At 45.2% G+C, this 57,671-nt stretch carries 46 protein-coding genes, 3 tRNA genes and 1 other RNA gene (1 of these 50 running past the window's edge); 24 read left to right on the top strand and 26 right to left on the bottom strand.

Features of this window, described 5'->3' with window-relative positions; genetic code table 11:
* From AAA952_RS00250 to AAA952_RS00210, 9 genes are all read right to left on the bottom strand, one after another.
* Positions 1–524: the beginning of a glycerate kinase gene (locus tag AAA952_RS00250; protein ID WP_338253390.1), read on the bottom strand. 691 nt of this gene lie to the left of the window's left edge; the window shows 524 of its 1,215 coding nt (coding positions 1–524); the start codon lies at positions 522–524; its stop codon lies beyond the left edge, outside the window.
* Between the two features lie 232 nt (positions 525–756).
* The gene (locus AAA952_RS00245; RefSeq protein ID WP_338253388.1) at positions 757–2,115 is read right to left on the bottom strand and encodes a GntP family permease; all 1,359 of its coding nucleotides are present in this window, start codon (positions 2,113–2,115) and stop codon (positions 757–759) included.
* A gap of 326 nt (positions 2,116–2,441) precedes the next feature.
* On the bottom strand, positions 2,442–3,449 hold the full coding sequence (locus AAA952_RS00240) for a catalase family peroxidase (protein WP_338253386.1): 1,008 nt from the start codon (positions 3,447–3,449) through the stop codon (positions 2,442–2,444).
* Positions 3,450–3,658: 209 nt separating this feature from the next.
* Positions 3,659–4,897 carry a sugar diacid recognition domain-containing protein gene (locus tag AAA952_RS00235; protein ID WP_338253384.1) on the bottom strand — a complete coding sequence of 413 codons (1,239 nt, stop codon included), beginning with the start codon at positions 4,895–4,897 and terminating at the stop codon, positions 3,659–3,661.
* Positions 4,898–4,905: 8 nt separating this feature from the next.
* Entirely contained in the window at positions 4,906–5,586 is a 681-nt protein-coding gene (locus AAA952_RS00230; RefSeq protein WP_338253893.1) for a uracil-DNA glycosylase family protein, read from the bottom strand.
* Positions 5,587–5,696: 110 nt separating this feature from the next.
* Positions 5,697–6,302 (bottom strand): hypothetical protein, encoded by a 606-nt coding sequence (locus AAA952_RS00225; RefSeq protein WP_338253382.1) that lies wholly within the window; start codon positions 6,300–6,302, stop codon positions 5,697–5,699.
* 216 nt (positions 6,303–6,518) lie between these two features.
* Positions 6,519–8,606, bottom strand: coding sequence for an MtrB/PioB family decaheme-associated outer membrane protein (locus tag AAA952_RS00220; protein ID WP_338253380.1), 2,088 nt, complete (start codon positions 8,604–8,606; stop codon positions 6,519–6,521).
* A gap of 12 nt (positions 8,607–8,618) precedes the next feature.
* Positions 8,619–9,620: a decaheme c-type cytochrome MtrA gene (mtrA, locus tag AAA952_RS00215; protein ID WP_338253378.1), complete on the bottom strand. Its 1,002-nt coding sequence runs from the start codon at positions 9,618–9,620 to the stop codon at positions 8,619–8,621.
* 68 nt (positions 9,621–9,688) lie between these two features.
* Entirely contained in the window at positions 9,689–11,641 is a 1,953-nt protein-coding gene (locus AAA952_RS00210) for an OmcA/MtrC family decaheme c-type cytochrome (protein WP_338253376.1), read from the bottom strand.
* A gap of 138 nt (positions 11,642–11,779) precedes the next feature.
* Here AAA952_RS00210 and AAA952_RS00205 point away from each other — a divergent pair, with 138 nt between their 5' ends.
* Positions 11,780–11,941: a hypothetical protein gene (locus tag AAA952_RS00205; RefSeq protein WP_198572185.1), complete on the top strand. Its 162-nt coding sequence runs from the start codon at positions 11,780–11,782 to the stop codon at positions 11,939–11,941.
* Positions 11,942–11,983: 42 nt separating this feature from the next.
* Here the strand turns inward: AAA952_RS00205 and AAA952_RS00200 are convergent, their stop codons facing one another.
* From AAA952_RS00200 to AAA952_RS00185, 4 genes are all read right to left on the bottom strand, one after another.
* Positions 11,984–14,176 carry an OmcA/MtrC family decaheme c-type cytochrome gene (locus tag AAA952_RS00200; protein WP_338253373.1) on the bottom strand — a complete coding sequence of 731 codons (2,193 nt, stop codon included), beginning with the start codon at positions 14,174–14,176 and terminating at the stop codon, positions 11,984–11,986.
* Positions 14,177–14,424: 248 nt separating this feature from the next.
* Entirely contained in the window at positions 14,425–16,341 is a 1,917-nt protein-coding gene (locus AAA952_RS00195; protein ID WP_338253371.1) for an OmcA/MtrC family decaheme c-type cytochrome, read from the bottom strand.
* Between the two features lie 35 nt (positions 16,342–16,376).
* Positions 16,377–18,527 carry an MtrB/PioB family decaheme-associated outer membrane protein gene (locus tag AAA952_RS00190; RefSeq protein WP_338253369.1) on the bottom strand — a complete coding sequence of 717 codons (2,151 nt, stop codon included), beginning with the start codon at positions 18,525–18,527 and terminating at the stop codon, positions 16,377–16,379.
* Positions 18,528–18,540: 13 nt separating this feature from the next.
* Positions 18,541–19,500 carry a DmsE family decaheme c-type cytochrome gene (locus AAA952_RS00185; RefSeq protein ID WP_338253367.1) on the bottom strand — a complete coding sequence of 320 codons (960 nt, stop codon included), beginning with the start codon at positions 19,498–19,500 and terminating at the stop codon, positions 18,541–18,543.
* Between the two features lie 440 nt (positions 19,501–19,940).
* Here AAA952_RS00185 and AAA952_RS00180 point away from each other — a divergent pair, with 440 nt between their 5' ends.
* The 3 genes from AAA952_RS00180 to glnS all read left to right on the top strand — a co-directional run bounded on the left by AAA952_RS00180 (position 19,941) and on the right by glnS (position 24,354).
* A complete protein-coding gene (locus tag AAA952_RS00180; protein ID WP_028760477.1) occupies positions 19,941–20,180 on the top strand; it encodes a FeoA family protein in 240 nt (79 codons plus the stop codon).
* Positions 20,173–22,467 (top strand): Fe(2+) transporter permease subunit FeoB, encoded by a 2,295-nt coding sequence (feoB, locus tag AAA952_RS00175; protein WP_105252942.1) that lies wholly within the window; start codon positions 20,173–20,175, stop codon positions 22,465–22,467. Before AAA952_RS00180 ends, feoB begins: the two co-directional genes overlap by 8 nt.
* Before the next feature lie 216 nt (positions 22,468–22,683).
* Positions 22,684–24,354 (top strand): glutamine--tRNA ligase, encoded by a 1,671-nt coding sequence (glnS, locus tag AAA952_RS00170; RefSeq protein ID WP_105252941.1) that lies wholly within the window; start codon positions 22,684–22,686, stop codon positions 24,352–24,354.
* Between the two features lie 180 nt (positions 24,355–24,534).
* Here the strand turns inward: glnS and AAA952_RS00165 are convergent, their stop codons facing one another.
* Complete coding sequence (locus AAA952_RS00165) at positions 24,535–25,131, bottom strand: Yip1 family protein (RefSeq protein WP_105252940.1); 597 nt, start codon at positions 25,129–25,131, stop codon at positions 24,535–24,537.
* A gap of 283 nt (positions 25,132–25,414) precedes the next feature.
* Here AAA952_RS00165 and miaE point away from each other — a divergent pair, with 283 nt between their 5' ends.
* The gene (miaE, locus tag AAA952_RS00160) at positions 25,415–26,185 is read left to right on the top strand and encodes a tRNA isopentenyl-2-thiomethyl-A-37 hydroxylase MiaE (protein WP_105252939.1); all 771 of its coding nucleotides are present in this window, start codon (positions 25,415–25,417) and stop codon (positions 26,183–26,185) included.
* A 167-nt stretch (positions 26,186–26,352) separates the two neighbouring features.
* On the opposite strand, the gene AAA952_RS00155 is transcribed toward miaE, so the two are convergent.
* Together AAA952_RS00155 and AAA952_RS00150 are read right to left on the bottom strand one after the other, a co-directional pair.
* Positions 26,353–27,078 carry a UDP-2,3-diacylglucosamine diphosphatase gene (locus AAA952_RS00155; protein ID WP_105252938.1) on the bottom strand — a complete coding sequence of 242 codons (726 nt, stop codon included), beginning with the start codon at positions 27,076–27,078 and terminating at the stop codon, positions 26,353–26,355.
* Positions 27,079–27,086: 8 nt separating this feature from the next.
* Positions 27,087–27,581: a peptidylprolyl isomerase gene (locus AAA952_RS00150; RefSeq protein WP_105252937.1), complete on the bottom strand. Its 495-nt coding sequence runs from the start codon at positions 27,579–27,581 to the stop codon at positions 27,087–27,089.
* Positions 27,582–27,721: 140 nt separating this feature from the next.
* On the opposite strand from AAA952_RS00150, the gene cysS reads away from it, so the two are divergent.
* A complete protein-coding gene (cysS, locus tag AAA952_RS00145) occupies positions 27,722–29,101 on the top strand; it encodes a cysteine--tRNA ligase (RefSeq protein WP_286992701.1) in 1,380 nt (459 codons plus the stop codon).
* A 106-nt stretch (positions 29,102–29,207) separates the two neighbouring features.
* Here the strand turns inward: cysS and folD are convergent, their stop codons facing one another.
* The gene (gene folD, locus AAA952_RS00140; protein ID WP_014610292.1) at positions 29,208–30,062 is read right to left on the bottom strand and encodes a bifunctional methylenetetrahydrofolate dehydrogenase/methenyltetrahydrofolate cyclohydrolase FolD; all 855 of its coding nucleotides are present in this window, start codon (positions 30,060–30,062) and stop codon (positions 29,208–29,210) included.
* Positions 30,063–30,426: 364 nt separating this feature from the next.
* On the opposite strand from folD, the gene AAA952_RS00135 reads away from it, so the two are divergent.
* The 9 genes from AAA952_RS00135 to AAA952_RS00095 all read left to right on the top strand — a co-directional run bounded on the left by AAA952_RS00135 (position 30,427) and on the right by AAA952_RS00095 (position 39,524).
* Positions 30,427–30,503: transfer RNA gene (locus tag AAA952_RS00135), tRNA-Pro, on the top strand.
* 117 nt (positions 30,504–30,620) lie between these two features.
* Positions 30,621–30,697: transfer RNA gene (locus AAA952_RS00130), tRNA-Arg, on the top strand.
* A gap of 9 nt (positions 30,698–30,706) precedes the next feature.
* Positions 30,707–30,782, top strand: a tRNA-His gene (locus AAA952_RS00125).
* 261 nt (positions 30,783–31,043) lie between these two features.
* Entirely contained in the window at positions 31,044–32,348 is a 1,305-nt protein-coding gene (tig, locus tag AAA952_RS00120; RefSeq protein WP_028760469.1) for a trigger factor, read from the top strand.
* An 89-nt stretch (positions 32,349–32,437) separates the two neighbouring features.
* Positions 32,438–33,046: an ATP-dependent Clp endopeptidase proteolytic subunit ClpP gene (clpP, locus tag AAA952_RS00115; protein ID WP_063883148.1), complete on the top strand. Its 609-nt coding sequence runs from the start codon at positions 32,438–32,440 to the stop codon at positions 33,044–33,046.
* Between the two features lie 84 nt (positions 33,047–33,130).
* Complete coding sequence (gene clpX / locus AAA952_RS00110; RefSeq protein ID WP_028760467.1) at positions 33,131–34,411, top strand: ATP-dependent protease ATP-binding subunit ClpX; 1,281 nt, start codon at positions 33,131–33,133, stop codon at positions 34,409–34,411.
* A gap of 132 nt (positions 34,412–34,543) precedes the next feature.
* Complete coding sequence (lon, locus tag AAA952_RS00105; protein WP_105252934.1) at positions 34,544–36,901, top strand: endopeptidase La; 2,358 nt, start codon at positions 34,544–34,546, stop codon at positions 36,899–36,901.
* 259 nt (positions 36,902–37,160) lie between these two features.
* Positions 37,161–37,433, top strand: a complete 273-nt coding sequence (hupB, locus tag AAA952_RS00100; RefSeq protein ID WP_006081127.1) for a nucleoid-associated protein HU-beta — start codon at positions 37,161–37,163, stop codon at positions 37,431–37,433.
* 225 nt (positions 37,434–37,658) lie between these two features.
* On the top strand, positions 37,659–39,524 hold the full coding sequence (locus AAA952_RS00095) for a SurA N-terminal domain-containing protein (RefSeq protein WP_338253347.1): 1,866 nt from the start codon (positions 37,659–37,661) through the stop codon (positions 39,522–39,524).
* Between the two features lie 194 nt (positions 39,525–39,718).
* Here AAA952_RS00095 and AAA952_RS00090 read toward each other — a convergent pair whose 3' ends face one another.
* The 8 genes from AAA952_RS00090 to pspF form a co-directional block, all read right to left on the bottom strand.
* The gene (locus AAA952_RS00090; protein WP_006085368.1) at positions 39,719–39,931 is read right to left on the bottom strand and encodes a TOBE domain-containing protein; all 213 of its coding nucleotides are present in this window, start codon (positions 39,929–39,931) and stop codon (positions 39,719–39,721) included.
* 138 nt (positions 39,932–40,069) lie between these two features.
* Positions 40,070–41,272: an enoyl-ACP reductase FabV gene (fabV, locus tag AAA952_RS00085; RefSeq protein WP_105252933.1), complete on the bottom strand. Its 1,203-nt coding sequence runs from the start codon at positions 41,270–41,272 to the stop codon at positions 40,070–40,072.
* 105 nt (positions 41,273–41,377) lie between these two features.
* On the bottom strand, positions 41,378–42,163 hold the full coding sequence (locus AAA952_RS00080; protein ID WP_105252932.1) for a peptide ABC transporter ATP-binding protein: 786 nt from the start codon (positions 42,161–42,163) through the stop codon (positions 41,378–41,380).
* Positions 42,144–43,151 (bottom strand): peptide ABC transporter ATP-binding protein, encoded by a 1,008-nt coding sequence (locus AAA952_RS00075; RefSeq protein WP_113938851.1) that lies wholly within the window; start codon positions 43,149–43,151, stop codon positions 42,144–42,146. The genes AAA952_RS00080 and AAA952_RS00075 overlap by 20 nt, the downstream gene beginning before the upstream one ends.
* A gap of 3 nt (positions 43,152–43,154) precedes the next feature.
* Positions 43,155–44,045 (bottom strand): ABC transporter permease subunit, encoded by an 891-nt coding sequence (locus AAA952_RS00070; protein ID WP_006081133.1) that lies wholly within the window; start codon positions 44,043–44,045, stop codon positions 43,155–43,157.
* On the bottom strand, positions 44,032–45,063 hold the full coding sequence (locus AAA952_RS00065; RefSeq protein ID WP_212599885.1) for an ABC transporter permease: 1,032 nt from the start codon (positions 45,061–45,063) through the stop codon (positions 44,032–44,034). Before AAA952_RS00065 ends, AAA952_RS00070 begins: the two co-directional genes overlap by 14 nt.
* Entirely contained in the window at positions 45,063–46,688 is a 1,626-nt protein-coding gene (locus tag AAA952_RS00060; protein ID WP_173496504.1) for an ABC transporter substrate-binding protein, read from the bottom strand. Before AAA952_RS00060 ends, AAA952_RS00065 begins: the two co-directional genes overlap by 1 nt.
* Positions 46,689–46,757: 69 nt before the next feature.
* Positions 46,758–47,849, bottom strand: a complete 1,092-nt coding sequence (gene pspF, locus AAA952_RS00055; protein WP_306682422.1) for a phage shock protein operon transcriptional activator — start codon at positions 47,847–47,849, stop codon at positions 46,758–46,760.
* Positions 47,850–48,026: 177 nt separating this feature from the next.
* Between pspF and pspA the strand changes: the two genes are divergently transcribed.
* From pspA to AAA952_RS00010, 9 genes are all read left to right on the top strand, one after another.
* Positions 48,027–48,710, top strand: coding sequence for a phage shock protein PspA (gene pspA / locus AAA952_RS00050; RefSeq protein WP_338253330.1), 684 nt, complete (start codon positions 48,027–48,029; stop codon positions 48,708–48,710).
* Positions 48,711–48,727: 17 nt separating this feature from the next.
* On the top strand, positions 48,728–48,967 hold the full coding sequence (pspB, locus tag AAA952_RS00045) for an envelope stress response membrane protein PspB (protein ID WP_006081138.1): 240 nt from the start codon (positions 48,728–48,730) through the stop codon (positions 48,965–48,967).
* Entirely contained in the window at positions 48,954–49,340 is a 387-nt protein-coding gene (gene pspC / locus AAA952_RS00040; RefSeq protein ID WP_028760457.1) for an envelope stress response membrane protein PspC, read from the top strand. The genes pspB and pspC overlap by 14 nt, the downstream gene beginning before the upstream one ends.
* Before the next feature lie 113 nt (positions 49,341–49,453).
* Positions 49,454–50,914, top strand: a complete 1,461-nt coding sequence (locus AAA952_RS00035) for a YcjX family protein (protein WP_338253320.1) — start codon at positions 49,454–49,456, stop codon at positions 50,912–50,914.
* Complete coding sequence (locus AAA952_RS00030; protein WP_338253318.1) at positions 50,911–52,131, top strand: TIGR01620 family protein; 1,221 nt, start codon at positions 50,911–50,913, stop codon at positions 52,129–52,131. The genes AAA952_RS00035 and AAA952_RS00030 overlap by 4 nt, the downstream gene beginning before the upstream one ends.
* 341 nt (positions 52,132–52,472) lie before the next feature.
* Positions 52,473–53,666 carry a methionine gamma-lyase gene (gene megL, locus AAA952_RS00025; RefSeq protein ID WP_338253316.1) on the top strand — a complete coding sequence of 398 codons (1,194 nt, stop codon included), beginning with the start codon at positions 52,473–52,475 and terminating at the stop codon, positions 53,664–53,666.
* 226 nt (positions 53,667–53,892) lie between these two features.
* Positions 53,893–54,255, top strand: a complete 363-nt coding sequence (locus AAA952_RS00020; RefSeq protein ID WP_105252925.1) for a ComEA family DNA-binding protein — start codon at positions 53,893–53,895, stop codon at positions 54,253–54,255.
* Between the two features lie 259 nt (positions 54,256–54,514).
* Positions 54,515–54,612, top strand: an RNA gene (gene ffs / locus AAA952_RS00015) — signal recognition particle sRNA small type.
* A gap of 70 nt (positions 54,613–54,682) precedes the next feature.
* Positions 54,683–55,927: a site-specific integrase gene (locus AAA952_RS00010; RefSeq protein WP_338253311.1), complete on the top strand. Its 1,245-nt coding sequence runs from the start codon at positions 54,683–54,685 to the stop codon at positions 55,925–55,927.
* A gap of 142 nt (positions 55,928–56,069) precedes the next feature.
* Here the strand turns inward: AAA952_RS00010 and AAA952_RS00005 are convergent, their stop codons facing one another.
* On the bottom strand, positions 56,070–57,527 hold the full coding sequence (locus AAA952_RS00005; RefSeq protein WP_338253309.1) for a hypothetical protein: 1,458 nt from the start codon (positions 57,525–57,527) through the stop codon (positions 56,070–56,072).
* Between the last annotated feature and the right edge of the window lie 144 nt (positions 57,528–57,671).

Below are 57,671 nucleotides of genomic sequence, written 5' to 3'. Positions count from 1 at the left end.
AGCGCTTGGGCCATACCCGCGCCGCCATCGTTGGTGGCACTGCCGCCTAGCCCCAAAATGATGTGCTTTATCCCCCGATTAAGCGCATCACAAATCAGCTCGCCCGAGCCATAACTTGTGGTAAGCAGCGGATTACGTTGCTCCCTCGGCACATGGTGCAAACCTGAGGCTGAGGCCATTTCAATCACGGCAATTGCGCCTTGATGTGGCGATTTGTTCGTTGGATCTGCACGTGAAATTGAAGCAGAACTTGTATTGATCGCAGCGCCGAGAATGCCTTCACCAAGAATGCCATAGTGTGCTTGCACTCTATGCCCCAGTGGCCCCATGACCTCTAAGCTGACAATACTGCCGCCCGTGGCGTCCACCATAGATTGCACTGTGCCTTCGCCACCATCGGCAACGGGTATTTTGATTATGTCGCAGTCGGGTATCACTTGTTTTAAGCCTTGCTCGATGGCGTTGGCCACTTCGAGCGCGCTTAAGCTTTCTTTAAATGAGTCGGGGGCGATAACTATTTTCATTAAAAATCCTACAGCTAAATGGGATAAAACAGGGCTCAATATTGAACACTAAACCCAATGCCACTTACGTTGGGCGCAACAACATCCCTGTGCTAAAACTGAGGTGATATAAAGGCATTTATATCCATCACTGGCACATTAATCTGTTGCAATTATTAGGGCGTATAACAGAACTATATCTTGGGCACGGTATGTGCCCAAGGGACAATATTGAATCAAGAACTCATTAATATTAGAGCAACACTAGACTTAGCACATACACAGTTACCATGGACGTTACACCTTGGATTAGGGTCGCCATAGTTTGGGCTTTATAGGCTTGTTTGACGCTCATGCGGCTAAATTGGGTGACGACCCAAAAGAAGCTGTCATTGGCGTGGGAAACGGTCATCGCACCTGCGCCAATTGCCATTACTGTTAACACTCGGCCCATATCGCTACCAAGACCAATATCGCCAAGCATAGGCGCAACCAGTGCAGAGGTTGCGACTAACGCTACCGTCGATGAACCCTGCGCCGATTTAAGCGCGGCAGCGACGATAAATGGCATGAAGATACCGATACCCAGTGCCGACAGTGATGTACCCAAAAAGTCACCTATAGGCGTGGCTTTTAATACCGCACCAAAAGCACCACCTGCACCTGTGATTAAAATAATCGGCGCGGCAGTGACGAGCCCTTGGCTGATGCGTTCGCTAAATTCGCTGATCTTATTCTCACCCTTTAACAGCAGCAGGGATAAAAACAGGCCAATCATCAGGGCATTAACGGGCTGACCAAGGAACACGAGCGCATCAAACACAGCTTCTTTACCCAAAGGCGCTGAAGGGAAGTTAGCGATAGAACCTAAACAAATTAATACGATAGGCACAAAAATCGGTGCGAAAGCTTTTACTGGGCTTGGTAGTGTGCCATAGCTTTTTTTCAGCGTTTCATAGTCACTGGCCTGCGCTTTAAGTTCTTCTGCGCCTTCACCATCGGGCTCAACATCGGCAAAGCGGTTTGCCCATAACATACCTGCGAGTGCCGCAACGGCGGCCACAAAGAGACCCACACCGATCACTAAACCTAAGTTGGACTCTAAGCCTAAGTTGCCTGCGGCGGCGATAGGGCCTGGCGTTGGCGGTACAAAGGTGTGAGTGGCGTACAGACCTGTGGCTAAGGCAACGCTCATGGAGACACTAGAGACCTTCATGCGGTTCGCCATCGATTGTTTCAGTGAGTTTAAGATCACAAAACCCGAGTCACAAAAGACCGGAATAGACACGAGATAACCGATAATTGACATAGTGAGTGTCGGGAAGCGTTTACCTAATACCTTGATCACCACATCGGCCATGGTGATGGCGGCGCCACTTTTTTCCAGAATAATCCCTATGATAGTGCCTAAGACGATCACTAAGCCGATATAGCCTAAAATATTGCCAAACCCTGTGGTAATGGTTTTAGCGATTTCCCCGCTCGGCAAGCCATAGGCGAAGGCCGCGATAAAGGCGGCCAGAATTAAGGTTAAAAAGGGGTGGAGTTTAAATTTTGAGGTCGCGATAACAATAAATGCAATCACGCCGATGAGAATAAGCACTAAGTTCATAGTTTGTCCCGTTCAGTTCTTGGCTGAAGTTTTTGAGTAAGTTTTTTGACTTATATTGTAGGGCGCAGTGCTTATTTGGGCCTGAGTCCAAATGAGGGCTGCTTTAAGGTCATCCTATTATTGTGCAGGTATGTTTGAATAGCTTTGGCTAAATCCACGGAATTACCGCGTTATGTTTCGCCATTTTTGTGCTCATGCACAAAAATGCTTAGGTGAATTCGAATGCAGGAGGAGGCGTTTTGTCGGTAAGGGAGGCGCTTGTCGATAAGGATTGGCAAATAGGGCTATTTGCCAACCTTAAATAGGAGGGACTTAACTCGACATCTTTATTGACGACGAATAAAGGATTCTACATAGGCTGCGGTGCGGGCATTGAGTATGGGATCGGCAGATGCAGTAATGCCCTTAGGCAATAACAGTGGGTTAAATATGCCTTTATCGCACTGTTGAACGTGGGGATCGCTGTCTCGTTCACCGTTAATCATCACTTGGCCTACCAGTAAACGCTGGCGAGTTTCAGGCCAAATCACGGTTGGGTCATTAATCTCATCATCCATTTCGGCGAGTTGAATATAAAGGTTCCATTGTGCTGGCTGGTTTTTAATGCGCTCGAGTAATTCCGCCTTTAAAAAATCATCACTGAGATTGGTAAGTTCACTGGCTGACAGCGCGGCAGTACCTGCTACAGGTTCAAAAATCCATTTACCCGCGACGGTTTCACCTTGTAGAACACTGTTTTTTTGCGTGCTGAACAGGAAACTATTTACACTGAAGTAGCGGCTGTTGACAAAACTTGGGCTGGGAGGCAACTGTTTAACGTAGTCGAAAAAAGCTTTGGCGCTGGGTTGATTATCAATAAGCCACTGTTTACCTTCAGGGCCTTGTTTCACTTTGGTCTGAAAGTTAAAAAATTCTTCGAGATTTTTGGCAAAGAAAACAGGAACGTTAGTGGTGACAAAGTTAAGGTTTTCTTTATCGCCGTCAATTTTGAGTGACATAAAGCGCCCAGCGGTTTTATCTGAGATCTGCGGATTTGTACCGCCGAGGGAAAAGCGGGCTGTGACCTTGATACTATCTTGATTAAAAAATGGAATTGCCAACGTTTGTTGTAATTGTGGATTCGATTTAAAACTGCCCGAGGTACAAAATCCCTTAGTGTGATTACGCAGTTTGACTTTTTTACCCGCCTCGCGACTTGCCGCATCGGGTGTGCCGTTGACGGCATCGACTAGTTCGGGAATGGTTTTCTCGGCCGCGATTAACGAAGGTGAAGTCAGCGCTAAGCCGCTAATGAGACAAGCTTTGGCGAGTAAAGTCAGTTTGATTGAGGTCATTATCATTCCTTTCAATGGACTAAGTCGAGAGCGCTAGCATATCGACGCGATACTATATGAAAGGATAGGAAAGAGGATACGGTATAAATCTTTCAATTAATTTTTTAGTACAGGCCAAGTTTTACTCAATTGATCTGGCCATCAGGTCGGCGCCGTCATCTGCGGGCTTTTTTCTGGCTAATCTGTTGAGTTGTTAAGTCATTTGAGCGTTAAGTTAAGCGAGTCGAAGTATCAATTAATTGCCCAAGATACAGGCTTAATAATCCATGTAGGGATTGAATGTCGGCTTGGGTGATTTGCTGAATTTTATCAAGGCGATATCTCAGTGTATTGCGATGAATAAACAGGGCATTCGCGCATTGCTGTGCATCGCCAAAGTGGGTGATATAAGCCGCTAAGGTTTTGCGTAATTGGCCGTTTTTGTCCGCCTTGGCGAGTTGCTGGTAGGGCGTTGCCAGCGCCTGACCGCGCCAGTCATGTTTTAGCCCTGCAAGTAACACTTGTAGGGAATAATCTTCAAACAGGTATTTATTCCCTTCTGCATTGAGCTGCTTACCGAGTGCTAAGGTTTCTTGAGCCGTGTGATAGGAGCGCGCTATCCCACCTTTTTCTGGGAAGAAATGGCCTAGGGCAATTTTAAAGTTTAAATCCATTTGGGCGGGTAAGCGCTGCAACAGCTTATCGATACGCTGATTTTCAAGCTCAGGATCCCATTGTTTTCCATCTAAAAAAGCAGGCTTTAGGATCACCAACTGCGACATTGAGGTCATGGCAATCAAGTTACCACGGTCAGGATATTGCAATAGATGCAGCACTTGCTTGAGGGTTTCACTGACTCTGGGGCTACGTTCATCGGCGGGCTGAGTGGATGCCTCAGCTAAGTACAAGGCCGATGGGGGGGTGTCGGTCTTTAAGTGGTGTTTCTGGATGTTTTTCTCGCTGATCTCAATAATGGCCGCGACTCTTGGTAGGCTGATATCAATGTCGAGTTGTCTTGCCCAGCGGTGCAACTGTGCATCATCGGTTTCAGCTTTGATCAGTTGCAGAATAAACTCTTCACGTTGGCGATTCTCCCATTGCAATTTATCCTGCAGGTTGGCTTGTTCAACAATCATTTCGGCGGTCATTTTAAGTAACTCACCATAATGGGTGAGCTCACGCGGATCACCGGTAATGCCGACGACGCCGATAATTTGTCCTTGATAATGTAAGGGTAAATTGATGCCTGGCTTAACGCCATGCAGCCCTGAGGCGACTTCTTGACTGATTTCAACATTGCGATTTTGGGCAATCGCCAGCAGCGCGCCTTCGTGGGTTGACCCTATACGCTTAGGGTCGCCTGAGCCTAAAATCACCCCTTGGCCGTTCATCACATTGATATTGTGGCCAATGATTTTCATTGTGCGACTAACAATTTGCTTAGCGATGACAGAATCAAGTAGATACATACAGGCGCCTAGTGGGGTTGAAGGTTTAATAGGGATGCAATACGCATTCTTAATCTGGGTAGCATATCGCGTTCAAACTCAGGATGCTGCTTAAGCCAAAGATTATTACGCGGGCTTGGGTGCGGCAAGACAAGATACTTAGGCCAATATTGCTGCCATTTCGCGCATGCTTGGGTCACTGTTATTGGTTTCAGTTTGGGGATGACAGTTACGTTAGTGCCGGTTGTTTGATGCTTAGTGATCGGCGAAGTGGGGTTTACGGCCTCGGACGATTCGCGCGGTAGATGATAGTCGATGGCATATTGGCCGAGGATCACAATTAGCTCTATTTGTGGCATTAGGGCGAGCAAGGCCTGATGCCAAGTGGCAGCGCATTCGGGGCGCGGTGGTTTATCACCCTGCTTTTTACCGTTTTTTTCGATACTGCCCGGAAAACAAAATCCCATAGGGATAATGGCAAAAAGATTGGGGTCGTAGAATTGCTCCCGCGTGACATTCAACCAAGTGCGCAGCCGTTCACCACTGGCATCGTCAAAAGGTATGCCTTTATGGTGGGTTTTTACGCCCGGAGCTTGGCCTGCAATCAAAATCCGCGCTTGGGTACTGGCCTGCAATATCGGCTTGGGCGCTAAGGGTAAATGGGCCTTACATAAAGTACAGGCGTTGATTTTTGCCAGCAGTTTGGCCATTGATGCCGAGCATGATGGCGATACAGTTACGCAAAGTGGCGATGGCGCTTTAGTGAGATTCGTCTTAGTCAATTTAATCGCTAATTTTATCGTTGCTCATTCATTTTCAATCAGGATTGGAGCATCATCACTGTTTGATATACCCAGTAGCCAAAAAGAGAATAGCCAAGGATTAAACTGATATAACTTAATATCTTAGGAATTTGATTTGGGCTTGAAGCCAAACAAATGTGGGCCAGCACAATCGTAAAGAGGGCTAAGGGGGCAATCACATAGCTCAAAGCTAAGATAAATAATGCCCCTAGGCTGATGATCCAATCTGCATTGCGATTGGTGGGTTTATCGATTTGGCAAAGCTGTAGTGGCAATAAAATCAGTCCAATACCGACACAGATAATACCTAAGTTAAGGGCGAAATCACTCCAACCTCTATGATCATAAATGGCTAACGCAATGGCAATTAATGGCACTATTAGTGCGCTTAATACATGGCGTTTAGCAAAAGTGGCGCTGCGATACTGACCCGCAAAAAAGAATAAGCCCTGTAGAAACAGATTGATTAAGGTAAAACCACCTAGGCCTAAAATGATAAATAGGCTCGCTGCGCCACCTGAAGAGTCGAACGCCATGGCGGGTAAGGGTAATAGGCTTAGCCCCAATAGTGCAGAAAGTGATAACAGCCACTGAGATTGGGAGAGTGAAGAATAAAGGCGCATGGGCTCAGAGGATTAACTAAAAGATTGAATTAAGATCCGCTAAAGTGAGCCAAAACTCAAGGATTAAGGTTTTTATGGGCGGACTTTCGCGCCAGAGTCTGATCTTATTCAAGATTTTTACTGTTATCTGCCATGATGTTATCGCTTTAAAAGATCCTGCTGCACTTAAACAAAAGCCCGCAACATGCGGGCTTTTCGTGTTATGAACAGTATCGATTAGAGTTTGTAACTCATGCTCAGCATGATCATTTGCGCTGTGTAGTCATGGCTATTGCTGCCAAAGCCTACGACGTTCCAGATCCCATCGACGGCGATATCATTGGCGGCATCATTGTCTTTATAATTCTCAATTTTATAATCCAAGCGCAGCGCCATTTTCTCGGTGGCTTGATATTGAGCATATAAGTTAATGTTGTGCACTTTGGCAAAATAATCGCCATAGTCGCCTGTGATACCTTGTCTGACTTGAGTGTTACTGTCGGAGTTTGAATAAGTGTAATCCAATCCCATGCGTAACTTGTTCTCAAGCAAGTTGTTGTAGCTCAGGCCTGCCCCGATCACATCTACATTGTCTTCAATGAATCCTGTCCATGTTGGGGTGCTGTAATTACTGCTTCCCGCTTGTTCAGACTCAATGATTTGATAGTTGTAGAAGGCTGTCGCCAGTAAATCATCGGTGATCATATAGCTGATGTTGGCATCATAACTGGTGTCTTTTGACTCAGTTAAGCCAATAACTGTGTCAGAGTAGTCATCTAATGCGTAACGGGCACCGAAATCTATGGTCAAGCTGTCGATTGGCGAGTGGGTGACTCGAGCTTCAATCTGGGTTCTGTCGCGGTTAGCCAGATTGTACTTACGTAACAGGCTGTTGGTTTCAGAAGATGTCCATTCAGAAGCTTGATATTGCGAGCCATCACGCTGACCGTAACTGCCCTTAACCCACATATCCCAAGTTTCAAAGCTGTTAACGCGCAAACGTGCCCAAACAGTATTTTCATCCGTGGTTTCACGGTCTTGATAATTACGGTCGTCACGTTTGAAGTCATAGCCGCCATCAAGCTTCAGTCCATGGGTAATACGATAATCCGCCGCCACTTTGAAGCGTTGGCTAGTGTTATCGTAAGGGGTGTTATAGGCCACCTTACCATTGACATTGTTGATGCTGACTTGGGTCCACTCTTCAATTTGAGTATTGTTATCACGGTCGCTATAGTCGTAGCTACCACTTAAGCGCAGTGAGTTAGTCACTTTACTGACGACTTTTAAGTTCAACCCTGTGAGGTCAACTTTGGCATCAACGGCCTCTGTTGGCACTTGATAGCCATAGCCTGAAGTGACTAATGCTTGGTCTTGACTCATTTGTCCCGCAAGCACACGACCTGTTAACACATTGGTATTGTCGTTGTATTGACCCATGAGCGACACTGTGTGTGACTGGTTGTCAGGGTCAAGGGCGAGTGTGCCAGAGGTTTGAGCACCAAAAGTTGGATTGAAGGCACTGTCGAAGTTTAACTGGTTGTACTCGTTCTTAAAAATTGAGCCATTGTAGTTAAGTGCCGTGAACCAACGATCGCCTTTGAGTTTAATGCCGGCTTCAATGGAGTCAGTGGTGTAATCAACTGGCTCAGCTAACATCATGGATTGGTTAAAGAATCCACCTGATGTTTTTTTCAAGCCGGTTTTTTCTTCACGCATGTAGCTCACATGCGTACTCCACAGCGATTCACCTTGATAGTCAAAACCTAACCCTGTGCGCTCACGTTTGAGCGACAGTTCTAAGGCATTTAGGTTATCCATCAGTAACGGCATCTGGCTGCTTGAACCCGCAGTTACCCAGTTGTTTGGCAAGGTTAAATTATCGCTGCCGACACCAGAGTAGGGCGTTAAGGCGCTATTACTGTTGTAAGTGGCGATTTGGCGATAGTTTACATTGACATTATACTGGCCTTGTTTGCCCGCATTGACATCTAAACGGCCACCATCCATGCCCAGTTGATAAGCTTCAACGCTGGCTTGATAGCCTTTCTCACCACGAAAGGTGACATCGGCATCAAATTTACCCGCAACTTCGTTTGAAGTCCCAAAGGCATTCGCCGAGCGAATATCCTCTTCGCTGTTGTAACCCACGCCCACACCCACAGTGCCAGACGTACCCGTTTCAACAACGCAGCCTTTACAGCTCCAAGCGGACATTTTGACTTTTTCTGTATTGGCATTGGCTAAGCCATACCCGTCGGCCGCTATTGCAAAACCTGTGTTTGCTAGTAACGCCAGAGTGATCAAATTGAGTTTAAATTTCATTTTCTCGTCTCCTTAGCGCTGTAATAGCTTGCCAGATGGATGGTTTGAACCATGGACCTGACTGTGGCAATTTAAACAGCTTCTTCCACCCGTAAAGGTATTGTCGCCGACGTTTGAACCTAAACCAGTGTTACCTAAGTAAGCATTGCTGGCGTGGCCATCGCTGGCGTGACATTGCTGACACAGCTGCGGTGCGCGGGTTTTCAACATGGCATCATTCACACTGCCGTGAGGATTGTGGCAAGTCACACAGTTCTCAGTGACGGGTGCATGTTCCCACAGTTTTGGGCCGCGTTTCTCGGCGTGGCAGGAGTAACAGGTTTCGTTAATGCTAGGCTTGTTTAGATCGGAATCTGTCATGCTCCCATGGGGATTATGACAATCGCTACAGGTCATTTGAGCCCATTTTAGTGGGTGACTTGAGCGTTTATTCATATCTGCTTTTTGCTTAGTATGACAGCTAGTACAGACTTCCATTTCGGTGTTTTTTGATAACACAGGATCTTTTGCGACATGCACTTGGTGGCATGAGGCACAAGCGACATCGGCATTGTCATGGTGACTACCGTTCCAAGATACGCGTTTATCATCTTGGTGGCAGCTCATACAGACACTGTTTTGTTTTTCTGCACTTAAGGTCGATTGCTTACCAAAAGTGATCATCGGCTCGTTGCCGCCTTTATTGTGTTGACCCATAGGACCATGACAGGCTTCACATTGCAGGCCAGCCATTGGGCTCTTTGATGAATCAATGGCGCCATGGACACCCTTGAAAAGGTCCATCACTTTTTCAGATTTTTTGTGGCACATCAAACAAGAATCGGCACCTTTAGGGGAGTAGCTGCCTTCGGCAAACTTCTTATCTAAGGTGGCTTCGACTTGTTCTGGAGTCATTTTGTCATCCCACTTTGAGGCGTGTGCACTCGGTGTGATGCATAAAGACACCACTGCAGACATTGCCATGGAGATGACAAGTGCCGGCAGTAGGTTTTTCATTTTTAGGCTGTTCTTCATAATAGGCTTCCCAATTTGTCCCAACAAAATTCAAGAAAGGGGGAGCGAACTCCCCCTGCTTGGGCAAATTACATCTTCACCTGAGTGTGATCTGTTGGTGTGGGTTTGTGACAGTAGAAACAGGTTTCTGACTGCGCCGCTTGATTGGCTTGAACATAATCACCGTTCACAATCGCGCCCATATTTTCTAAGCCGTGGCCAATAGATTCTGGTGCGTGGCATGAAGTACAAGTGGCAGTGATTGGCGTGGTGTATTTACCCGCAGTTGTTGCCAGAGCGCCTTTGACCTTGAATGCATCTAGGTTGAAGTCGTTATGACATTGGGTACATTCTTTGATGACACCTTGTTTACCATGAACAACGTGTAACTTCATCTCCAACGCACCTTTGTTAGCACCACTTGCATAGGTACCATCTGGGGTATGACAAGCGACACACGCATCCACACCGACGATTGGCTTACCGCTGGCATCTTTTGCATGTGATAGCTGTTCTGTCATCACAAAACCCGCATGGTGGCCTTTGTGAATTTCGAAGCTATCACCGTGACAACCTTGACAGGTACCAAACTCAACTGAGTTAACATGGCGCATGCTCGGTGCTTTGCCAGACTTAGTGCCAAAAGCTAGCTCGGCTTTCATGCTCGTTGTTGCGCTGTCTGCGGTACATGCGGTTAAGCTTGTACCAGTGCTACACACTTCTAAACCGATAATGGTAAAGGCGGTATCAGTATCGCCTGCACCGAAAGGTAGAACGGGTGTTGTAAAGACCAATTTACCGTCAACTAAGGTCACGCCAGCTTGCAGTGCGCCATCTTTGACTAAGTCTTTCGCTATTTTCGCTTTACCGCTACCTGGACTTGGGTTGTAGCCCATGATCGGGAAGTTAGGGCCAACGTTGGTAACGGACTCTAAACGTTTAATCTTATCTTGAACGGTTGCCGCATCAATTGCGTTACCATCTTTGTCTAAGATAGACACGGTTAATACTGCAGTATCATCAGCTTGACCAGCAAGTGCTGCTGACATACCTAACTGAGCGATAACGGCTTTTTTGTCTGCAGTCTTACCTGTGTGCAGTTCTGCAGTCCAATCGCTGTTATGACAGGCGATACAGTTAGAGTTATCTAACTGTTGTGAGTGACCTTTACCGGCAGCAAAGTCCACTGTGCTATGGCAGCTTCCACATGAGGCAGCAGTTGGGATACGTGACCAATTACTCCAATCAGGCGTAGCTTCATTTGCTGCGTGACAGCTTTGACAGCTTTCTAATGAGCCTAAGGTAAGGTCTTTGTGTTTAGCGTGAACGAGAACATTGAACTCTTTACCTACGCCAACTTTTCCGGCTGTGTGGCAAGTTGCACAGTAATTAACGTCAGAATACGCGCCGCCATGTTTAACATTGGCTAAATCTTGGTGACAAGTATTACAGCTTTCTGTGGCGACAATTTTGCGACTGTATGTTGGCAGTGCGCCAGTATCGGCAGTGAAGTCGACAAAGGCGTTACTGTTTGGTACTTGAGTACCATCGGGAAGCGGAGTGTTATAAGCGCGGATTAATACCCGTTGAGCTAACTGTTCGTTATAGGTGACTTTAGTGTTAGCAGTCAGGTTCATGCTAAAAGTATAACTGTAGTGACCGTTTTTCTTGTCAACGAAAGTCCCAGGGCATGTTGCAGCGACATCACAGGTTTCATCACCAAAGTATTGCCATTGTGACGCATTACCTGCACCAGTTGCGCCTTGTGGGATTAATTGTGCTGCGGCAAAACGCATTTTTTGTAGGCCAACAACGGGTAAATCATTTTCGTTAGTGACGGTAAACTCAACACTCGGAATACCGTTAGTGACGACAGATTTGTCAAAGGCGAAATTAAGGGTTTGAATCGCTGGAGCAGGTTCGCCACCAGGTTCACCGGGATTACCATCATTACCATCGCTGCCACCACAGCCCGCTAAGGCCATAGTGACTGCACTTGCTGCTAACAGCAGTGCGATTTTAGTTGTTTGTGCGTTCATCATTTTTTTCCCTGCATAGGTTTGGCATTGCTTAAACGCTATGTTCTAGAGCCAACAGATTCTATGTCTGTGTTTTTGGTCATTAGAAGCGACTTAAGTGGATGCTGGAAATAGAATTCCCCAAGGAAAGGCTAACCTAACATGACCTTAAAATCTCCAAGGCCTTTGCTAATGTGTGACTTGGATCTTTCTATTTCTAAAGAGGTATTTAAAGCAAGAGGTAAAAATGATTTTAGAACAAAAAAACAGCGGGGTTTTGAAAGGGAAGAATATAAAGAGAGAGGTAACAACCTCTCTCTTTAATAACAATAAAAACATTGCTCTGAATGAGAGCGTTATCTCTGTTTAGTTACCGTGGACTTCACTCAATTGAGCTGGTGTATGGCAAGTCGCACAGCTTTCAGATGCACGGGTTTGCACATCGGCTGCACTAGTACCGTTTAAGATACCACCGTTAGCTTCAATATGAGATTTAGCGGCATCAGAGAGATATTTCTGGTGACAGCTTAAACATGCGCCAGCATCAGAAGAGACCCAAATATCGGTACCGTTATTGTTGATGTCACCAAAACGCCATGTGCGTTCAGGTGCACGGCCTAAGGTAATACCTGTAATGACGTTTGATTTATCTACAGTATGACATGTAGCACAATCAGTTTTAAGCACAGTGCCCGATTGTACGCCTGCATATTTTAGATAATGGCCTTCACGTTCGTGAGCTTTCCAAGCAAAGCTAGTTGGGATTTTGCCACCAGGATAGCTTGAATCGGCTTTAAGGGTTTTGTCTGATGTATGACAAGTTTGGCAGTTTACACCATTGTCATAGTGGTGAATTTCTTGATTGTGACAACCTTGACATTTTGTTGGGTCAATAATATCACGACGAGTAGCTGCTTTAGCTGTGCTATCCACAGCATTATCTTTCCAAACGAAGTGATAAGGAGCTTCTTTGACTGGGACTTTGTGTGTGTTAGCTGTCGCACAATCTGTCATCACAACATCCGCAACGCCATAGCCACCATTGTTGAAACATACTTCCAATGTTGACCATAGTTCGAATGTTTTACCATTTGCATCTGCGGGTAAATTGAACTTAGTGCCAGTCAATGAGTAGGTTTTATTGGCTTCGTTATAGGTACCTTCACTTAGAGCAATGCGACGGTTACTGTAAGAAGCCGTAGCAGAACTCGGGAAGTCTTTATCAGAATCCCATGCAACTACAACACGCGAGCCCTGGTTCACGAAGGCTTTGTCAATCGCATTGCCATCTTTATCAATAACTTGAACATCGAAAGTGATTTTGCCTGTGGCATTGACACCTACATTGCTGAACTTAATACCCATAGTTTTAGTGTCAGAGTAAGCTTTCAGCACATCGCCATGACGTTTAGCCGCACTGCCTGTTCCACCATAGGGTTGAGTTGCATTATGACAGGCAACACAGTCATTGCTGCTGTGGTGAGCAGATGGTTTTTCAGTGTGACAACCAATACAGGCTTGATTACTTAAATCAGCCTTAAATAGATCGGCATTAGCTGGCGCGCTCGTTCCTTCTACGTGACAGGCCGCACAATCCGCGGCAGGTTTTAATGGGAAACCAACCTTGCCATAGTCAATGACTTTACCGCCATACCCCACAATTTTATATGGTGCAGGAACTTCCGCTCCAGTTTCATCATAGGTATGACGTTCGCCACCTTTATGGATAGCATGAATCATGTAAGTAAATTCAATGCTATTGCCTGATTCAGGGTCACCAGAGGTTGCCGTATGGCAAGATGCACAGTTCTCAATATCAACTCTGCGGCCGCCGTGTAACTCTAAACTTTCTGGTTGGTGACAGGTGTAACAGGCTGTTATTGAAACAACGTTACGTGTTTGGATTCCTTCTGTTTTACCTGTTGAAGGCTGCCAGTCAAAATGTGCGTTTGCTGAAAGTTGTGGTAACTCAAGCTCTAAGGTTGCACGTTGAGTCGCTTCAGCGCTGTAAGTGATGGCTAAGGGCTCAGTGACATTGGCGATATTGGCTTGATAGGTATAACTGTAGTTGCCATCACCATGATCGACTAAACATGTATCACACTTGGCTGCAGCTTCAACGTTGGCTTGATATTGAGCGGATGGATTGAGGTTATCCACGCCAGAAGGCACTGTGCCAGGTTCTTTTTTCGTATTGATATAGGCTTGCCATTGGTAACCGCGGTCAGCGGGTTTTGCTGGATCTTCTGTTGCTACTGTTACGTGGCTAAGTTGCGCAATACCAAAGCGAATGTCGTGATCTTTATTCAAGCCAAGTACAGCCACACCATTCGCATTTTCTAATGTGAAATTAACAGTCACTTTACCTGCATCGACTGTGGCGTTAGTGAAACTTGCTTTCAGTGTAGGAGTTGAATCGATATTAACACCGACAACGCCAGGTTTTCCGTCTTCACCATCTTTACCGTCACTACCACCGCAACCGGCGAGTAGTAGAGAGAGTAAACCGGCACCCAACATCGCTTTTGTTGCGGTATTGAAATTGAACCGTTTCATCATGATATTTCCCTGCAATAGTTGTAATCATCATCAAACGCTTGGCAAATAAGAATAAATCTCATTACCCGCATAAGATGTGTGGAATTAGTTTTCCATCTGTAAGGCTAACTAAGTCACTGGTATTTATCAGTCACTTTAGGCGGGTAATGTGACTGAGATCTGACTATTTCTTTAGGAGTAGATGGCTGCATCGTATGAGTTCCTTTTATATCTGCAGTTGCTGGCCTTTTTAGGCCAGCATCATAGGGTTAGTTTATTGGATGCACTTTCAACACGTCCGCGACTCCGCCCTGTCCATGACAGAAAGCACAGGTTTCAGTTCCTGCGGTTGCATCGGATTTTGTACCTGCAAAAACAGCACCTTGCTGAGCCATGTGGTTATGAGTGCTGGTATCTGAATGGCAGTTGCTACACACAGCGGCAATTGGGCTGGTAAAAGTGCCGTTATTGAGGGCAAGGGGTTGCACCGCTGAATTTAAGGGGAGGGCGACGGTAGAAATTCCCGCAGTATCGTTAACATGGCATTGGGCACAGTTACCGATTTTCCCTGGGTAGTTTAGGCTTTCAAACCCCGTGAATTGACTGGTGTGAATACCGTGGATCAGCTGCTTAAAGTCAAATGACGTGATTGAAGGATTGGCTGCCGTCGCATCGGCCTGCATATTGGCGTTATGGCATAGCTGGCATTGACCATCGAGATCGTTACGTGAGCCGTGAATATTCAGTTTTTGATCGCCATGGCAATTACCGCAGCTTGCATTACTCACAACGGTACGGCGACCTTCATTGCTCAATGCTGCCATATCAAAATAACTGTGGCTGGATTTAATCACTAACACTTCCGCCAGTTCAGTCGTGCAATCAACCAGTACTTTATCTTTGGCACAGACTCTGCCTTGAATCGCAAGTCCGCCATGATCCGTTTCAGTGCCTGCTGGCACGGTAAGGCCCGCTATCGTATAGGTATAAATGCCATTAGAGCCTGATATGGGGGTGGATTCCGGCAGTTTAATCGAGCGAGCTGAACGGGTCGCATAATCAAAACTGGTTCCCCAGTTGGCATATACCCTTAAATCATTGATAAATTTTAGCTTATCGGCACTTTCGCTATACACAGTTCCTGTGGCTGGATTCATTAGCTTAACCGCAACAGTGACCGTACCATTGGCATCCATACTGGCGCTGGTGATGCTTGGGCTAAATTGCATCAGTGCCGCGGTTTTAGCTTCATCACTGTGTACGCTTGCGGTCCAGTCGGCATTATGACACGCCACGCAGTTACTGTTATCTGTTTGCACTGGGTGTCCTTCGCCTGCGGGGAAATTGATCTGTGTATGACAGGCACCACAGGCTTGCATGGTCGGGACTCTGCGCCAGTTTTGCTGTTCGGTTAACTCAGCCTTATCGACGTGACAGGTTTGGCAGTCACTAATGGGTTGCGGGAAGCCGGTTAAATGTTTGCTGTGGATCATTTGTGGGAAAATATCAGGGTTACTGACTTTTTTGCTGTTATGGCAGGTGACGCAGGTTTCGATTTGATCATATCTACTGCCATGGAAAGCTAGATTACTGTGGCAACTATTACAGGTCTCTATTGTGACTAAGTTGCGGGTGTAAGCGACATTACTACCTGAAGATTGCCAGTCATAATGCTGATTGGTTATAGGTAAGGGCGTGTTATCGGCAAGTTTATCGCCGCCAATTTTGACTACCATTCTTTGGGTCGCTTCTGGCATAAACGTCACTCCATTCATGCCATTAAATGCGGCGCTGAAGGTGTAACTGTAGTGACCGTTTTTATGATCTGTGAGACTGCCAAGGCAAGTTGCCGCGCAGGTTTCAGCGGTAAAGTGCTGCCATTCACTGCTATTCCCCGCGCCTGTATAACCTTGGGGGAGAAGCTGCGCTGCAATAAATGTCGCCGATGGGATACCAATCACGGCTTCATCATCTTGATTGCTTACTTGAAAATCCACTTGAGCAATGCCATCTGTCATCGCGACTTTATCGACCATGATGTTAAGGCTAGTTATCGTTAATGCAGGCGGTTTCGCAGGCTCACCGGGATTACCATCTTGGCCGTTATCACCGCCACAGGCGCTTAATAGCGAGACTAAGGCCAGCATAAGACTGAATTGAGTGCGAATTTTTGCAAACTTGTTCATATTTCTATCCTTGGAATGCGCTGTCAGTGCCTAAGTTACATTTGGTAGCTTAAGGTCAAGCCTAAGTAGTGAGCGTTGTAGTCGTGGCCCATATCACCAAAACTGAGTACGTTAGGAATCGTGTCCCAGCTTGTGCCTTGGTTTTGCCAGTTAGCATCTTGATATTTTTCAAATAACCAATCGACGCGCAGCGACATACTGTCGGCAAACTTATATTTGGCGTAGGCATTAATATTGTGTTTGCGGGCGTAAAAATCGCCATAGGGACTGGTGATGCCGTAGGTCACTTCTGTATCACTCTGTCCATCGGAATAGCTGTAATCCAAACCAATATCGAGGTGATGATCGAACAGGTTTTGATAACTAAGCCCTGCACCAATCAAGGTCGATTTTTCCTCGGCAGTGCTGTACCAATCTGGTGTCGAGAAGGAATTACTGCCCGCTTGGTCTGAATCGCGCCAATCTTGGTTAACAAAGGCGGTTAAATTGAGGTCACTGCTCAGCATATATTGGGCTGACAAGTCGTAACCGAGATAGGACACCTGAGTTAGACCTACTAGGGTATGATGATAGTCGTCATCGACACTGTGCAAGCTGGCGCCCAGCGAGACGCCCATATCAGTTTGATAATCCGTGTGTAAGGTGACTTTCTGTCTTTTTCTATCGGCAAGGTAGGATTTACGTAGCCAAGGATTACTTGAACTTTGAGTGGTTGCGACGGGATGATATTCACCGCCATCTCGCTCTAGTGCTTCTCCTTTCAACCAAGCTGACCATGCGGGCGAATAGCGATAACTTAGTTTAGCAAACACGCCGGACTCGTCGACGGATTGGCGGTCGAGTTCGGCATAATCGTTTTCATTATGGCTGTAACCCGCTTCGGCATAAGCCGCTGAGGTAAAACGGTATTTACTTTTGAGTTCGAGTTTTTTGGTGCGCTTATCATAAAGGCTATTTTGGGCTGTGCCTTGATAAATACTGTCGGTGACGATCTGCGGAAAGTCTAATTGAGCCGTTTTATTATCTCTGTCTTGATAGCTGTAGCTTGCCTGCATGCTTAAATCTTGGTTGATCCGTCCTGAATATTTAAGGTCCATCTCTACAATATCAACTTGGCCATTTAAGGTATCCGCAGGCAGGACGGGCGATGGGCCATTGATGGTGGCAGGAATAAAGGTGTCATCTTGGGTCATACGGCTAAAGCCTGCGTGCATCAATACATTTTGACCATTTGCTCCCCCTGAGGCTTCTGCGGCAACTCGGTAGGCTTTATTGTCGGGGTCGACCGCATTCTGACCTAGGTATGCTGCACCAAAGGTGGGAGTGTAGGCAGACTGCCACAGCATGGCTTGGTGATCATTTTTATATTGGCTGATTTGGCTATTGATGCCTGCTTGCCAGCCTGAACCGTTAAAATAAACTCTCGCATCGACTTCATCAGTACTGTCATCAATTGGTTGGGCTAGCATAACGCTATTGGTGAGTATATTGGCGCTGGTCTTTTTGGCGCCGCTGCGGTCTTCATGCTGATAGTTTAGCGAGGCTTTGTAGTGACTGTTATTGTCACCTTCAGGTGATATTTTGCCAGCGTAGTAACCACCGATACTAAAGCGATCACGTTGAATACTTAAATCTTGGCTAACAAGGCTGCTCTGTAACATAAGCATAGATTGCGTTGTGCCGCCTGTTATCCAGTTATCGGGCAATAACATTTTATCTTGCGCTGAGGTATAGGGGCTTTTGAGTTGATTATGGTTATAGTTTGCTAAGCCTCTATAACCCAAGTTGATTTGATAGTTTCCCAGCCTTCCCGTTGTGAGCATGGCAGAGCCCGCATCAAAACCTAACTTATCCGCGACCAGCTCGGTTTGATAACCCGACGGTGTTTTGTACATCATATCCGCACCGACGGCGCCAACGAGACCCTCGTTATCTGTCCCAGTACTGTTACCGAAACGGCTGTCCTCACTATCGTTGTAAGCGAGGCTGGCACTGACATTGCCAATATACCCTGTCTTAGGTTGGCATTGCTTACAGCTCCATGCCTCTGTCTTTATGCTACTTCGATTCGCTTCTTGCAGCTCATAACCTTCGGCGTGTGCTTGAGTCAAAACACCGCTTATCGCCCAAGCCAGCAAAGTGAGGGAGAAATAAGCGCTAGGGTGAGACATTTTAGCTGTTCGCATGATCATTCCCTTGTTATCTCTGCAGTAATTTGCCAGAAGGATGGTTAGAACCATGCACTTGCCCGTGGCAATTCATACAGGAGTTACTTGAAGTGAAGGCATTGGTTTGATTGCCAAAATAGGCATTACTGCTATGGCCATCCGAAGCGTGGCACTGCTGACACAGTTGTGGCGGTTTGCTGATCAGCATGGCTTCGTTCACGCTGCCGTGGGGATTATGGCAATTAGCGCAGTTGTCGGTGACGGGGGCATGTTCCCACAGTTTAGGGCCGCGTTTTTCGGCATGACAGCTATAGCAATTTTCATTAACACTCATTTGCTTCAAGCTTGAATCGTTTAAACTGCCGTGGGGATTATGGCAGTCACTGCACACCATTTGTTGCCACTGTAATGGATGCGCCGAGCGCTTGTGCATATCGGCTTTTTGTTGGGTATGGCACTGGGTACAAATGGTGACTTCATTGGCTTTATCGCTGATAGGATCTTTTGCGGTATGCACTTGATGGCAGTTGCTACAGGCGACATCGGCGTTATCGTGGTGATTGCCTTTCCATGCGGTACGTTGACTGTCATTGTGGCAACTCATACAGACACTGTTTTGCTTTTGCGCGGGAACAGGGGAGTTTGCGCCAAAGGTGATCATCGGCTCTTTGCCACCTTTATTATGATTCCCTAACGGGCCGTGGCAGGCTTCGCACTGCAAATCGGCCATGGGTGAATCTTTCACATTGGGGTTGCCATGAACCCCCTCAAATATTGCCATCACCACGGCACTTTTTTTGTGGCACATCAGGCAAGTATCAGCGCCTTTAGCGGAATACTTACCTTCGGCGAATTTTTTGTCTAATGTCGCAACAACTTCTTCTGGTTTTTTGTCATCCCAAGGGGTCGCTGAGGCCGAAACGCTCGCGATAGATAACAAAATACATAGCATAGCCTTAGCTATGCTTCTGAACTTTAGCCCTATTTCCATGGTTATGTTTTCCCGAGTGCATTTATATTTGTTATTTTTACGCTTTCGACATTGCTAATTTAGCTTATTGAACTCGGTTAATATTAGAACAAGTGTGTGACACGTGCTTAACATTGCGGGGTCTTTTCACTGTAAAGAGGGATGATTTTACAGGCAATATAGATTAAGTGTGATTTTGATCACACTTGCTTCGGGTGGGATTTGTTTACAGCGTTTTGACTTCTGTGCATCGCTTGATAGTCACTAATGCTAAGGTGCGGATTTTTATTTTCGGTTGGTCGTTTATTCATTGGAATTTTTATCACATAATACCCAACACAATTGAAAACTATTATCGTTACCAATCAAAAATCTTGATCTAGGTAAAGTTATTAGTGTCATCGCTCGGTTACAATGGGCGCAGTTTTTCGAGCTGAACCTGTTGCAAGGTGGAATACGTAATGAAGTTAAGCGAACTCAGTCCCGGCGATCGCGGTCTTATTTCTGAAGTGGGGCGTTTGGCGCTGCCACAAACCGTGAAGCGCAAGTTGTTGTCCATGGGGATCACGCCAAATACGCGTTTTTTATTGATCCGATACGCACCTATGGGTTCTGGTCTCGAACTGGATATTCGTGGTAGTAAACTTTGTATGCGCAGAGATTTGGCAGACATCATTGAGGTGGAAAAGACGAATGGCTAAGCAGTTTCATTGCGTCACAGTAGGAAACCCTAACGCGGGTAAATCTACACTCTTTAACGCGCTAACAGGCGCAAATCAACAAGTGGGTAACTGGTCTGGTGTTACGGTCGAAAAAAAGACTGGTCATTTCACCTTAAACGGTGCTGACGTCTATCTGACAGACTTACCGGGTATTTACGACCTTCTCCCTGCGGGCAATAGTTGCGATTGTTCACTTGATGAGCAAATTGCGCAGCAATACCTTGCCGAGCAACGTGTCGATGGCATTATCAATTTAGTCGATGCCACTAATATCGAACGTCACTTATATCTCACAGCCCAATTGCGTGAACTCGCTATCCCTATGGTAGTGGTGCTGAATAAAATTGATTCGGCTGTCAAACGTGGGATTAAAGTCGATTTAAAGAAAATGAGCCAAGAGCTGGGTTGCCCTGTGATTGGCGTGTGTTCGCGAGATCCTGCCGATGTCGCTAAAGTGCAGGCACAGGTACTCGATTTACTTCAAGGCCGAGTCTCAGAAGCCCCATTAGTGCTTCATTATGATGAACAAATTGAAGCGGGCGTGCAGTTACTCTGCAGCAAAGATGCCCAATTAAGTCGCGGCCGCGCTTTGGCTATGCTAGGTAATGGTTCAGGTTGTGGTAGCTGTAAAAATGCTGAACTGCAGGATGAAGTGAATTCCTGTACTCAGATTATTGCTCAGCAAGGCCATGATATTGAAGTGATGGTGGCGACCACGCGCTTTAATTTCGTTGAACAAGTCTTTCAAGGTTCAGTGAAAGAGTCAGGGTTCCTCACCCTCAGTGACAAATTAGATAAACTCGTTTTACATCCTGTGCTTGGCATTCCTGTGTTCTTGTTTGTGATGTATTTGATGTTTATGTTCAGCATTAATATTGGCAGTGCTTTTATTGATTTCTTTGATGTTTTTGCTGGCGCACTGTTTGTCGATCACTTCGGTTCATTCTTGACGAGCATGGGCTCTCCGGCTTGGTTGGTCACTATCTTAGCGGGCGGTGTCGGCCAAGGCATTCAAACCGTATCAACCTTTATTCCTGTTATTGCGGCGCTTTTCCTCGGTTTGTCGATCCTCGAAAGTTCTGGCTACATGGCGCGCGCTGCATTTGTGGTTGACGGTTTAATGCGTCGTATTGGCCTGCCTGGTAAAGCATTCGTTCCTATGATTGTCGGTTTTGGTTGTTCTGTGCCTGCAATTATGGCGACGCGAACCTTAGGCAGTGAGCGTGAGCGTATTGTGACAGGGATGATGGCACCATTTATGTCCTGTGGTGCACGTCTTCCGGTTTATGCACTATTTGCGGCTGCTTTCTTCCCCGATTCAGGTCAGAATTTAGTCTTCTTGCTGTATATTATTGGTATCTTTGCCGCTATCGGTACGGGTTTATTACTCAGAAGCACTTTATTACCCGGCAGCAGTAGTGCTGTGGTGATGGAGCTACCAAGTTATGAACTACCTAAGCTGAAAGCTGTTATGGTTCGTACAGGTAAACGCACTAAGAGTTTTATTTTAGGCGCAGGTAAAACGATTGTTCTAGTCGTGACCTTATTGAACTTCATCAATGCTATTGGTGTTGATGGCACATTTGGCCATGAAGATAGCCAAGCATCTTTGCTGAGTGTCGCGAGTCAAAAAATCACACCTATCTTCTCGCCTATGGGCATAGAGCAGGATAACTGGCCTGCAACCGTCGGTATTATCACGGGTATTTTCGCTAAAGAAGCGGTTGTTGGTACTTTAAACAGTCTATATAGCAGCGCGGCGCCGACAGATGAAGAACTTGCACCATTGAGCGAAAGCTTTAATGCGGCTCTGGCAACGATTCCAGCTAACTTGTTTGGTTTAGATCTTGAAGATCCGCTTAAACTGTCGGTCGGTGATTTAACCAATAAAGAAACCGTTGCTGAAGAACAAGGTGTTGCGACATCGACTTTCGGTGCTTTACAAGCAGGTTTTAGTGGTAAAGTTGCGGCTTTCTCCTATTTGCTGTTTATCTTACTTTATACTCCTTGTGTTGCGGCAATGGGCGCCTTAGTGCATGAGTTTGGTTCTCGGTGGGCGACGTTCGCGGCAACGTGGACTTTCTCACTGGCTTATGGTTCTGCAACGGTAGTTTATCAAGCCGCTACCTTTACGCAGCACCCAGTTCAATCAAGTCTGTGGATTGGTTTCTTCTTGTTTGCATTAGCCGCTTTTTATCTGTGGTTGAAACGTAAGGGTAAAAGAAGTCAGCAGATTATTCCTGGGATCCGCATTATCACCGAGTAAGATTTACTGAGTCGGCGTCACTGAATAATAAATGTCAGCTTAGTTAGGTCAAAGATAAAAGCAGCTTTCATGGCTGCTTTTATTGTTTTACTATCGCGGTTATAACCCCAAACAGTCAAAAACCAGAGTTTTTAACCCTAGGCATTGTAACTAGTGGTGATCTGTAGGATCATGCTGGTTTTCTTAAAATTGCCATTGTTCGCAAAGAGGAATTCCATGAGTCATGTGGACACTGAAGTACGTCCGAGTAACTTTATTCGTAATATCATAGATGAAGATTTACAAAGCGGTAAGCACACGAGTGTACAGACTCGTTTCCCGCCGGAACCGAATGGCTATCTTCATATTGGTCATGCTAAATCTATCTGCTTAAATTTTGGGATAGCGCGAGACTATAACGGTCTGTGTAATTTACGTTTTGACGATACTAATCCTGAAAAAGAAGACATTGATTATGTGAATTCTATTCAGGCGGATGTGCGTTGGCTTGGATTCCAGTGGGATGGTGACGTTCGCTATTCATCAAACTATTTTGATCAGTTACATCAATATGCGGTTGAACTGATTAATAAAGGTTTGGCTTATGTGTGTTTTTTGAATGCAGATGAAACCCGTGAATACCGTGGTACGTTAAAAGAGCCAGGTAAAAACAGTCCTTTCCGCGACACATCAGTCGAAGAAAACCTCGCCTTATTCGCTAAGATGCGCGACGGTGGTTTTAAAGAAGGCGAGTGCGCATTGCGTGCCAAAATTGATATGGCATCGCCATTCATGTGTATGCGCGATCCTATCATCTACCGTATTCGTTTTGCCCATCATCATCAAACAGGTGACAAGTGGTGCATTTACCCAATGTACGACTTCACGCACTGTATTTCTGATGCGTTAGAACATATTACCCACTCTTTATGTACATTAGAGTTCCAAGACAACCGTCGTTTATACGATTGGGTGTTGGATAATTTGAACGACTTTCAAGCGCCGAATCGTACTCGTCAATACGAGTTTTCACGCTTAAATCTCGAATATACCTTGATGTCTAAACGTAAACTGAATGACCTTGTGACCCGTAAACTCGTGTCAGGTTGGGATGACCCACGTATGCCAACGATTGCAGGCTTACGTCGCCGTGGTTATACACCGGCGTCAATTCGCGAGTTCTGTCAACGTATCGGCGTGACTAAGCAAGAGAATATGATTGAAGTCGGCATGTTAGATGCGTGTATTCGTGAAGAATTGAACGAACATGCACCGCGTGCGATGGCCGTATTGCGTCCATTGAAAGTCATCATTGAAAACTATGCTGAAGGTGAACTTGAGTACATTCAAGCGGCCGCTCATCCAAATGATGAGAGCATGGGGACGCGTGAATTAGCCTTTGGCCGAGAAATATTGATTGATGTGGCTGACTTTAAAGAAGAAGCCAACAAACAATACAAACGCTTAGTTACAGGTAAAGAAGTGCGTTTACGTAATGCTTATGTGATTAAAGCTGAACGTTGTGACAAAGACAGCGAAGGTAATATCATGACGGTTTACTGTACTTATGATCCTGAAACTTTAGGTAAAAACCCTGCTGATGGCCGTAAAGTTAAAGGCGTGATCCATTGGGTTGAGGCATCTACAGCCAAGCCTGCTGAATTCCGTCTCTATCAGCGTTTATTTACCGATCCTAATCCTGCTGCGGCAGAGACTGTGGATGAGGTGTTGAACCCTGAATCATTGATCGTTGTACAAGGTTTTGCAGAAGCAAGCTTAGTGAATGCACCTGCGGAACAAGCCTATCAGTTTGAGCGTGAAGGCTATTTCTGCGCTGACAGTAAAGATTCATCGCCGGATAATTTAGTGTTTAACTTAACCGTAGCGCTGCGTGATTCTTTCGAGTGATTTTGCTTAAGTGGATCTGTTTGACTGAATGAGTCAAACAGATCTGCTAACTCGCTCAGAGCGTTAATTCAACTCAAAAAAGAAGGCCTTGACAGCCTTCTTTTTTATTTTCTGCTAAAAATTCAATTGCTATGCAGAGCTTGAGTTGCTGTTGATTAAATTTGTGATGAATTAAAGTGGTTATTGGTACATAGGACCAAAGCCTAAGCTCCATAAAATGACACTAGTTGCCATTAGCCCCACCAAGAGTACTAAGCCAGCAGTCACCATAGAGCTGGCGTAGATAAAACCTTTCTCTTCGGGGATATTCATAATGATAGGGACCCCCGCGTACAGTAAATACACTGAGTAGGCTAAACCAATCAACCCCACTATCATGATAAACCATAGCACTGGATATAATGCGGCTAAACCGACCATAAACAACGGGGTTGCAGTGTAGGACGCGAGCTCTAATGCTTGGGTGTAAGTTGGGTTAGCATCGAAGGTTTTTGCCATCCAATAGGCTAAATAGGCAAGGGCGAATACGCCTGCAATTAGGCCTAAATACATGCCTGCGGACATAAACAGGGCACTTTGTGGTGTAAGGTAAATAGGATCGCCAGCGCCAGGATTCCAGCCAATGTAAGCCGTAGCTATATAGCTGCACACCGCCGGAATTAAGGCGATAAGAACTACATGGCTTAAGCTACTTTTCAGTGCCTCATGGTTTTTTTCAATTGTTTGCCACTCTTGTTTTGGATGAGTGTATAGCCCCATTAAGTGATTCAGTATCATTATAATTATCCTTGTTCAGCATTGATGAATGGCTCGCCAAACGTCAGACGAGCTGATAACAGCTCTACAATCGAGGTTAAAATGGTGTCCTGTCTCTTTATCCATCGATTGGTTACACATAGAGAAGTGAGAGGCTGTGTGATCAGGATCTCAGTTCTTTAGAGTGTAGATTATTTATTGAACAAAAAGTTCAGCGCGTCAAGTTTACTTAAGCCTAATGCTATAGCTTATGAGTAAATATGCGTAAAATAGCGCGATATTCAGAATGATATTGAGTGAGTCCATGCTGCAACTTCTTGCCCCCATCCACGCATTTCTTCACTGTGAAACACCGCAAACTTGGATTGATGTCGCGATAAAATCAGATTCCTTGGATGAGTTGCTGATCGACCATTGTAACTGTGAGTTAAAAGCCGCTCAGACAGCGATTTTTTTGCTACGAAAATATGCGTTAGATAAAGACTGTGGTCGAGCTCTGTTGGCGTGGGCTAAACCTTATGAAGAGTTTATTTATTCGCAAGAACATGATGTGGAAAGTTTTTTAGCCCGTGATGTGAAAAAGAATGAGTTGGTAACTGACCTTATACCTAAGCCCAACTTTAAGTTTGCTGCGAATTTAGTTTCACCTTTAATCCGCTTGATTAAAGAAGAGTTTCATCATTTTGAACAAGTATTGGATTTAATGCACAAGCGCAGTATTGATTACCGCAATATTCGCGCGGGTCGTTATGCCAAGGGGATGATGAGTCATGTGACAACCCATGAGAAAGATATTTTGCGGGATAAGTTGATTGTAGGGGCATATATTGAGGCTCGCTCGTGCGAGCGCTTCGCTAAACTCGCGCCTTATTTAGACGGTGAGCTGAGTAAGTTTTATGTGTCACTGCTGCGCTCTGAAGCGCGACATTATCAAGATTATCTTGCGTTAGCTCAGTTGGTTTCACCTGAGGATATTAGTGAGCGAGTGAAGTACTTTGGCGAGTTAGAAGCGGAGTTGATTTTGGCGCAGGATGATGAGTTTCGTTTCCACAGTGGGTCGCCTCTATTAAATTAATTTGAACGGCTTTGCTTCCCCAAACGAGTAGAGTTAAGTCCATATAGCTGAAACGATTAACGGTTCTAAAAAACCGTTAATCACAGTATTTTCAAGCTATTAAAGCTAAAGATTTAAGCTATTTAAGCTTAAGTAACGCTAAATGAGGCCTACTTAAGCCAATGCCTTTAGGTCATCATCGGGTCGAAGGGTAAGGACTGTAAATTAATCCCTTCAGCGCTCACACTGAGCACACTGCCTTGTTCATACCAATCGCCAACCACTATACGCTTACAGCCATTAGCAAGTTGATGAATGGCTGGTCTGTGGGTATGACCGTGGATCATATGCTTAGTGTGTGTCTTGGCAAATAACACATCGACCGCATTGGGCTCTACATCCATGATAGTGTAGCTTTTTTGCTTATTGCTGTTCTTGCTCTTGCTGCGAATTTTATCAGCAATGCCCTGACGGGTTTTCTTGGATAAACAACCGTACAGCCAACGAGACAGCGATAAACTGCGCAGTTTTCGAAAGCGTTGGTAGGCCTTATCTAAAGTACATAAGCTGTCGCCGTGCAAAATTACAGTGTCGACACCGTATAAATTGAGGCGAGTGACTTCGGGTAAAATTTGCATGCCTGCGGCGCGCGCAAATTGTTTGCCTAGCATGAAGTCACGGTTGCCATGGATAAAATACACTGGCAACTTTTGTGATACTTGCTTGAGTTTTTCGGCGATGTCGAGGGCAAAAGGCAAGGCAATATCATCACCAACCCAGACTTCAAACAAATCGCCTAGGATATAAAGGGCGTCGGCATCATCGAGTTCAGTGTCGAGAAAGCGAGTGAACGCTTGGGTGATATCAAGGCGATCTGCACTTAGGTGTAGATCGCCTATAAATAGAGTTCGCATTCGCCGTATTATGCCGCGACGCTGACTTTTTCAATCACAATGGCTTCTAATGGCACATCTTGATGCATACCACGGTTACCAGTGCTAACGGCTTTGATTTTTTCGATAACATCCATGCCTTCAACGATTTCGCCGAATACGCAGTAGCCCCAGCCCTGTGAGGTTTCTGATTTAAAATCGAGGAAAGTGTTATCGTTCACGTTAATGAAGAACTGCGCAGTAGCTGAATGTGGATCTGAAGTTCGCGCCATAGCGACAGTACCAGTACGGTTTGATAAACCGTTATTGGCTTCGTTCTTCACTGGCTCGTTACAACGCTTTTGGCTCATGTCTTCGTTGAAGCCACCACCTTGGATCATGAAACCGTCTATCACACGGTGGAAGATAGTGCCGTCGAAGAAACCTTCGTCAACATATTTCATGAAGTTTGCTACTGTTAACGGTGCTTTTTCAGCGTTCAGTTGCAGTTTAATGTCGCCCAAATTAGTGTGTAATGTGATCATGTTTTCATACTCTGTGTAAATAGTGGCGCGATTCTAACTTATCTCGGATTGCGCGCAAAGTGCAGTATTCAAAACCTGTCAGGCCGTGATAGACTGACTCCTTGATTTTACACCTGAATGTATCATTGAAGAGAATATCGATGTTGAAGATTTACAACAGTATTACCCGCCAAAAACAGGAATTTAAGCCAATTAATCCCGGAAAAATTGGGATGTACGTGTGTGGTGTGACCATATACGATCTCTGTCATATTGGTCATGGCCGTACTTTTGTTTCCTTCGACATGATAGTGCGCTACCTGCGTTACGCGGGTTATGAAGTGAATTTTCAGCGCAATATTACTGATGTTGATGACAAAATCATCAAGCGCGCTAACGAGAATAACGAAAGCTGTGAAGCCTTAACCGAGCGTCTTATTGGTGAAATGCACCAAGACTTCGATGCCTTAAATATGTTGCGTCCCGATTTTGAACCGCGCGCGACCCTTCATATTGCCGAAATCATCGACATGGTTGAGTTATTACTCGCCCGTGGCCATGCCTATGTGGCGAGCGATGGTGATGTGCTTTTCAGCGTGGCCTCATATCCTGATTATGGCCGTTTATCGGGCCAGAATTTAGATCAACTGCAAGCCGGTGCTCGGGTTGAAGTGGACGAAACCAAGCAAAATCCAATGGATTTTGTGTTGTGGAAAATGTCGAAACCTGGCGAACCAACGTGGGAATCCCCATGGGGACCGGGTCGTCCTGGCTGGCATATCGAATGTTCGGCCATGAACAGCAAACATTTAGGTCTGCATTTTGATATTCATGGCGGCGGCTCTGACTTACAGTTCCCACATCATGAGAATGAAATCGCCCAGTCTTGCTGTGCCCATGACACGCCATACGTCAACTATTGGATGCACACTGGCATGGTGATGGTTGACCGTGAAAAGATGTCTAAGTCCTTAGGCAACTTCTTCACCATTCGCGATGTACTTGGTCACTATGATGCTGAAACTGTGCGTTATTTCTTATTATCTGGTCATTATCGTAGCCAACTGAACTATTCAGAAGATAACTTGAAACAAGCGCGTTCAGCCTTAGAGCGTTTGTATACCGCTATTAAAGATGTCGACTTGACTGTCGCTGCGGCGCCTGCTGAAGAGTTTATTGCTAAGTTTAAAGCGGCGATGGATGATGACTTTAATACACCTGAAGCCTACTCAGTGCTATTTGATATGGTGCGTGAGATCAATCGTTTAAAACTGACCGATATGGCACAGGCATCTGCGTTAGCAGTCACCTTGAAGCAATTAGCGGATGTGTTAGGTCTATTAAGCCAAGAGCCAGAGGCCTTCTTTCAAGGTGGCGGTAGTGACGATGAAGTGGCCGAAATCGAAGCCTTAATCGTTGAGCGTAACCGTGCTCGTACCGAAAAGGATTGGGCTGCTGCGGATGTGGCGCGTAATCGTTTAGATATTTTGGGCGTTGTGCTTGAAGATGGTCCAAGTGGCACCACTTGGCGTAAGAAATAAGCTTATTCGCTATATTTTTAATTCAAGAAAATCTTCAGTAAATAAAAAACCTGCATCATGCAGGTTTTTTTATGCTTGCTAGAACCTAGAACCTAGAACCTAGAACCTAGTCATGATACTGCTCGGCGGCATATAAGGTGTTTTCTAATAGGCTTGCAATCGTCATCGGGCCGACACCGCCGGGGACTGGAGTGATAAAGCTGGCATTTTGCGCAGCAATGTCATATTGCACATCGCCGACTAAGGTGCCGTTATCTAAACGGTTAATACCCACATCTATTACAATCGCGCCAGGCTTGATCCACTCGCCAGGAATAAAGCCGGGTTTACCCACTGCAACGACCACGAGATCTGCCTGACGGATTTTTTGTTCAAGATTCTTAGTGAAGCGGTGGCAAGTAGTGGTGGTGCAGCCAGCCAGCAGCAACTCTAAGGTCATTGGGCGGCCGACAATATTCGATGCGCCAACCACAACAGCATCTAAACCATAGGTATCAACGCCGGTGGATTTGATGAGTGTCATTATGCCCATTGGGGTACAAGAGCGCAGCACCGGAATACGCTGGGCTAAACGGCCGACGTTGTACGGGTGAAATCCATCGACGTCTTTATCTGGGCGGATACGCTCGATGACTTTTGAGTCTTCGATATGCGCGGGTAATGGCAGTTGCACTAAGATGCCATCAATTGTCGGATCATCATTAAGACTATCAATCAGGTTGAGTAATTCATCTTCAGTGCAGTTTGTTTCTAAATCGTATGAACGAGAAATAAATCCAACTTCTTCACAAGCCTTACGTTTACTGCCAACATAAACTTGTGATGCCGGATCGGCTCCCACTAATATTACGGCTAAACCCGGTACGCGCTGTCCAGCCTCTTTGCGGGCGGTGACTTTTTCGCTGAGCTTAGTGCGGATGGATTGAGCAATCGCCTTGCCGTCGATTATTTGGGCTGTCATGGGTGTAGGATATCCTTTATATGGGCGATGGTGAAAACAGTAGTTAACACAGAGATTGGCAATCGTGGCTATTTTAACAGGGCACAGCTACTGTGTCATGGTTAAAGCCGTTGCCAAGTGGATAAAAAAAACCAGATTAGCCTGATAATTCAGCACCTAGAGTCGAACGATAAAAAAATCGTTGACGGGTGTAAAGTGAGGGGATAAGATGCGCTCCGTTCTCAGGCAGATGTGTTCATCTTGCGCTGAAACTGTCATGTAACACCTTCGGTGATTAGCGCAGTCCGATAGTGCATCCAAATTTTGGATGAGAGCGGACCAGAGGAAACCCTCTGAGTTGATACCAAGTAAAATGTAAGACCTTCGGTGATTAGCGCAGTCCGGTAGCGCATCTGGTTTGGGACCAGAGGGTCAGAGGTTCGAATCCTCTATCACCGACCACTTTATTGTCGTTTGCTTCGATGAATTCAAAAATAATTTGAACTCAAATAGGCGAATGATAGGGTTAGCATAAATGCTTTCCAAATCGGTTAGGATACAGAAAATTCTGTAAACCATGCGCCCGTAGCTCAGTTGGATAGAGCACCCGCCTTCTAAGCGGGTGGTCGCAGGTTCGAATCCTGCCGGGCGTACCAGTTTCAGTGGTGATTGTAGCTCAGTTGGTAGAGTCCCGGATTGTGATTCCGGTTGTCGTGGGTTCGAGCCCCATCAGTCACCCCATTTTTAGTACTTTGAGTACAAATTAAAAAAAGCGACCTTGTGTCGCTTTTTTTATACCCCAGATTCGGCTGTTGAGGCTCGACTCTGCAGAAAACGGTGGCTATAATGTCGCGTCTTGATAGATATCAACTATGAGCGACCTGTGCCTAAAGCCAGTTGTGGTGGGCATTGTAGTCAAATTTAATGATCAAGAAACGAATACCTGAATAGTTGATGAATCGGCTATTACAAAGGACGTTAGACAAATTTCGAGGTAAAACAATGCAAGTTTCTGTTGAAGCAACCCAAGGCCTAGAGCGTCGCCTGACCATTTCTGTTCCTGCTGAACAAATTGAAAAGCTGGTTAAAGACAGTTTACAACGTGAAGCTAAGCGTGCTCGTATCCCAGGTTTCCGTCCTGGTAAAGTGCCTGTTACTGTTATAAACAAACGTTACGGCGCAGCGATTCGTCAAGACATCATGGGTGAAGTGATGCAACGTAACTTCATCGAAGCAATTATTGCTGAGAAGTTAAACCCAGCGGGTGCACCGACTTTTGTTCCTGGTTCTACTGATGGCGAAAAATTCGAATTTATCGCTACCTTTGAAATCTATCCAGAAGTTGAGCTGAAAGGCTTAGATGCAATCGAAGTAGAACAGCCAAAAGCTGAAGTGACTGATGCTGACGTTGACACTATGATTGAAACCTTACGTAAACAACACGCGACTTTCGCTGCTGTTGAGCGTGAAGCTGCTGATGGCGACAAAGTGAAAATGAACTTTGTTGGCTCAGTTGACGGTGAAGAATTTGAAGGCGGCAAAGCTGATGATTTCGAACTGCAATTAGGTAGCGGCCGTATGATCCCTGGTTTTGAAGCAGGTATCTTAGGTCACAAAGCGGGCGAAGAATTTGTTATCGACGTGAACTTCCCTGAAGAATATCACGCTGAAAACCTGAAAGGTAAAGCGGCTAAGTTCGCGATTACGCTGACAGAAGTGCAAGCGGCTAACCTGCCAGAAGTAAACGATGAGTTTGCTGCTCTGTTTGGTATCAGCGAAGGCGGCTTAGAAGCCCTTAAAACTGAAATCCGTAAAAACATGAACCGTGAACTTGAGCAAGCGTTAAAAGCTAACGTGAAAGAGCAAGTGATCAATGGTCTGTTAGCTAACAACGATATCACTTTGCCAAAAGCATTGATCGATGGCGAAGTTAACGTTCTGCGTCAACAAGCCATGCAACGTTTTGGCGGCCAATCGGCTAACATGCCAGAACTGCCAGCTGAATTGTTCACTGAACAAGCTGCACGTCGTGTTAAAATCGGTCTGCTATTAGGCGAAGTCATCAAGACTAACGAACTGAAAGCGGAAGATGAACGCGTACAAGGCTTGATCGCTTCTATGGCTTCAGCCTACGAAGATCCAAGTGAAGTAGTTGCTTATTACAACAGCAACAAAGAGCTGATGCAAAACATGCGCAACGTTGCTTTAGAAGAGCAAGCGGTTGAAGCACTGTTGAAATCTGCCAAAGTGACCGAAAAACAGGTCGCTTTTGAAGAATTTATGAACAAGGCTACCGGTCGCGCATAAGCTAAGCTTGACTTGATTAGCTGTTCGCCATTTATAATGGCTCGTATGAGGCTCCTCATGCGAGCCATTTTTATTTAGGGAAGTGAATAATGCATAATGCGTCAGACATACAAAGTGCTTTAGTGCCTATGGTGATCGAACAGACTGCTAAGGGTGAACGCTCATACGATATTTATTCTCGTTTGTTGAAAGAGCGGATTATCTTTTTGGTAGGTCAAGTTGAAGAACACATGGCAAACCTTATCGTGGCGCAACTATTATTCTTAGAATCAGAAAGCCCAGATAAAGATATCTTTTTATACATTAACTCTCCTGGTGGCTCTGTCACCGCAGGCATGGCGATTTATGATACCATGCAGTTTATCAAACCGAATGTTAGCACTGTCTGTATCGGCCAAGCCGCTAGTATGGGCGCTTTCTTGTTAGCTGGTGGTGAGAAGGGTAAGCGTCACTGTTTACCAAACTCTCGCGTGATGATCCATCAACCGCTGGGTGGTTTCCAAGGTCAAGCATCAGATATTGCTATTCATGCCAAAGAAATCTTAGGCATTAAAAATAAGCTTAACCTAATGCTCGCTGAACACACAGGTCAGCCGCTCGAAGTGATTGAACGCGATACTGATCGTGACAACTTCATGAGTGCAACTCAAGCCGTCGAATATGGCTTAGTTGACTCTGTGATGACGAAACGCGGCTGATTTTTGCTTTTGACTGAGCTATGCTTTGTAAAAGTTAAGCAAATTTAAGACAGGCAGTAGAGCAGACTGCAAATGAGGTAATTAATGGGCGACAACAAAAATAATGGTGACAGCGGTAAATTGCTGTACTGCTCTTTTTGCGGAAAGAGCCAGCATGAAGTCAGAAAACTCATTGCTGGCCCATCAGTGTATGTATGCGACGAATGTGTTGAGTTATGTAACGACATCATTCGTGAAGAGATTAAAGAAATCTCTCCAAAGCGTGATAGCGATAAATTACCGACACCACATGAGTTGCGTGCACATTTAGACGATTATGTTATTGGCCAAGACAGAGCGAAAAAAGTGCTTTCTGTGGCAGTGTATAACCACTATAAGCGTTTAAAAAATGCATCGCCTAAAGATGGCATCGAGCTGGGCAAGAGTAATATTTTGCTTATCGGTCCAACGGGTAGCGGTAAAACTCTACTGGCTGAAACCCTTGCGCGCTCACTCAATGTGCCTTTCACTATGGCAGATGCTACTACGCTGACTGAAGCGGGTTATGTGGGTGAAGACGTTGAAAACATCATTCAAAAGTTGCTGCAAAAGTGCGACTACGATGTTGAGAAGGCGCAGCGTGGTATCGTTTATATCGATGAAATCGATAAAATTAGCCGTAAGTCAGACAATCCATCAATCACCCGTGACGTATCGGGTGAGGGTGTACAGCAAGCGCTGCTTAAGTTGATTGAAGGCACTGTTGCCGCGGTTCCACCACAAGGTGGCCGTAAGCATCCACAGCAAGAATTCTTACAAGTCGATACTTCTAAGATCCTGTTTATCTGTGGTGGTGCGTTTGCAGGGCTTGAGAAAGTGATTGAGCAACGTGCGCACGTTGGCTCGGGTATCGGTTTTGGTGCACAGGTGAAAGGCGAGAAAGAGAAGGCGACGATCTCTGAAACGTTATCGCAAGTAGAACCTGGCGATTTAGTCAAATACGGTTTAATCCCTGAGTTTATCGGTCGTCTACCAGTGGTTGCGACTCTGACTGAGCTGGATGAAGAAGCTTTAGTACAAATTCTATCTCAACCTAAAAATGCCCTAACTAAGCAATACAGTGCGTTATTTGAGATGGAAGGGGTTGAGCTTGAGTTCCGCGAAGATGCGCTTAAAGCGATTGCTCACAAAGCCATGTCTCGCAAGACTGGTGCCCGTGGCCTACGCTCCATCGTTGAAAGTATTCTGCTGGATACCATGTACGATATTCCATCCGTTGACGGTGTGGTGAAGGCCGTTGTGGATGAATCAGTAGTGAAAGGGGAATCTGCCCCAATCTTGATTTACGAGCACAATGAGGCCCAAGTGGCATCAGGCGAACAATAATTGTACTGATCGCTAATAAACTGAAAAACAAGGAGTCCAATGGACTCCTTTTTTCGTATTAGCCATTGAAACTCCATAAAGCGTCCCAATATACTCCAGTATTAATCCATTTCACCAAAACGGAATCGAACTATGACCCAAGAGCGTGAAGCGCATATCGAACTCCCCGTGCTGCCACTGCGAGATGTGGTGGTCTATCCCCATATGGTAATTCCGTTATTTGTCGGACGAGAAAAATCTATTCGATGTCTCGAAACGGCAATGGCGCAGGATAAGCAAATTATTTTAGTGGCGCAGCGTGATGCCGAGCTCGATGAACCATCAAAAGATGACATCTTCGAAGTGGGTACGGTTGCCTCTATTTTACAGTTACTTAAGCTGCCAGACGGTACAGTCAAAGTGCTGGTTGAAGGCGGTCGTCGCGCCCGTATTACCCGTTATACCCAAGAAACAGAATTTTTTGTGGCTAAGGCTGAGTATCTGGAATCAGAACCGCTGGAAGACAAAGAAGAAGAAGTGTTAGTGCGCAGTGCAATTGGTCAGTTTGAAGGTTATATCAAGCTGAACAAAAAGATCCCGCCAGAAGTCTTGACCTCTTTATCGGGTATCGATGAAGCGGCGCGTCTGGCCGATACTATGGCCGCACACATGCCACTTAAGCTTGAAGATAAGCAATCTGTGCTTGAGATGGTCAACGTCGGCGAACGTCTGGAATATCTAATGGCGATGATGGAATCGGAGATCGACCTATTACAGGTTGAGAAACGTATCCGGACTCGCGTTAAAAAACAGATGGAAAAGAGTCAGCGTGAGTACTATCTGAACGAACAGATGAAAGCCATCCAGAAAGAACTGGGTGACCTAGATGAAGGCCATGACGAATTTGAAGCCTTAAATCGTAAGATTGAAGAGGCTAACATGCCCGCTGAGGCGAAAGAGAAAGCCCTCGCCGAGCTTAACAAGTTACGCATGATGTCACCAATGTCGGCTGAAGCGACGGTTGTTCGCAGTTATGTCGATTGGATGACGGCTGTGCCTTGGAGCCAACGCTCTAAAATCAAACGTGATTTAGCCAAAGCCCAAGAAGTACTCGACACCGATCATTTTGGTCTTGAAAAAGTCAAAGAACGTATCTTGGAATATTTGGCAGTCCAAAGCCGAGTGCGTCAGCTTAAAGGGCCAATCCTGTGTTTAGTGGGGCCACCAGGTGTGGGTAAAACCTCGCTAGGTCAATCGATCGCTAAGGCGACCGGTCGTAAGTATGTGCGTGTTGCCCTCGGTGGCGTGCGTGATGAAGCGGAAATCCGTGGTCATCGCCGTACTTACATTGGGTCTATGCCGGGTAAAGTCATTCAAAAGATGGCTAAAGTCGGCGTGAAAAACCCGTTATTCTTGCTCGATGAAATCGACAAGATGAGTTCTGATATGCGCGGCGATCCGGCTTCTGCTTTATTAGAAGTGTTAGATCCTGAGCAAAATGCGACCTTTAACGATCATTACCTCGAAGTCGATTACGACCTATCCGATGTGATGTTTGTTGCAACGTCAAACTCTATGGATATTCCTGGGCCACTTCTTGACCGTATGGAAGTCATTCGTTTGTCGGGTTACACCGAAGACGAGAAGCTGAATATTGCTAAGCAACATTTGCTGAATAAGCAAATTGAGCGCAATGGTTTAAAAGCCACTGAAATTAAAGTCGATGATAGTGCTATCGTTGGCATTATCCGTTATTACACCCGTGAAGCGGGTGTGCGTTCACTCGAGCGTGAATTGTCTAAGATTTGCCGTAAAGTCGTGAAAATGATTTTGCTCGATAAGTCAGTCAAGTCTGTAACTGTCAACCAAGAGAATCTTAAGTCTTTCCTTGGCGTGCAGCGCTTTGATTACGGCAAAGCCGAGTCTAAGAACCAAATCGGTCAAGTGACTGGCTTAGCTTGGACTCAGGTGGGCGGTGACTTACTGACGATTGAAGCAACCTCAGTGCCAGGTAAAGGGAAGTTAACCTATACCGGTTCCCTTGGCGACGTGATGCAAGAGTCGATTCAAGCAGCGATGACAGTTGTTCGCGCCCGTGCGGAACAATTAGGTATCAATGCGGATTTCTATGAGAAGCGTGATATCCACGTGCATGTGCCAGAAGGTGCAACACCCAAAGATGGTCCATCTGCTGGTGCGGCTATGTGTACCGCGTTAGTATCAAGCTTAACGGGTAACCCCGTGCGTGCTGATGTGGCCATGACAGGTGAAATAACCTTACGTGGTGAAGTGTTACCTATCGGTGGTTTGAAAGAAAAACTGCTAGCAGCACACCGCGGCGGCATAAAATTGGTGCTTATTCCAAAAGAAAATGAGCGCGATTTGGAAGAAATTCCTGCCAATGTGATTGCCGATTTAGAAATTCGTCCCGTGCGTTGGGTCGATGAAGTGTTAAAACTGGCCCTAGAAAGACCAGTTGAAGGCTTCGAAGTGGTTAAAAACTTGGCATAACGCAAGAAATTGCGCTATCGCGTTAAAAAAAATGAAAAAAGGGGCTTAACAAAGCGCAGACCTGTGGTAGCCTAGGTCTGTGGAGAGCCAGCTGCTCCAAGCCCTTGGCGCAACTGGCTTTGAGCTGTATCCAGTTTTAATTCTTTGGTTTTCGAACTCAGCTTGAACTTTGAATTCAAGCTTGTTATAAAAGCCTCCGCAGACCGCTCTAGAGACGGATTTGGTTGCGGCGCAAAAAAATTACATTCAAGGGGATGACATGAACAAATCTGAACTAATCGAGAAAATCGCATCTGGTGCTGACATTTCTAAAGCCGCTGCTGGCCGAGCACTGGATTCTTTTATCGCTGCTGTGACCGAAGGTCTGAAAGAAGGTGATAAAATTTCTCTTGTTGGTTTTGGTACTTTTGAAGTGCGTGAACGCGCTGAGCGTACTGGTCGCAACCCACAAACGGGTGAAGAAATCAAAATCGCAGCAGCTAAAATTCCTGCATTCAAAGCTGGTAAAGCACTGAAAGACGCTGTTAATTAATCATTAATATCGTAGCCTTTGTAAGGCGTTCGTAATGACAAGCACTGTTTATCAGTGCTTTTTACGAATTGAAAGTAATGGAATATGAAGCTTAATTTCTACCATTACTCGGGGTTTTAGAATTTACCAGTGGTAGCGTCTGAATATTCCCCATAAATTACAGAAAGGCGCATCTCAACCTGATGCGCCTTTTTATTTTGTTAATCGCAACAAGCGAGAAATCTGATGTTAGAAAAGATCCGCGATGGTTCGCAAGGCGTGATTGCTAAAGGCATTCTCGTACTTGTGATTTTATCTTTTGCATTTGCAGGAGTCAGTAGTTACTTAGGTTCAACAACTGATGTGCCTGCGGCAGAAGTGAACGGTGACAAGATCACTAAAGCCGAGCTAGAGCAGGCGTACCAGAGCGAGCGCTCTCGCATGGAGCAACAGCTAGGTGAAATGTTTGCTGCGTTATCTGCTGACGAAAAATACTTACAAAGCATTAAGCAGAGCGTATTAGAACGCTTAGTGGCTGACAAGTTGATAGATCAAGCTGCTAAGGCTATGGGTCTACGTGTATCTGACGAGCAAATTGTTGCTGCAATGAGAGCTGAACCGGCATTTCAAACTGATGGCAAATTTGATAACGATCGTTATCAGGCGATTCTGCGTCAGTTAGGTTATCAGCCACAGACTTTCAGAGACATGATGCGTGTCGATATGACCCGTCGTCAGTTAACTGCGGCCCTTGTGGGTACTGAATTCGTGTTACCTGGCGAAGCTAAGCAATTGGCTGAGTTACAAGGCCAAACCCGTGATGTGCGCTATGTTATTGTCGATTCTGCACCATTCTTAGCGACAGCGGTTGTGACTGACGAGCAAGTGAAAAACTATTACGACGCAAACCAAGGGCAGTTTATGAGTCCTGAGATGGTGAGCTTAGAATATGTTGAACTGAATGCTGCTGATTTTGCTAAAAATAATCCAGTTTCTGATGAAGAAGCACAAACGTATTACGAAGAACATAAAGCACAATATGTTTCTAACGAGAAGCGTCTTGCCGCGCATATTTTGGTTATGCCAGGTAACGATGAAGCGGCAGCAAAAGCCAAGGCTGAAGATCTCGCTAAGCAATTAGATAGCGGTGCCGATTTTGCTGATCTGGCTAAAGCTAACTCTGATGATACTTTGAGTGCAGAGCAGGGCGGTAAACTGGATTGGTTTGAACCTGGTGTAATGGACCCCGCATTTGATGCCGCTTTATTTGCATTAAATAAAGGCCAACATTCTGCGGTGGTTAAAACAGACTTTGGTTTCCACATTATCAAGCTATTAGATGTGCAATCTGGCGCGACTGTACCATTTGCTGATGTGAAAGCTAAGATAGTGGCTCAATTGCAAGATAAGAAAGCGGTTGACCAGTTCTATAGCTTACAAAGTAAATTAGCGGATACCAGCTATGAAGTGCCAGATACACTATCTGAAACCGCAAAAGCTGTTGGCGTTGATGTTAAGACTACAGCACTGTTTTCTCGCGATAACGCACCGGCTGAGCTAAACAAGCCTGACTTAGTTAAAGCAGCCTTCTCTGAAACTGTAATGCTGAAAGGTTTAAACAGTGAAGTGATTGAGCTTGAACCTAACCATGTTGTTGTTATCCGAGTGAAAGAACATCACGATGCGGGTACTTTGGCCTTAGCTGAAGTGAAAGCCAACATCACTGAGCGCTTGAAGCAAGATCAAGCAAACGAAGCCGCCCGTGCAAAAGCACAGGAACTGATGGCACAAGTTAAAGCGGGTGCAACTGATCTTGGTTTAGTGTCTAAAGCGAAACTAGGCCGTGGCGCGCAAGACGTTGATGCTGCGATTGTAGGCAAAGCGTTCCAAATGCCAACACCAAGTACAACTCCTGTTGTCGATATCGTCGGTTTAGCAAACGGTTATGCTGTGGTTGCACTGGATAAAGTCAATGCTGCAGAAGGCGTGAGTGATGAGCTAGTTAATGCACTTAAACAACGTCTGAACGCACAATACAGTGAAGTAGACTACCGTGGCTTGATCGATTCGCTTAAAGCCAATGCCAAGGTGCTTTACCCTGTAGAAGAATAATTTCAGTGAGGATAGCGAGTTATTAAATTTACTATCCGACTGATTAAATAGAAAAGGCCAAGTGAGTTCACTTGGCCTTTTTGTTTTTTTAATTCGATAAAGTTTACCTATGAAGTTCGAAGGATATCTGCTATAGCAACACTGTCAGACTCCATATTCCATTACTTCAATCGCCACGTTACTGAATTGAATGGTTAATCATCAACGCCAATCATTACGCTGCTGGCTTTGATGAGGGCATAAGCCGAATCACCCACTTTGAGCCCTAGGCGCTCACAGGAAGCTTTAGTCACCACAGAGGTCAGTACGACACCGGGTGCAAGTTCGATTGTCACTTCATTGTTTACAGCGCCCATTTCTATGGATTTGATTGTACCGCTGAGGGTGTTTCTTGCGCTAATTTTCATTGATTTTCCTTATTGAGGGATTATTAGGGGTCAACTGCAGCTAGTGTAGCGCATCTTAATCTGGGAGTTATAAATAAAAACGCCACTAAAAAGTGGCGTTTAACGTTTGTGATAAGCAGTGATTCGCTATCGAGTTGATTAGAGTTCGATAACGTCAAATTCAACGTATGGGTTAACGTCGGCATCGTAATCAATGCCTTCGATACCAAAACCAAATAACTTAATAAATTCAGCTTTGTATTCACGGTAATCAGTCAATTCTGATAAGTTTTCTGTGGTCACTTGTGGCCACAAATTACGGCAGTGTTGCTGAATATCTTCACGCAGTTCCCAGTCATCTAAACGTAAGCGATTATCACTGTCGGTCTCAGGTTTTGCACCATCGGCACGGAATAGACGCTCACTGAATAAGCGATAGATTTGCTCCATACAACCTTCATGGAGACCTTCCTGACGCATTTTCTTGAATACCATAGCGATATATAAAGGCATGACAGGAATGGCCGAACTCGCTTGAGTCACAACGCTCTTTAGCACTGCGACGTTTGCGCTGCCGCCAGTGGCTGACAGTTGTTCATTTAACGCTTTTGCTGCGCGGTCCAGATCCATCTTGGCCTTGCCAAGGGCGCCGTGCCAGTAGATTGGCCACGTCAGTTCAGTACCGATATAGCTATAGGCTACGGTTTTGCAGTTATCGGCTAATACACCGGCTTCAGATAAGGCTTTGATCCACAGTTCCCAATCTTCGCCGCCCATAACAGTGACAGTATCAGCAATTTCTTGCTCAGTTGCTGGCTCAACGGTGGCTTCAATGATGCAGTCTTTATTGGTATCAACGGCAGTCGCTGTGTAAGTTTCGCCAATGGGTTTTAAAGCTGATCGGATAAGCTCACCTGAATCTGGGAGTTTGCGCACTGGTGATGCCAGTGAGTAAACAACCATGTCAATTTCACCAAGATCTTGCTTGATAAGCTCGATGACTTTTTGTTTAGCTTCATGGCTAAAGGCATCGCCGTTAATGCTTTTAGAATATAAACCTTCCGCTTTAGCAAATTTGTCGAAAGCGGCAGAGTTGTACCAACCTGCAGTACCTGGTTTCGCTTCAGTACCTGGCTTTTCGAAGAACACGCCAATCGTTGCAGCATCGCTACCAAAAGCGGCTGCGATACGTGAAGACAGACCATAACCACTTGATGAACCGACCACTAATACCTTTTTCGGGCCGTTAGCGATCTTGCCTTTTGCTTTAGTTAAGGTGATTTGTTCTTGAACGTTTACTTCACAACCGACAGGGTGTGTAGTGGTACAAATGAATCCACGAATTTTTGGTTTGATAATCATGTTTAAGCTTCTTCTATCAAAATGACCAATAGGATAAATATTTCGGCGGGTAAATGGCACCTATTTTTAGCCAATTCACCTGATTATTTAAGTGGTTGGAGCAGTTTAGCGTTTGTGAACAAACAGACTCTGCTCTTGGACCAACCTCTGGGTGTATTCATGTTTTGGTGAGTTAAATATTTGTTCTGTATCAGCTTTTTCAACCATTACACCTTTGTGCAATACCATAATTTTATCGCTGACATGGCGAATAATATTGAGATTATGGGACACGAAGATATAAGACAAGCCGAGATCTTTTTGCAGTTTTAACAGCAAATTAAGAATTTGCGAGCGCACCGAAAGGTCCAGAGCGGTTAAGGCTTCATCGGCAATGATAATTTTAGGATTGAGCATTAAGGCTCGTGCTACTGCGACTCGTTGTTTTTGCCCTTCGGAAATCATGTGCGGATAAAACTCCGCGTGCTCGGGTAATAAACCTACTTTTCGTAAGGTATCGACCACTTGGGTGTGCCGCGATTGCGCAGACATTTGAGTGTTGAAACGCAGCGGCTCATCGAGCAATTGACCAATCGTTAGGCGCGGGTTCAGTGAAGTATTCGGATCTTGGAAAATCATCCGAATTAAGCGGCATCTTTGCTTCACATTGCGGCTATCTAAGGCTTCACCTTCGAAAAAAATCTCACCACCGCTGCGGGGCTCTGCACCGACTAAAATGCGGGCGAGGGTACTTTTACCTGAACCCGCCTCACCCACTATCGCTAAGGTTTCACCGCGTTCGAGTTCAAAGGATACGGGCGCTAATGCATCGTTATATTGGCGGGAAAAGCCCTTATAACCAGTATCATATCTTTTATAAAGGTCATTAACTTTAAGCAGTGGGGTCGTCATTATGGGTTTCGCCGTGATAAGGGAAATGACAGGCAAAATAGCGGTCTTTGATATGACTCAAATTTGGCTGATTAACGCATTTTTTTTGTGCTTCAGGGCAGCGTGGCCCTAAACGGCAACCAATAGGCAAATGCTGTAAGGCGGGCGCAGAACCCGGTAGGGTAGGCATAATCGCCTTGTGACCACCAGAGCCTGAATAGTCGGGCATATTTTCGAGTAACGCCTTAGTGTAAGGATGATAAGGCTGCTTAATCACTTCGTCCGTCGGCCCAGATTCCATGACTTGACCGCAATAGAGCACGGATAAGTGATCGCACCATTGGGCTAAGGTTTCCAGCTCGTGGCTGATCAATAGAATCGATACGTTTTGTAATTGATTTAATTGGGATAATAATCTGAAAATTTGCGCCTGAGTGCTGAGCTCCATCGAGCTTGTGGGTTCGTCTGCAATCAAGAGGCGAGGCTGGTTAGCAACCGCCATCGCAATCATCACTTTTTGGCATTCGCCTTCGGATAATTCCCATGCGTAGCTAGACATCACCTGCCGCGGATTCTTGATCCCGACTTTATGCAGCCATTTCTGTGCTGTAAGTCTTGCATGCCTGCGCCGTTGCCAAAAATAGGCGTTGGGATTTTTAGGCATAGCTTGCATTAACTGACTGCCAACGGTTTGTGCTGGATCTAAGCTGCCAGACGGATCTTGGAAGATCATTGCCATGTCTGAACCCATCAGGTTACGGCGCTCTTTTGAGCTCATGGCCATCAAGTTATTGCCATCCCACATCATGCGGTCTGCAGTAATAGTCCAGTTGGGGCCGGGGATGCCTAAAATCGCTCTGGCTAACAAACTTCGTCCTGAGCCAGATTCACCAACTAGCCCATGAATTTCGCCCGCATTGAGTGTTAAGCTGACTTTTTCTAGCGCCCGCACTCTACCGTGGGGCGTATCGAGTTCAATCGTTAGATTTCGTACGTCGAGTAAGGGCATAAGTTAGTTTCTGATGGGCGCAAGCGCCGACCGTAGGCCATCGCCAACCAAGTTAATGGAAAGCACACTGAAAAGAATCGCTAAGCCTGGGATAGTTACGGCCCAAGGTGCAGTTAGTAAATTATCCATCCCTTGGGCGACCATTGCGCCCCATTCTGGACTCGGCGCCTGTGCGCCCAAGCTTAAAAAACCCAGGGCAGCGATATCTAAAATAGCAGCTGAAATGGCAAGTGTAGTTTGAATAATCACCACTTCCCACACGTTTGGCATAATGACATACCAAAAAATTTGCATCGAGTTCGCGCCGTCTAAACGCGCGGCTGTGACATATTCTTTTTGTAATTCTTCATGCACTGACTGGTGTATGGAGCGCACAAATTGTGGGGTTAAGGCAATCCCGACGGCCCAGAACACGTTTTCAAGCCCTGGTCCCATTACAGCGACCACTAAAATGGCCATTAATAATGAAGGAATCGATAACAGCGCATCGAGCAAATGACCGAGAATACTGGACTTTAAGCCCCGCATCATGCCCGACAACGACCCTATGATAAAGCCTGTGAATAATGCGGTAACGACGATCAGCAGCGCCATGCCAAAGGTCAAGTGCGCGCCGTGTAATAATCGGCTAAAAATATCGCGGCCGAGATCGTCAGTCCCTAAAAAGTGCGCCACTGTCCCTGAAGGGTCCCAAGAGGGTGGTAACAGCAAGGCTCTTGGATCTTGTGCCTCTGGTGGGAAGGGCGCAATCATAGGGCCAAACAGGGTTAGCAAGAGCAGAAATGCAATCGTCCACAGACCCGCTAAGGCGAAAGGATTAGCCGAAAAGTTAAGCCAAACCCGCATAGTCGGGGAGGCAATTTGATCTTCTTGATAAATTTTAACTGGTGGCATAAAGGTCTTTTCTGCTCAGTGGATTAAAGGCTGTGTGCAGCACTTCAATCAAGATACTTAGGAAGATAATCAATAGGGCCACGGCCAAAATCCCACCTTGGATAACAGTATAGTCCCGTTGGTAAATCCCTGAAACCAGCCAAGATCCTACACCAGGCCAAGAGAAAATCATTTCAACCACTATGGCATAACTGGCAAATGAGCCAAGCATTAGCCCTAAATGTTTAAGTACGGGGATTAACGCATTGGGCAGGGCGTGGCGCAGTATAATCGTGCCAGTATGCATGCCTCTGGCTTCGGCGGCGCGGATAAAGGTTTGATTCATCACATTCACCATTGCCGAACGGGTGCTACGAACCACTACAGTAAAAGGTAACACGGCCAGTGTTGTGGCAGGCAAAATGATATGCAGCAGGGCATCTTTAAATGCCGACATGCCGTATTCAGACTCTGACAACAAGGTATCCACTAGCATAAAGCCTGTGACAGGCTTGATTTCATAGAGCAAATTGATTTGTCCCGAAATTGGTAACCAACCAAGATCGACGCCAAACCAAAGCGAAAGATAAAGGCCTAACCAGAATACGGGTACAGAGTAGCCCGTTAGGGTAATCGCCATAATGGTATTTTGGGTGAGCTTATGTTGACTCTGGGAGGCGAGCACGCCTAAGGGCACGCCCAAGCAAATTGCGATAATGCCCGCCATCACAGCAAGTTCGAAGGAGGCGGGCAGGACGGCACTGAGTTCTTCGGCGACTTCTTGATGTGACGTGACTGAAATCCCTAAATTACCGCTAAGCCTTTGTTGTAGGTAAGCGATAAATTGCCACGCTTGGTTTTTATCTAATTTGTAGTCCTGTTCTATTTGAACCAGTTGGCTCGCCGTCGGTGTATGTATGCCAGTGAGTGCATAGGTGCGCTCAACTGGAAACAAGCCTGTAGCGTAAAATAAGACACCCACCATGACTAACGAAGTAGCAAGAAATAAATTGAGGCGACGCAGTAGGTATGTAAACATTAATTCGCCTCCTTTGGTGCTTGGCTAGTATGGGTGAAGGAAATACCACCAAAAGGCGTAAGCTGCATATCCTTGATATCACTGCGAGTTAACGCTACACGTTTGGCATGGGCCAGACTCAGCATAGGTACTTGTTCAGCTAAAAAGGCTTCTGCTTGTTGATAAATCACTTTACGTTCCGCTTGATCTGATACTTCCCTTGCGCTGTTTAAGATGGCATCAAACTCAGGGTTACACCAGCGAGAACGATTGTTGTTTGATTGCATTGCTGCACAGCTCAGCAGCGGATTAAAAAAGTTATCGGGATCGCTGTTATCAGCATTCCAGCCAATCAGCACAGAATCATAGTCGTCGCGGCTCAGTCTCTGATTAAATACGCTCCAATCGTAACTGACGATATTCACTTTTACGCCGATGTTTGCTAAATCGGATTGAATTAATTCGGCCGTTTTCAACGAATTGGGGTTATAAGCGCGGGCAACCGGTATGGCCCAAATATTGATGCTGAGATTTTTTATACCAGCTTCTTTTAATAGGTCGCGTGCTTTTTGCGGATTGTAATCGACAAGTCCTTTGTTATTTTCGTAGGCCCATGATGCTGGCGGCAGAACGCCGGTGGCTTCAATGGCAGTATTTTGATAAACCGCTCGCAGGATATTTTGTTTATCAACAGCATAGGCAAGTGCACGACGTACGCGAACATCATCTAACGGTGGCTTTTGTGTATTAAAGGCCCAAAATGCTACGTTAAGACCTGGTTGTGATTCGATGTTTAATTCTTGATGCTGTTTGATAACAGGCAGTTCACCTGCTTTGGGCAGCGCAGAAACGCTGCAATCCCCCGCGATAAGCTTAGCGAGCCTAACTGTACTTTTGGGCGTGATATCAAATACCAGCATATCGATTTTTGCTGGCTCTCCCCAAAAATCGGGATTACGGCGATAGCGGATATATTCGTTTTTAGCGTATTGCACTAAAGTGAACGGTCCTGTACCAATGGCAAAGTGGTCGACGTTTTCAGGATGACCTAAAGCTAACTGCTGCTGCGCGTATTCGTTTGATAAGATCACCGCAAAGTCGGTGGCTAAATTCGACAGAAAAGAAGCGTCTTTGCGGGTTAAGTAAAAGACCACTTCATGATCGTTTATCTTCTCTATCCCTTTAACTTGCTGAGAAAAGCCAATACTTTGGAAGAAGGGATAACCCGTGCGGGAGACAAAATGATAAGGATGCTGGGTATCGATAATACGATTAAAGGAGAACAACACATCGTCGGCATTAAAGGGGCGAGTTGGGTAAAAACGCTTTGAATGCTGGAACTGCACGTTTTCCCTGAGAGTGAAACGATAGCTTAAGCCATCATCAGACATGGCCCAACTCGTCGCCAAGGCAGGGACAAGCTTGCCTGACTGGGTGTCATAATCCACTAGGCGACTATAAATTTGATGCGAGGTGGCATCGATTGTCGTGCCAGATGTCACCAATTGTGGATTGAAAGACTCAGGGTTCCCTTCGGAGCAATACACCAAACCAGAAGGGAGTCGTTGGGGGCCACACGCGACCAACAACCAACTCATGCAAGAAACTGCAGTTGTTAGGCACAGGCGTCTAATTAGCACACTCATTTATAAATCATTATTTTATCGACTATGAACGGCTATTTTAGCAGTGCATCTCCCCCGTGGGCAATCTGCTTATGCTTTATCAAGTAAATTGTACTTTTTAAGGATGCCACGCAGTTGGTGGTAGCTTAACCCGAGCATGTCGGCGGTTTTCTTTTGGTTATATTGGCTGTTTGAGAGTGCCTGCTGGATCAGATCCATTTCGTACTGCTCCGTTTGCTCTTTAAAATCTAACGGAAAATTAAAGCAATTCGTTGAATACTCAGTATTGACTTGTACTTCAGCCTCAAATGTCGGCGCAGATTGTGGCGTACTGGCAACAGTTGTTGGCGTTACTGAGGTGATTTGACGTTCGCGGGTCTTGATCCGCGTTTTAGGCCGATACGGTGAAGCAAAGGGATCGAGGGTGATATGGTCGATGGGCCGATTTTCACCACCATTACGGTAAACGCTGCGCTCGACTACGTTTTTAAGTTCACGGATATTACCCGGCCAGTCGTGGGTCATTAATTGCTCGACCGCATGGGCGCTGAAACCGCTGAACAGCTGCAGTTTTAATTGGCGCGCCATGCCAACGGCGAAATATTCCGCCAGCGTCATTATGTCTTCTGGGCGGCAACGCAGTGGTGGCAGAGTAATTACATCGAAGGCGAGTCTATCGAGCAAGTCGGCACGAAATTCGCCTGCGTCAGCAAGTGATGGTAAATCTTCGTTGGCGGCGCAGATTAAACGGACATCAGCCTGCACGGTTTTACTGCCGCCGACCCGCTCAAATTCGCCGTATTCAATAACGCGCAGGAGCTTTTCTTGGATAAGTCCTGAGGTGTTGGCTAATTCGTCGAGGAATAAGGTGCCGCCGTCGGCGCGCTCAAAGCGGCCTTCGTGTTTGCCTTTGGCGCCAGTAAAGGCTCCTGACTCATGGCCAAATAATTCACTCTCGAGTAAATTTTCACTCAAAGATGAACAGTTTAGCTTAATAAAACTTTGATCCCAGCGCTTAGACAGATAATGTAAGCGTTCGGCAATAAGCTCTTTACCTGTACCACGTTCACCAATAATCAGTACGGGTTTAGACAGAGGCGCTATTTGCGACACATGTTCTAACACTTCGAGTAGGGCGTTAGATTGACCGATAAGGTTGTCTTGCTGAAATTTATTATCCACGATATTTTTTAGTCTTTCGCGCTAAAATTTGGTGAAAATGATAATAAGTGGCTTGAAGCGTAAAAGGAAGTAAAAGTTAATATTTTGTTTAAGTTGCTGTATTTAAACAGGAAGTAAAAGTTGGCACGGTTAGTGTATTACCTTGTACGAGACCAACATCAATTTGAGGATAGGATTATGGGAATTTTCTCTCGTTTCGCCGATATCATTAACTCTAATATCAGCGCATTGCTGGATAAAGCCGAAGACCCAGAAAAAATGGTTCGACTGATTATCCAAGAAATGGAAGACACACTCGTTGAAGTGCGTTCTACCTCAGCTAAAGTATTAGCTGAAAAGAAAGAGCTGCAACGTCGTATCAACCGCGTGTTAGAGCAAGTGCAAGATTGGCAAGATAAGGCTGAACTGGCACTGTCCAAAGACCGTGAAGACTTAGCGAAAGCCGCTTTAGTTGAAAAACAAAAAGCGACCGGTTTAGCAGATACGCTGAATCAAGAGTTAGCCGTCATCGATGAACATATCGCACGCTTGAAAGATGAAGTGGGCATGTTGCAAGAAAAGCTGCTCGATGCAAAAGCGCGTCAAAAGACCATTATTTTGCGCACTCAAACAGCGTCATCACGCTTAGAAGTGAAAAAGCAGCTAGATTCAAGCAAGATCGACAATGCTATGCTCAAGTTTGAGCAATATGAGCGCCGTGTCGAAGGCTTAGAAGCCCAAGTTGAATCTTACGATCTTGGCAGCAAGAAGACCTTAGCCGATGAGTTTGCGGCGCTAGAAGCGGAAGATTCTGTGAATGCAGAACTGGCAGCGCTCAAAGCCAAGGTAAAAGGTAAAACGCCAATTAAGTCAAAAGAATAACAATTCAGAGGTGAGTTATGGATATGGACGTGCTAATGGCGCCGATTATTATTTTCATGGTGATAGTCGCGCCAATATGGTTAGTTCTTCATTATCGCAGTAAGCGACAAGTGAGCCAGGGACTCACTGAGGAAGAGTTTTCACAACTCAATGATTTGATATCCAAGGCCGATAAAATGGCGGCTCGTATCGAGACCTTAGAGGCCATTCTGGATACAGAATCGCCCGAATGGAGGGGGAAACATGAGAGGATCTAATGGCCGTACTTTGTACCGCATTCCCCAGTCAGGCAAAATAGCGGGTGTATGTGCTGGGATTGCCGAGTACTTTGCGATTGAAACTTGGTTAGTGCGAGTGCTGACTGTGTCTATCTTCTTACTCGGCGGCTCAGGTGTGGTATTTATCATCTATGTCGCTTTGTGGGTGATTTTAGACATCAAGCCGCAAAAGCATTACGATAGAGACGATATCGAGGTGAAGAAGAAGCCGTGGCAGTCGGGGGAACCCGCAAAGCAAGCGCTAAGCGACGTGAGTCGTCAATTTCGAAGTCTGGAAGTCAGGCTACAAAATTTAGAACGCCATGTCACCTCTGACAACTTTGATTTAAAAAGACAAATCAATAGTTTGTAACCCTTCTAAAGGGCGGCCATGTCCGCCCTTGTTGCTTAATCTCTGCTCCATTCCAGTGTATAGTCAACATCACTTGACATAAGTTAACATCATTCGACATAAGGGAAGTCTCTATGGGAATGCTTGATGCCTCGCTCCATAAATTAACCCAAAAGGGCCAATCCCTGCTACATCGCACCGCAGACCGGCATTTACGTTTGGCCGTGACGGGGCTTTCTGGTGCGGGAAAAACCGCATTTATCACGGGGTTAGTCAATCAGTTACTCAATTCTGGACCTGTCTCAACCTTACCCCACGCCCGCAACAACAGCGCTTTGCCACTGTGGCAGGTGAGCCGCGATCAGCGTTTACTCGGTGTTAAGCGTGCCATGCAGCCGGATCTTGAAATCGCCAGTTTTGATTATCAAGGCGCCATGTTAGCGCTCACTTCCGAACCTGCGACCTGGCCAGCCTCCACTCGTACTATTTCTGAGTTACGATTGGCGATTAAATACCAACCTAAGAAGGGCTTACTGGCAAAGTTTTCTGATACCGCCACCTTATATTTAGACATAGTCGATTATCCTGGCGAATGGTTACTCGATTTACCTATGTTGCGCCAAGACTTTGTAACTTGGTGTCGCGCTCAACAAGTTCGCATCGAGAATCTTAAAAGCTCTCCCTTGTATGCCGAGTTTGAGCAATCTTTGACATCATTGGATTTAGCCGCGAACGCCGATGAACAGCAATTAAAGCAGATTGCCGATCAATATCAGCTATTACTCAATGATTTAGTGCACGTGCAAGGTTATTACCAAGCGCAACCTGGGCGCATGTTATTGCCAGGTGAATGGCAGGGCGCTCCCTTATTGGCTTTTTTCCCCCTGTTATTGGTTAATGATGAAAAGTTTGCTGAGCTTTCGCAAAGCGATAAACACAGTGGATTCCATGTACTTGAAAAACGTTATCAAGAATATGTGGCTAAAGTGGTTAAGCCTTTCTATAAAAACCACTTTGCCGGTTTTGATCGGCAGTTAGTACTCGTTGACTGTTTTAGTGCGTTGAATCGCGGTAAAAAGCAATTTGAGGATATGGGCGCGGCGCTCAATGCCATTATGGAAAGCTTTCAGTTTGGCCAATCGAGTTATTTACGGCGTTTATTTGCCCCCCGCATCGACCGTTTATTGTTTGCCGCGAGCAAGGTTGACCATGTGACTCGCGATCAGCAGAGCCATGTTTTGTCCCTGCTGACCGATATGTTGAAACACAGCCAGCATTTTGCCAGTTTCGATGGTTGTAAAGTGGAGACGATGGCGATTAGCGCCATCAAGGCGACTCGCCATGGCATGGTGACAACTCAAGACGGTGAGGTCGAAGTCGTGCAGGGGATGGGACTCAATGGTAAAGCCCTGACCTTGTTTCCCGGCGAAGTGCCCACTCGCTTACCTGAAGCGCATTTTTGGCGTGACCAAGGGTTTAATTTTGTTGGGTTCGCGCCGCCGAGCAATGTTAATGTTGACCCTTCTCAAGTGCATTTTGACCATATTCGTCTCGATCATCTGCTGCAGTACTTACTGGGAGATAAGTTGGAATGACGCTAAAGCTATCGGATAACGCTAACGAGCAGGCTTCTAATTCTTCTGCGAACTCATTTGCACACTCAGTTGAACATAAGCCGCTGAAAAAGCAGCAGCTGTTTGACCCACAAATAGTGGAGCTCAAACCCAGCAAAGAGGAGCTCAAAGGGGCGAAAGCCTTTGATCCGCATACGCCAGTGCAAGAAGTGGCTGCTGATATTGAGGAATTGATGGATGAAACGCTGTCATCCCATCCTAAAATGATCGATGCTAAATCGGTATCGCCTCAACTTGTAAAATCACGGCGTTGGTCTTGGCTCGCTCGTCTGGCAGTAGCGAGTTTATTGCTGCTTGTAGTCGTTCAAACAGGATTAGGATTGAGGGATGCTTGGCTTGAGAGCCCTTGGTTGTTTAGTTTTTATGGTGTGGTGCTTGGGGTGGTCAGTGCGTGGGCATTGGCGGGGGCAGTCAGTGAGTACCGTAAGCTCAAGCGACTCAAACAGGTTGCCGATACCCAAGAAACTGGCGCTAGGCTGGCGCAGAGCATGCAAATGGGTGAGGCAGACAGCTTTATTGATAACATAGTGTGCCACTATGGCGACAGCCAAGGTTTGCAGCAACTTCGCAGCTCATTAAAAGATGAACATAATGATGCCGAGAAAGTCTTGTTATTCGAGGACTTAGTGCTGACGGAGCGAGATGAACTGGCAAAGAAAGTGGTGCGAAGATATGCAGCCGAGTCGGCAGTTTTACTGGCGGCCAGCCCTTTAGCTGTGCTCGATATGGCGATTATCCTATGGCGTAATCAACGCATGCTGCGCGATGTGGCCCGTTGTTATGGCATTGAGTTAGGTTATTGGAGCCGGATTAAACTTATCCGCAGTATTATCATTAATATTATTTATGCGGGTACCAGTGAGTTAGTTACCGATTTAGGAACACAGCTGTTATCGGTTGAAATGACCGGTAAATTGTCTGCTCGCTTGGCCCAAGGTTTAGGCGGCGGTATGCTAACGGCGCGTCTTGGATATCAAGCCATGGCGCTGTGTCGGCCGATTGTGTTTAGAGAAGATCAAAGGCCTAAATTGTCTAAAGTGCATCAGGAATTGTTGATCGAACTTAAGCAGTTTTCAGGCAAGCTGTTTACCAAGGAAGGTCGCGACGCATTAAAAGGCCAGTTCGCCGATGTTGATGATAGGGTATCGCGGTCATCTAAAGATAAGTCTAAAGAGTAGATGCTATTGAATATCATATGATTAAACGATTCAAATAGCCGAAAGTAGATGCGCTAATGGACTTGTTCCTTAGCGCATTTTTTATGATTCTTGCAGATAAAGAGAATGACTAAGTGCGACGTAAAAGTGCTATGTAACAAGTTAATTACACTTTTGATCGCTGCTATTTTCGTCATGCTACTGGCTTAAGTGCTTGGCCGCGTTATGGTAGGGCTTATTCGATAGGGCTAATGTTTCATTAACTTATCTATTAGATTATCCATAATGCGGGTATTGAGCGCTCCACACCAACAATCAATCAAGAACGGGAACTGCTCAATGCCAATGACAAGGAGCTAGGTATGCAAGATGAGTCAGGCAAGATGTGGAAGGCGGCAACACAGGTTATTCATGGCGGCCATGAGCGAGAGGCCTTTGGTGCCTTAGTGACGCCGCTTTACCAAAGTGCGACTTTTGTGTTTGAGTCTGCACTGCAAGGTGGTGAGCGATTTGCGGGCAATGAGCAGGGGTATATTTACACGCGTTTAGGTAATCCGACAACCGCTGAGCTTGAACGTAAAATGGCGATTTTAGAAGGGGCAGAGGCCGCAGCAGCAACCGCTTCTGGTATGGGCGCAGTATCCGCCGCATTGCTGGCTAATTTGCAGATGGGTGATCACTTAGTGGCGTCGAATGCCGTATACGGTTGTACTTATGCGCTAATGACGACTCAGTTTGCTCGCTTTGGTATTGAAGTGTCCCTAGTGGACTTTTCATCGGTAACAGAAATAGAAGCGGCGATTAAATCCAATACTAAGGTCATTTTCTGTGAAACCCCAGTCAATCCGCATTTGCAGGTATTTGATTTAGCGGCAATTGCGAATATTGCCAAACGTCATCAGTTGGTCAGTATTGTCGACAATACCTTCATGACGCCATTACTGCAGAGACCGCTGGATTTTGGCATTGATTTGGTGGTCCACAGTGCGACTAAATATCTGAATGGCCATGGCGATGTGATTGCGGGGATAGTGTGTGGCAGTGAAGAACAGCTCCATAAAGTGAAGTATGAAATTTTAAAGGATATTGGCGCTGTGATATCGCCACATGATGCTTGGCTGATCTTACGCGGCCTTAAAACCTTAGATGTGCGTTTGCAGCGCCATTGCGATAGTGCCCAGCGCGTGGCAGAGTTTTTGGCGGAACATCCAAGCATTACACGTGTGTATTACCCCGGGCTTAAATCTCATCAAGGGCATAAATTCATTGGCCAGCAGATGAAACGTGCTGGTGGTGTTATCGCGTTTGAACTGGCGGCAAATTTAGAAGAAGCCATGGCCTTTGTCGGATATCTAAAGTTGTTCTCAATTGCGGTGAGTCTAGGTGATGCTGAATCCCTGATCCAACATCCTGCATCGATGACGCATTCACCTTATACGTCAGAGGCGAGGGCTGCCGCTGGGATTGGTGATAATTTGCTGCGGATCTCTATTGGTTTAGAGGATTGTGACGACATCATCGGCGACTTGAACCAAGCGCTAGCTCGATTAGCTTAATGAATGTTGTTATTTTAAAGACCGCTAGTTATTTGAATGATAAAAGGATGCTTTTTGCATCTTTTTATCATAGTCAAGCACTGGCTCATTGAGCCGAAGACAGAAGTTTAGCGATAGTGAATATTTATGACGCCGATTTGGTATTTCGGGACAGCTTAGACTATTTTTGATTTGAGGCCACGGAAGTAGGACGAAAGGCCGCAAATCATGGAATAGAGGAATTGTTATGAAAACCACAAATCGTATACCTGCTTTTATGAGTGCCATAGCATTAACGGCTTTTTTGGCAAGCCCAGCAATCGCAACAGAAACCCCAACCAAGGCCGCCGTGAAAGTACAGGCTAAAACTGAAGCGGGTGAAATGGCATCTGATGCGAAAAAATCTATGCCAGATGCCGCTCAAGTCAACATCAATACCGCTTCAGCCGAGCAGTTACTCGTACTCAAAGGGATTGGTGCCGCAAAGGCTCAAGCGATTGTCGACTATCGCACTAAAAATGGTAAGTTCAATGCCATAGATGACTTAGCGAATGTCTCTGGTGTTGGGGCTAAGATAATTGAGCAAAATCGCCATTTGATCAAGTTGTAACCACCTTTGGCGATGATTGCGGTGTAGCCTGCTGATTTTTATGATAAGAGATTCAGTAAAACATATATAAAAGTCTGCATTTGCAGGCTTTTATCATTTCAATCACTCCATTTGCTTATAGATTGTGCAGTTAGGTGGGATATTAAGAGATCTTATCGATTAGCGCTTGATCCCATAGGGTCCATGGGGGATAATCCTTCGCGTTCAAGCAATGCTTTGGTTTATGTCATTCAAAGTAATGTTCGAAGTTATGGTGACCCTAGGGTCCCCCCGCAATGATAACTTGTGAACTCGGCCAGGCCCGGAAGGGAGCAACCGCAGCAAGCGACTCGTGTGCCGGGGTGTCGGCTCTAGGGGAACCTCCAATTACAAATCCTTTCAATAGGTTAGCTTAAGATAAGCCTTGGTGGTACACAAGGTGGTACACTTGAGTTCAATCAAAACATTATCAAGTCCTTATTTATTCCAATCTCGTCATGGTATTTGGTATGCCAGAATTGTTGTTCCTGAAATTCAAAGAGACGTTATTGGGAAGCGAGAACTGAGACGATCATTGTCGACTAGAGACAAATTTGAAGCTATTCGCAAATCATGGGATGTTCTTAAAGTCTTACGTTTGACTGCCGAAGGTAAGCATTGTCCAGTGACTATGCCTGTAACAATAGACCTAGCAGATCTAACTAACCGTCATCATGATGTCGCAGTTTCACCCAAGCCCATCATTGAGACTTGTAAATCGTCATTGCCAAAGCTAAGTCAGTTGGCACAAGAATACAGTCGAGAAAAGCTCTTAGGTGGTGCGTGGTCTAAACAAACAGAAATCACCAACCGTAAGACATACAGAGATATGATTGATCTGTTGGGAGACATTAGAATTGACCAGTTCACCAAGGACAAGGCTCAGAAATATAAGCAGCACTATAGCGCTAAGAAAGACCTTTCTGTAGCTACAATCAACAAATATCTGACCCGAGTTACAGCTCTGTTACAGTGGGCATCGTCACACTATGGGACTTCTAATCCTATGGTTGGGATGAGTATTCAAGTATCTGAAAAAATTAAAGTTTCCAAAGAACGAGAGGCGTTAACTCCGTTCCAAGTCAAACAACTATTCCAAGCGACCCCATCTAACAATAACCTTAAATTTTCATATAGATACTGGATTCCAAGGCTTGCTGCATACACTGGCGCTAGAGTCGGTGAATTAGCTCAACTGTATCTCGACGACTTTATGATAATTGACGGTCATCCATGTATCCTTATCCGTGAAAGCCGCCCTGACCAATCAATCAAGACACCAAGTAGTGAAAGAGCAATTCCAATACATAGTAAGTTGATAGCAATCGGATTTCTTCACTTTGTAGAGCGTCAGCGATCCCTTGGTCACTTACGCTTATTCCCTGAATTACCCAAGAAAGAGGCTAGGGGATATTCTCATGTTGTGTCTAAGTGGTTTTGTTATTTTAAGAAGAAACTCGATTGGGGTGAGCGTGAAACTCTGCATGGGATACGTCACGCAGTTGCAACGCAATTGAAGCGTAAGGAGTTTAGTTCGGATTTAGTGGCAGGACTGCTAGGACATTCTCACGGTTCAATTACTTTTGACCGCTATGGGAAGGAATACAAGGTTAATAACATACTCAGGGTGGTTGAGGCGTTGAACTGGGACTAGTTCAATGACAAGACCAATGCCTAGGTATACGGCGGTTAGGTTATAAATTGTCAATCTAGTGTACAACTTGATATTGGTCATAATGTAAGCATGTAAATCTGAGGATGCCGTATATCTAGTATAGGTGTACGGCATCCTCATTTTATGATTTAGGTTTAAGAATATCCAAAAGTTTAGCTAGCACATCAACTTGCTCACTTGTAGTTGAAATCTTTGTACTTTCTTTTGGCGAAAACACTTTTAAAAGCAGTTCAATTTTTGTATTCCGCTTTAACTCTACTACTTGCTCAGGAGTCATAGTTTGCTCGCAACCTAGAGTAGCGGTGATTTGCTCAGCTAAAATCGATGCCTTGAGCATATTCATTTTATCGCTATTAAGAGAAATAATATGATTTACGAGGAAAAATAAAAGAGCAGAAAAGGTTCCAATAATTAAAGCAGTAGCAGTAAATAACGGTAATCGACTAAGCAAAATATCCCATGTAGAGACTTTCCATGAAGTATCAATCAACTCTGAAAATGATTTTGCACTAAAATACATAAAACTAAAAATTGTAAATAGCATTAATAACAGTATGCCGACACCTATATAATACTTTTTTAACTGATATTTTGATTCTTTATCAAACCCTTGCATATCGAAAGTATATAAGTTCAAATTTCTTTCGGCATCAGACACTTCCACTTTTAGGTTATGTAATTTCTCTTCAGTTGCATCACATATTTTCTTATTCTCTTCCGACGTTTTAAGAACACTATCTATCTCTTTGCCAACATTTATTTTAAATAAATTAAATTTTTCTTTATCAACAGCCTCTTGATTAGCAAGAGTTTTAATGGCATCTTCGATTTCTTTTAGCTTCTCATGGGAATGCTCAACATCATTATTAACTCTATCCAAAAGTGCCATTGTTTCATTATTTGACTCTTCTACCCTTGTTTTTTCTGCGAGCGCAACTTCAATTGTTTTGAGTATAGACTTATACTCCAAGCCCTTTAACTCTATTGATTTATTAGCTTTTCTTATTTCATTGACATAATCAACTTTATTCTTTTCAATCGTTGATGAAAGAGTAGCAGTATCATTTATTATATTAGCAATTCTGTCAAAACTTAAGTCAACATATTCAATCTCAGTCAACTCAAAATAATGAGGCAAAACCAATCCAGTTATTATGCCTTCAATTAAATAGTTATATTCAACTTTTTTACCAACTTGCCAAATAGTAGGTTTGCTTAGAGCAAAGAACTTACCATTTACAACATAAGTAACAATTGGTGGATTACTTTCAATAAAACGCAAAGCACGAACATCTTCATAATGGACAACACATTTAATACTATATACCAAAAGCGGTTCCAAACAATCCAACGTTAAACTTTCTGAGTAATTTATATTACCAATCAATGCTGTGCTGGATTGATACTTATCTTGGTCAACAAAAATATCAATCTTATTGTCGACATTTGCTATTTTATATAGTGATTTTATTGAATTTTCTAGATTAACAACTCCATTGTGTAACATATCGATATTTAGAAACTTCAAATTATTATAAACGTCTTCTTTTTCATGAATATTTAAATCCAGAATAGTCATAAATTAACCTCAAAATTAAAAACTAATAAAAAGCAATAGCCCATCTTCTATATATTTTGATTTATTTAAGATGGAGCTTTACTCATACACTGTCCCTTTCACCTAAAACAAGTCATTCACCAACGCATTATTGCATAGCCTAAC

This window comes from Shewanella sp. M-Br (genome assembly GCF_036245925.1).
Taxonomy (GTDB): domain Bacteria; phylum Pseudomonadota; class Gammaproteobacteria; order Enterobacterales; family Shewanellaceae; genus Shewanella; species Shewanella oncorhynchi.
This window is presented reverse-complemented; position numbering and strand designations above follow the sequence as displayed.

What these genes read in the sequence shown, in the direction of transcription:
- AAA952_RS00245 (WP_338253388.1), bottom strand. Translation starts at nt 2,115, where the DNA reads ATGAACTTAGTGCTTATTCTCATCGGCGTGATTGCATTTATTGTTATC.
- AAA952_RS00240 (WP_338253386.1), bottom strand. Translation starts at nt 3,449, where the DNA reads ATGACCTCAATCAAACTGACTTTACTCGCCAAAGCTTGTCTCATTAGC.
- AAA952_RS00235 (WP_338253384.1), bottom strand. Translation starts at nt 4,897, where the DNA reads ATGTATCTACTTGATTCTGTCATCGCTAAGCAAATTGTTAGTCGCACA.
- AAA952_RS00230 (WP_338253893.1), bottom strand. Translation starts at nt 5,586, where the DNA reads ATGGCCAAACTGCTGGCAAAAATCAACGCCTGTACTTTATGTAAGGCC.
- AAA952_RS00225 (WP_338253382.1), bottom strand. Translation starts at nt 6,302, where the DNA reads ATGCGCCTTTATTCTTCACTCTCCCAATCTCAGTGGCTGTTATCACTT.
- AAA952_RS00220 (WP_338253380.1), bottom strand. Translation starts at nt 8,606, where the DNA reads ATGAAATTTAAACTCAATTTGATCACTCTGGCGTTACTAGCAAACACA.
- mtrA (WP_338253378.1), bottom strand. Translation starts at nt 9,620, where the DNA reads ATGAAGAACAGCCTAAAAATGAAAAACCTACTGCCGGCACTTGTCATC.
- AAA952_RS00210 (WP_338253376.1), bottom strand. Translation starts at nt 11,641, where the DNA reads ATGATGAACGCACAAACAACTAAAATCGCACTGCTGTTAGCAGCAAGT.
- AAA952_RS00205 (WP_198572185.1), top strand. Translation starts at nt 11,780, where the DNA reads ATGACCTTAAAATCTCCAAGGCCTTTGCTAATGTGTGACTTGGATCTT.
- AAA952_RS00200 (WP_338253373.1), bottom strand. Translation starts at nt 14,176, where the DNA reads ATGATGAAACGGTTCAATTTCAATACCGCAACAAAAGCGATGTTGGGT.
- AAA952_RS00195 (WP_338253371.1), bottom strand. Translation starts at nt 16,341, where the DNA reads ATGAACAAGTTTGCAAAAATTCGCACTCAATTCAGTCTTATGCTGGCC.
- AAA952_RS00190 (WP_338253369.1), bottom strand. Translation starts at nt 18,527, where the DNA reads ATGCGAACAGCTAAAATGTCTCACCCTAGCGCTTATTTCTCCCTCACT.
- AAA952_RS00185 (WP_338253367.1), bottom strand. Translation starts at nt 19,500, where the DNA reads ATGGAAATAGGGCTAAAGTTCAGAAGCATAGCTAAGGCTATGCTATGT.
- AAA952_RS00180 (WP_028760477.1), top strand. Translation starts at nt 19,941, where the DNA reads ATGAAGTTAAGCGAACTCAGTCCCGGCGATCGCGGTCTTATTTCTGAA.
- feoB (WP_105252942.1), top strand. Translation starts at nt 20,173, where the DNA reads ATGGCTAAGCAGTTTCATTGCGTCACAGTAGGAAACCCTAACGCGGGT.
- glnS (WP_105252941.1), top strand. Translation starts at nt 22,684, where the DNA reads ATGAGTCATGTGGACACTGAAGTACGTCCGAGTAACTTTATTCGTAAT.
- AAA952_RS00165 (WP_105252940.1), bottom strand. Translation starts at nt 25,131, where the DNA reads ATGATACTGAATCACTTAATGGGGCTATACACTCATCCAAAACAAGAG.
- miaE (WP_105252939.1), top strand. Translation starts at nt 25,415, where the DNA reads ATGCTGCAACTTCTTGCCCCCATCCACGCATTTCTTCACTGTGAAACA.
- AAA952_RS00155 (WP_105252938.1), bottom strand. Translation starts at nt 27,078, where the DNA reads ATGCGAACTCTATTTATAGGCGATCTACACCTAAGTGCAGATCGCCTT.
- AAA952_RS00150 (WP_105252937.1), bottom strand. Translation starts at nt 27,581, where the DNA reads ATGATCACATTACACACTAATTTGGGCGACATTAAACTGCAACTGAAC.
- cysS (WP_286992701.1), top strand. Translation starts at nt 27,722, where the DNA reads ATGTTGAAGATTTACAACAGTATTACCCGCCAAAAACAGGAATTTAAG.
- folD (WP_014610292.1), bottom strand. Translation starts at nt 30,062, where the DNA reads ATGACAGCCCAAATAATCGACGGCAAGGCGATTGCTCAATCCATCCGC.
- tig (WP_028760469.1), top strand. Translation starts at nt 31,044, where the DNA reads ATGCAAGTTTCTGTTGAAGCAACCCAAGGCCTAGAGCGTCGCCTGACC.
- clpP (WP_063883148.1), top strand. Translation starts at nt 32,438, where the DNA reads ATGCATAATGCGTCAGACATACAAAGTGCTTTAGTGCCTATGGTGATC.
- clpX (WP_028760467.1), top strand. Translation starts at nt 33,131, where the DNA reads ATGGGCGACAACAAAAATAATGGTGACAGCGGTAAATTGCTGTACTGC.
- lon (WP_105252934.1), top strand. Translation starts at nt 34,544, where the DNA reads ATGACCCAAGAGCGTGAAGCGCATATCGAACTCCCCGTGCTGCCACTG.
- hupB (WP_006081127.1), top strand. Translation starts at nt 37,161, where the DNA reads ATGAACAAATCTGAACTAATCGAGAAAATCGCATCTGGTGCTGACATT.
- AAA952_RS00095 (WP_338253347.1), top strand. Translation starts at nt 37,659, where the DNA reads ATGTTAGAAAAGATCCGCGATGGTTCGCAAGGCGTGATTGCTAAAGGC.
- AAA952_RS00090 (WP_006085368.1), bottom strand. Translation starts at nt 39,931, where the DNA reads ATGAAAATTAGCGCAAGAAACACCCTCAGCGGTACAATCAAATCCATA.
- fabV (WP_105252933.1), bottom strand. Translation starts at nt 41,272, where the DNA reads ATGATTATCAAACCAAAAATTCGTGGATTCATTTGTACCACTACACAC.
- AAA952_RS00080 (WP_105252932.1), bottom strand. Translation starts at nt 42,163, where the DNA reads ATGACGACCCCACTGCTTAAAGTTAATGACCTTTATAAAAGATATGAT.
- AAA952_RS00075 (WP_113938851.1), bottom strand. Translation starts at nt 43,151, where the DNA reads ATGCCCTTACTCGACGTACGAAATCTAACGATTGAACTCGATACGCCC.
- AAA952_RS00070 (WP_006081133.1), bottom strand. Translation starts at nt 44,045, where the DNA reads ATGCCACCAGTTAAAATTTATCAAGAAGATCAAATTGCCTCCCCGACT.
- AAA952_RS00065 (WP_212599885.1), bottom strand. Translation starts at nt 45,063, where the DNA reads ATGTTTACATACCTACTGCGTCGCCTCAATTTATTTCTTGCTACTTCG.
- AAA952_RS00060 (WP_173496504.1), bottom strand. Translation starts at nt 46,688, where the DNA reads ATGAGTGTGCTAATTAGACGCCTGTGCCTAACAACTGCAGTTTCTTGC.
- pspA (WP_338253330.1), top strand. Translation starts at nt 48,027, where the DNA reads ATGGGAATTTTCTCTCGTTTCGCCGATATCATTAACTCTAATATCAGC.
- pspB (WP_006081138.1), top strand. Translation starts at nt 48,728, where the DNA reads ATGGATATGGACGTGCTAATGGCGCCGATTATTATTTTCATGGTGATA.
- pspC (WP_028760457.1), top strand. Translation starts at nt 48,954, where the DNA reads ATGAGAGGATCTAATGGCCGTACTTTGTACCGCATTCCCCAGTCAGGC.
- AAA952_RS00035 (WP_338253320.1), top strand. Translation starts at nt 49,454, where the DNA reads ATGGGAATGCTTGATGCCTCGCTCCATAAATTAACCCAAAAGGGCCAA.
- AAA952_RS00030 (WP_338253318.1), top strand. Translation starts at nt 50,911, where the DNA reads ATGACGCTAAAGCTATCGGATAACGCTAACGAGCAGGCTTCTAATTCT.
- megL (WP_338253316.1), top strand. Translation starts at nt 52,473, where the DNA reads ATGCAAGATGAGTCAGGCAAGATGTGGAAGGCGGCAACACAGGTTATT.
- AAA952_RS00020 (WP_105252925.1), top strand. Translation starts at nt 53,893, where the DNA reads ATGAAAACCACAAATCGTATACCTGCTTTTATGAGTGCCATAGCATTA.
- AAA952_RS00005 (WP_338253309.1), bottom strand. Translation starts at nt 57,527, where the DNA reads ATGACTATTCTGGATTTAAATATTCATGAAAAAGAAGACGTTTATAAT.